This is a genomic window from Nostoc sp. XA010 (assembly GCF_020829625.1).
GTDB lineage: Bacteria > Cyanobacteriota > Cyanobacteriia > Cyanobacteriales > Nostocaceae > Nostoc.
Genome location: NZ_JAIVFX010000012.1, coordinates 1 through 57,671, shown reverse-complemented (window position 1 = coordinate 57,671; position 57,671 = coordinate 1). Strand labels below are relative to the sequence as shown.

Annotated in this window: 43 protein-coding genes and 1 pseudogene (1 of these 44 running past the window's edge); 23 read left to right on the top strand and 21 right to left on the bottom strand. The window is 42.4% G+C overall.

Annotated features, from left to right (window positions below; all coding sequences use genetic code 11):
• Window positions 1-903, bottom strand: partial view of a histidine phosphatase family protein gene (locus tag LC608_RS18665; RefSeq protein ID WP_229554943.1) — the 5' portion only. The gene continues 450 nt to the left of window position 1, outside the view; 903 of the gene's 1,353 nt are visible here — the first part of the coding sequence; its start codon is at window positions 901-903; its stop codon lies off the left edge, out of view.
• Between the two features lie 852 nt (window positions 904-1,755).
• Window positions 1,756-2,109, bottom strand: a complete 354-nt coding sequence (locus LC608_RS18660; RefSeq protein ID WP_229554942.1) for a hypothetical protein — start codon at window positions 2,107-2,109, stop codon at window positions 1,756-1,758.
• 340 nt (window positions 2,110-2,449) lie between these two features.
• Between LC608_RS18660 and LC608_RS18655 the strand changes: the two genes are divergently transcribed.
• The 3 genes from LC608_RS18655 to LC608_RS18645 all read left to right on the top strand — a co-directional run bounded on the left by LC608_RS18655 (window position 2,450) and on the right by LC608_RS18645 (window position 5,457).
• Window positions 2,450-2,734 (top strand): hypothetical protein, encoded by a 285-nt coding sequence (locus LC608_RS18655; protein WP_229554941.1) that lies wholly within the window; start codon window positions 2,450-2,452, stop codon window positions 2,732-2,734.
• A 139-nt stretch (window positions 2,735-2,873) separates the two neighbouring features.
• Window positions 2,874-4,832 carry a tetratricopeptide repeat protein gene (locus LC608_RS18650; protein WP_229554940.1) on the top strand — a complete coding sequence of 653 codons (1,959 nt, stop codon included), beginning with the start codon at window positions 2,874-2,876 and terminating at the stop codon, window positions 4,830-4,832.
• Window positions 4,833-5,058: 226 nt separating this feature from the next.
• Entirely contained in the window at window positions 5,059-5,457 is a 399-nt protein-coding gene (locus LC608_RS18645) for a hypothetical protein (protein ID WP_229554939.1), read from the top strand.
• Between the two features lie 245 nt (window positions 5,458-5,702).
• Here LC608_RS18645 and LC608_RS18640 read toward each other — a convergent pair whose 3' ends face one another.
• Window positions 5,703-6,161, bottom strand: a complete 459-nt coding sequence (locus LC608_RS18640; protein WP_229554938.1) for a Mov34/MPN/PAD-1 family protein — start codon at window positions 6,159-6,161, stop codon at window positions 5,703-5,705.
• A 541-nt stretch (window positions 6,162-6,702) separates the two neighbouring features.
• Here LC608_RS18640 and LC608_RS36915 point away from each other — a divergent pair.
• From LC608_RS36915 to LC608_RS36905, 4 genes are all read left to right on the top strand, one after another.
• Complete coding sequence (locus LC608_RS36915) at window positions 6,703-9,072, top strand: calcium-binding protein (RefSeq protein WP_267871126.1); 2,370 nt, start codon at window positions 6,703-6,705, stop codon at window positions 9,070-9,072.
• A gap of 27 nt (window positions 9,073-9,099) precedes the next feature.
• Window positions 9,100-11,478 carry an S-layer family protein gene (locus LC608_RS18620; protein ID WP_229554937.1) on the top strand — a complete coding sequence of 793 codons (2,379 nt, stop codon included), beginning with the start codon at window positions 9,100-9,102 and terminating at the stop codon, window positions 11,476-11,478.
• A gap of 1,071 nt (window positions 11,479-12,549) precedes the next feature.
• Window positions 12,550-14,583 (top strand): calcium-binding protein, encoded by a 2,034-nt coding sequence (locus LC608_RS36910; RefSeq protein ID WP_267871125.1) that lies wholly within the window; start codon window positions 12,550-12,552, stop codon window positions 14,581-14,583.
• A 1,005-nt stretch (window positions 14,584-15,588) separates the two neighbouring features.
• The gene (locus LC608_RS36905; protein ID WP_267871124.1) at window positions 15,589-19,605 is read left to right on the top strand and encodes a calcium-binding protein; all 4,017 of its coding nucleotides are present in this window, start codon (window positions 15,589-15,591) and stop codon (window positions 19,603-19,605) included.
• An 85-nt stretch (window positions 19,606-19,690) separates the two neighbouring features.
• On the opposite strand, the gene LC608_RS18590 is transcribed toward LC608_RS36905, so the two are convergent.
• The 7 genes from LC608_RS18590 to gatB form a co-directional block, all read right to left on the bottom strand.
• Window positions 19,691-21,016 (bottom strand): DUF58 domain-containing protein, encoded by a 1,326-nt coding sequence (locus LC608_RS18590; protein WP_229554936.1) that lies wholly within the window; start codon window positions 21,014-21,016, stop codon window positions 19,691-19,693.
• A gap of 32 nt (window positions 21,017-21,048) precedes the next feature.
• On the bottom strand, window positions 21,049-21,906 hold the full coding sequence (locus LC608_RS18585) for a nitrate ABC transporter ATP-binding protein (RefSeq protein ID WP_229554935.1): 858 nt from the start codon (window positions 21,904-21,906) through the stop codon (window positions 21,049-21,051).
• Window positions 21,907-22,345: 439 nt separating this feature from the next.
• A complete protein-coding gene (locus LC608_RS18580) occupies window positions 22,346-24,346 on the bottom strand; it encodes a nitrate ABC transporter ATP-binding protein (RefSeq protein WP_229554934.1) in 2,001 nt (666 codons plus the stop codon).
• Window positions 24,347-24,464: 118 nt separating this feature from the next.
• Entirely contained in the window at window positions 24,465-25,304 is an 840-nt protein-coding gene (gene ntrB, locus LC608_RS18575) for a nitrate ABC transporter permease (RefSeq protein WP_229554933.1), read from the bottom strand.
• 99 nt (window positions 25,305-25,403) lie between these two features.
• Entirely contained in the window at window positions 25,404-26,786 is a 1,383-nt protein-coding gene (locus LC608_RS18570) for a CmpA/NrtA family ABC transporter substrate-binding protein (RefSeq protein ID WP_229554932.1), read from the bottom strand.
• Window positions 26,787-27,383: 597 nt separating this feature from the next.
• Entirely contained in the window at window positions 27,384-28,646 is a 1,263-nt protein-coding gene (argJ, locus tag LC608_RS18565; protein ID WP_229554931.1) for a bifunctional ornithine acetyltransferase/N-acetylglutamate synthase, read from the bottom strand.
• Between the two features lie 817 nt (window positions 28,647-29,463).
• Window positions 29,464-30,939 carry an Asp-tRNA(Asn)/Glu-tRNA(Gln) amidotransferase subunit GatB gene (gene gatB / locus LC608_RS18560; protein ID WP_229554930.1) on the bottom strand — a complete coding sequence of 492 codons (1,476 nt, stop codon included), beginning with the start codon at window positions 30,937-30,939 and terminating at the stop codon, window positions 29,464-29,466.
• A 321-nt stretch (window positions 30,940-31,260) separates the two neighbouring features.
• On the opposite strand from gatB, the gene LC608_RS18555 reads away from it, so the two are divergent.
• From LC608_RS18555 to LC608_RS18545, 3 genes are all read left to right on the top strand, one after another.
• Window positions 31,261-32,043, top strand: coding sequence for a Uma2 family endonuclease (locus LC608_RS18555; RefSeq protein WP_229555070.1), 783 nt, complete (start codon window positions 31,261-31,263; stop codon window positions 32,041-32,043).
• 122 nt (window positions 32,044-32,165) lie between these two features.
• Window positions 32,166-33,020: a bifunctional class I SAM-dependent methyltransferase/HIT family protein gene (locus LC608_RS18550; RefSeq protein ID WP_229554929.1), complete on the top strand. Its 855-nt coding sequence runs from the start codon at window positions 32,166-32,168 to the stop codon at window positions 33,018-33,020.
• Window positions 33,021-33,159: 139 nt separating this feature from the next.
• A complete protein-coding gene (locus tag LC608_RS18545; RefSeq protein WP_229554928.1) occupies window positions 33,160-33,447 on the top strand; it encodes a histidine kinase N-terminal 7TM domain-containing protein in 288 nt (95 codons plus the stop codon).
• Between the two features lie 44 nt (window positions 33,448-33,491).
• On the opposite strand, the pseudogene LC608_RS18540 reads toward LC608_RS18545, so the two are convergent.
• Window positions 33,492-33,844 (bottom strand): annotated as a pseudogene (locus tag LC608_RS18540) (hypothetical protein); the annotation flags it as partial.
• A 674-nt stretch (window positions 33,845-34,518) separates the two neighbouring features.
• On the opposite strand from LC608_RS18540, the gene serA reads away from it, so the two are divergent.
• Together serA and prmA are read left to right on the top strand one after the other, a co-directional pair.
• Window positions 34,519-36,099, top strand: coding sequence for a phosphoglycerate dehydrogenase (serA, locus tag LC608_RS18535; protein WP_229468077.1), 1,581 nt, complete (start codon window positions 34,519-34,521; stop codon window positions 36,097-36,099).
• A 117-nt stretch (window positions 36,100-36,216) separates the two neighbouring features.
• Window positions 36,217-37,137, top strand: a complete 921-nt coding sequence (prmA, locus tag LC608_RS18530; protein WP_229554927.1) for a 50S ribosomal protein L11 methyltransferase — start codon at window positions 36,217-36,219, stop codon at window positions 37,135-37,137.
• A 409-nt stretch (window positions 37,138-37,546) separates the two neighbouring features.
• Here prmA and LC608_RS18525 read toward each other — a convergent pair whose 3' ends face one another.
• Window positions 37,547-40,783, bottom strand: coding sequence for a tetratricopeptide repeat protein (locus LC608_RS18525; protein ID WP_229554926.1), 3,237 nt, complete (start codon window positions 40,781-40,783; stop codon window positions 37,547-37,549).
• A 57-nt stretch (window positions 40,784-40,840) separates the two neighbouring features.
• A complete protein-coding gene (locus LC608_RS18520) occupies window positions 40,841-41,167 on the bottom strand; it encodes a hypothetical protein (RefSeq protein ID WP_229554925.1) in 327 nt (108 codons plus the stop codon).
• Window positions 41,168-41,494: 327 nt separating this feature from the next.
• On the opposite strand from LC608_RS18520, the gene LC608_RS18515 reads away from it, so the two are divergent.
• The gene (locus tag LC608_RS18515) at window positions 41,495-42,217 is read left to right on the top strand and encodes a class I SAM-dependent methyltransferase (protein ID WP_229554924.1); all 723 of its coding nucleotides are present in this window, start codon (window positions 41,495-41,497) and stop codon (window positions 42,215-42,217) included.
• A gap of 8 nt (window positions 42,218-42,225) precedes the next feature.
• On the opposite strand, the gene LC608_RS18510 is transcribed toward LC608_RS18515, so the two are convergent.
• The 3 genes from LC608_RS18510 to LC608_RS18500 form a co-directional block, all read right to left on the bottom strand.
• On the bottom strand, window positions 42,226-42,654 hold the full coding sequence (locus tag LC608_RS18510) for a YidH family protein (protein WP_229554923.1): 429 nt from the start codon (window positions 42,652-42,654) through the stop codon (window positions 42,226-42,228).
• A 319-nt stretch (window positions 42,655-42,973) separates the two neighbouring features.
• Window positions 42,974-43,639 (bottom strand): hypothetical protein, encoded by a 666-nt coding sequence (locus tag LC608_RS18505; RefSeq protein ID WP_229554922.1) that lies wholly within the window; start codon window positions 43,637-43,639, stop codon window positions 42,974-42,976.
• A gap of 100 nt (window positions 43,640-43,739) precedes the next feature.
• Window positions 43,740-44,429: a cadmium resistance transporter gene (locus tag LC608_RS18500; RefSeq protein WP_229554921.1), complete on the bottom strand. Its 690-nt coding sequence runs from the start codon at window positions 44,427-44,429 to the stop codon at window positions 43,740-43,742.
• A 280-nt stretch (window positions 44,430-44,709) separates the two neighbouring features.
• Here LC608_RS18500 and LC608_RS18495 point away from each other — a divergent pair, with 280 nt between their 5' ends.
• Window positions 44,710-45,702: a LysR substrate-binding domain-containing protein gene (locus LC608_RS18495; protein ID WP_229554920.1), complete on the top strand. Its 993-nt coding sequence runs from the start codon at window positions 44,710-44,712 to the stop codon at window positions 45,700-45,702.
• Between the two features lie 131 nt (window positions 45,703-45,833).
• Here the strand turns inward: LC608_RS18495 and LC608_RS18490 are convergent, their stop codons facing one another.
• The 3 genes from LC608_RS18490 to LC608_RS18480 form a co-directional block, all read right to left on the bottom strand.
• Window positions 45,834-46,202, bottom strand: coding sequence for a pentapeptide repeat-containing protein (locus LC608_RS18490; RefSeq protein ID WP_229554919.1), 369 nt, complete (start codon window positions 46,200-46,202; stop codon window positions 45,834-45,836).
• A complete protein-coding gene (locus tag LC608_RS18485; RefSeq protein WP_229554918.1) occupies window positions 46,192-46,506 on the bottom strand; it encodes a hypothetical protein in 315 nt (104 codons plus the stop codon). Before LC608_RS18485 ends, LC608_RS18490 begins: the two co-directional genes overlap by 11 nt.
• 154 nt (window positions 46,507-46,660) lie before the next feature.
• A complete protein-coding gene (locus LC608_RS18480; RefSeq protein WP_229554917.1) occupies window positions 46,661-47,197 on the bottom strand; it encodes a hypothetical protein in 537 nt (178 codons plus the stop codon).
• 77 nt (window positions 47,198-47,274) lie between these two features.
• On the opposite strand from LC608_RS18480, the gene LC608_RS18475 reads away from it, so the two are divergent.
• From LC608_RS18475 to LC608_RS18465, 3 genes are all read left to right on the top strand, one after another.
• Window positions 47,275-47,505: a protein rep gene (locus LC608_RS18475; protein WP_267871123.1), complete on the top strand. Its 231-nt coding sequence runs from the start codon at window positions 47,275-47,277 to the stop codon at window positions 47,503-47,505.
• Window positions 47,506-47,565: 60 nt separating this feature from the next.
• Entirely contained in the window at window positions 47,566-48,552 is a 987-nt protein-coding gene (locus LC608_RS18470; protein ID WP_229554916.1) for a protein rep, read from the top strand.
• 93 nt (window positions 48,553-48,645) lie between these two features.
• On the top strand, window positions 48,646-48,924 hold the full coding sequence (locus tag LC608_RS18465; protein ID WP_308189891.1) for an aspartyl protease: 279 nt from the start codon (window positions 48,646-48,648) through the stop codon (window positions 48,922-48,924).
• 78 nt (window positions 48,925-49,002) lie between these two features.
• Here LC608_RS18465 and pdxA read toward each other — a convergent pair whose 3' ends face one another.
• Window positions 49,003-50,097, bottom strand: coding sequence for a 4-hydroxythreonine-4-phosphate dehydrogenase PdxA (pdxA, locus tag LC608_RS18460; protein ID WP_229554915.1), 1,095 nt, complete (start codon window positions 50,095-50,097; stop codon window positions 49,003-49,005).
• 208 nt (window positions 50,098-50,305) lie between these two features.
• Here pdxA and LC608_RS18455 point away from each other — a divergent pair, with 208 nt between their 5' ends.
• The 6 genes from LC608_RS18455 to LC608_RS18430 all read left to right on the top strand — a co-directional run bounded on the left by LC608_RS18455 (window position 50,306) and on the right by LC608_RS18430 (window position 55,262).
• Entirely contained in the window at window positions 50,306-50,410 is a 105-nt protein-coding gene (locus LC608_RS18455) for a PetM family cytochrome b6-f complex subunit 7 (protein WP_118167852.1), read from the top strand.
• A gap of 245 nt (window positions 50,411-50,655) precedes the next feature.
• Window positions 50,656-51,654 carry an SDR family oxidoreductase gene (locus tag LC608_RS18450; protein ID WP_229554914.1) on the top strand — a complete coding sequence of 333 codons (999 nt, stop codon included), beginning with the start codon at window positions 50,656-50,658 and terminating at the stop codon, window positions 51,652-51,654.
• A gap of 129 nt (window positions 51,655-51,783) precedes the next feature.
• Window positions 51,784-52,701: an NAD(+) kinase gene (locus tag LC608_RS18445; RefSeq protein WP_229554913.1), complete on the top strand. Its 918-nt coding sequence runs from the start codon at window positions 51,784-51,786 to the stop codon at window positions 52,699-52,701.
• A 339-nt stretch (window positions 52,702-53,040) separates the two neighbouring features.
• Window positions 53,041-53,727 carry a response regulator transcription factor NblR gene (gene nblR, locus LC608_RS18440; RefSeq protein WP_109009097.1) on the top strand — a complete coding sequence of 229 codons (687 nt, stop codon included), beginning with the start codon at window positions 53,041-53,043 and terminating at the stop codon, window positions 53,725-53,727.
• Between the two features lie 294 nt (window positions 53,728-54,021).
• Window positions 54,022-54,528, top strand: coding sequence for a DUF192 domain-containing protein (locus tag LC608_RS18435; RefSeq protein ID WP_229554912.1), 507 nt, complete (start codon window positions 54,022-54,024; stop codon window positions 54,526-54,528).
• 506 nt (window positions 54,529-55,034) lie between these two features.
• Window positions 55,035-55,262: a DUF2949 domain-containing protein gene (locus LC608_RS18430; RefSeq protein WP_229554911.1), complete on the top strand. Its 228-nt coding sequence runs from the start codon at window positions 55,035-55,037 to the stop codon at window positions 55,260-55,262.
• 438 nt (window positions 55,263-55,700) lie between these two features.
• Here LC608_RS18430 and LC608_RS18425 read toward each other — a convergent pair whose 3' ends face one another.
• Complete coding sequence (locus tag LC608_RS18425) at window positions 55,701-56,852, bottom strand: alanine--glyoxylate aminotransferase family protein (RefSeq protein ID WP_229554910.1); 1,152 nt, start codon at window positions 56,850-56,852, stop codon at window positions 55,701-55,703.
• Between the last annotated feature and the right edge of the window lie 819 nt (window positions 56,853-57,671).

Genomic DNA, 57,671 nt, shown 5'->3' with positions numbered 1-57,671 from the left:
AGGATGTTGTTTTAGGATGATCTCTGCTGTTTCTTTAGGGCGCAGCATTGGGCTACTGACAGCATAATCAATCGCTACGTCTTGGAGAAATTCGCCTGCTTTTTGTGACTGTTGTCTACCGTTGTCGTTGAGGGGGACATCAATTTGCCCTTGAAACCTGGTTTGGCGATTCCAGTCAGTTTCACCGTGACGCACCAGTAACAACCGTATTCCTTGATGATCCGGTCGCAATGAGGGTAGACTTTCCCCAGTGTGTTGCGTCTGATTTAAGGATTCTAGCTGAACTGGTTCCCCCAATCCTCCAGCAAAATTTAGTACGGTGATACCACAGTTAGATTGCTGTATTGAATGGTAGCGACTTGGGGGGATTCCCAAGGCTGTGCTAATCAAGGCGCGATTAATGCCGTTATGTCCCACTATGAGAATAGTTTCGCCTTGATGTTGGGACAAAGTTTCTTGCCAAAAGTGCCGCGCTTGTTCGTATAAAGCAAGAACAGGAAAATGTTCTCTTGTTCCTTGTGCATCATTTAGCAGCATCCGCAGTTCGTCGGGGCGTTGATGCCAAGTGCGGTAGTCTTCGGCAAATTTCTGCTTAACTTCAGCAGTTAGCAGTGCTTCCCATAAAGGTAAGTCAATTTCTAGCAGCAAATCAGAAACTTGGATTACAGCAGACTGTTCAGGATGAGTAGCTAACTCACTATGGATAATATCTGCTGTATGTTTCGCTCGTTGCAGGGGACTGCTGTAAATCGCATTAAATAAAATATTGCTGAGGGCTTTGCCAACTTTACTGGCATCGTTACGACCTTTCTCGGTTAATGTTGACGCATCAGTGCGTCCCTGAATACGCCGCTCGGTGTTATAACCGCTTTGACCGTGGCGCACAATGATGACACGAGTCATCTAAAAGCCCTCCTCTTATCTAGACGATTAATTTTACTGCAAAATGATTGCACATTTAGCAATTTAGGAAGGCAGATTTAGTTAGATAAGAAACTTTATGTTTGTAGAGGACGTAGGATGAGCAGCTAAAATTGCTGCTGTGTTAACAATATAGCGGTTCTCAATTGCGTGAAATCCAGACCTAACCCCCAGCCCCTTCCCTCGCAGGGAAGGGGAGTGAGCATCAAAGCCTATGGTGTACACGCATCTTTATACAAAACCAAAGTCTTGTAGATCCTCCTAAATCCTCCTTAAAAAGGAGGACTTTGAAAGGTTTTTGCCCCCCTTTTTAAGGGGGGTTGGGGGGATCAAAGCCTGTGGGGTAACTCTAGAAGAATTGTGTGTACACCGTAGCCTTTTAGGAGAGAGGAATGGAAGTGAGGTCAAAATGATTGCTTCCATTCGAGAAGGGCTATATTTCCTAACAAAACTGTTTTGATTCAAGCAGAAATATTTGGTCTGATACTATTGACGAAATTTTTGCAACACGATGAATAGTAGGGGGATTTAACGTAAAAATCATGTCCCGCAAGGAACTTCAGTTCCTTGCTAATAGCTAAAGTCATCTGAAGATGACTAAATATAGTCAAAAATCTCTACTCGATTTCAGTAGACTTTAGCTGTTAGCCTGGAACTTTGGAGAACTCTAAAAAATCAATTATCCAATTTTTGGAATCAAAATGATTTTTCTTCCCCCTGCTTCCCTTGCCCTAAAAGCGAAACGTGGGTGAGTAAGCCAACTTTGTTTTTGCTCATGAGCAGGCAAATAAGGCATCTACGCTCGAAACTTCAGCGTCAACCTTTATACCCAAATTATTCTCTCCCTATATCTAACTGCACTTGCAATCCATCATTGTCATTCCCAGACTGAGCCGGTGCTAAGAAAACAGAACTGTCTGGCTGTGATAATGATTCATTAAACTGTATTGTGACTGGAGTTTTATTGTCTCTTCTATTATTGTTGGAGATGCTTGCTGGATTAGTTTGCTCAAAAAAGCTTTTAAAGTCTTCTTGGGCTGTTCTTCGATCAATTCCAATGAGAGAATTACCAGTTGATCTGTATTGCTCTAGATTTGAGCTTGATGTTGGTGACTGTGCGTATACTTGGCTTCCTAAGCTTGCAAAGGCTGCCGTAATCCCCAAGAAAGCAATAATTTTGGTGTTCATTCCTTTTCTCCCAATTATCTTTAATATTGCTCGTCTATTATTCTCTGGGAAAATTGTTTTGATTAACTCTATCATTAGGTTCTACAACAATAATTTTATTGCGTATCTATTTATAACGTCAATGATTCCGGCTCTATCTAAAGTTACTTATACTGTCATCGTATTGCTTAGATTTGTACAAGTTGGACAGTAGGGTTATCTGGTTCAGTTTCTAAGCGATCGCAATTAAGTTGGTTGAGATATGCCAAGATGAAATTAAGGATATTTAACAGTCGCTCTAGTGCGATGCCTACGGCGGGCTACGCCAACGCACTCACCACAGAAAGCCGTAAGATTGTGTATGCGTAACCCATTATCTAATGTAGATCAAAGTACGCGGAATTTTCGTTTGACTGAACTACGCGAGGCATTTTTTTACGACTTGCAAAGAATTCCCCAAAAACTGGTGTTTTTGTTTGATACTTACGAAAAAGCTCCCCAAGAATTGGCAGACTGGTTAGAGGGCAAATTTTTAGCAGATGTTGTTGATACACCCAAGTTAATTTTAGTAATTGCTGGGCAGCAGATTCCTCAACCGACAAGTGGATGGATTTACATCACTGTTGTTGCTTGGAAGCCATTTTAGATAAAGAGGCGTGGTATGATTACAGCCAAAACAAAAAACTGCCTTTCAATTGAGATGAGGTAAACATAGCGATGTTAATACTCAAAAGACAACCTCAGGAAATTGATAAGACCTTACAAGCCCTAAAGAGCAAACAGCAATGAATAGTGAGTTATTGCAGAAGCTCGCAAAGGCACAAACAGATGAGGAACGCTCTTGGATTGTCACGGAAAGTTTACTTTCGACGCTTTCGCCTGAGTTAGCTGCGGCTGTATGGGCGGCGGTAGTGCCACACTGGTTTAATGCAGAGATTTTGGCAGCACTGCGCCCAGAATTGCAAACCCAATCATCTCAGCTTTATACAGAATTGCAAGCTTTACCTTTTGTGGAAGAGTTTCCTGATAGAGGGCATAATGTTCATGATTTGACGCGAAATCTGATGTTAAAACATCTGCGGCAAGAACGTCGTGATGAGTTTATCACGTTGTCGCAACGAGCAGTTGAGTATTTTGGCAGCGCCAATGAACAGCCAGAAACTCAAATTGAATGGCTGTATCACTTAATTGTAGTTGACCGGGAGTGGGAAGGCAGTGAGCTTGGGGATTTAGCACAAAACTGGGATAATAATTTTCGTGTTGCCGAACTAGAATCGCTGATAACAGCATTATTAGAACAGGTTGCAGCAGAGCAAGTGGCAACTCCAGCTAAAGCAGAAGTTTATTATTGGGCAGGTAAAGCACAATTTCGAGTTTATAGAGCACCCGAAGCCTTAGAGCGCTACGAAGCAGCATTGGCATTCTACCGCGACATAGGCGATCGCTTGGGTGAAGCTAATACATTAAAGGCAATTGGCGATGTCTTGCAGTTCCTAGACCGACGCAGCGAAGCCTTAGAGCGCTACGAAGCAGCGTTGGCATTCTACCGCGACATAGGCGTAGGCGCTCGCTTGGGTGAAGCTAATACATTAAAGGCAATGGGCGATGTCTTGCAGTTCTTAGACCGACGCAGCGAAGCTTTAGAGCGGTACGAAGCAGCATTGGCATTCTACCGCAACATAGGCGCTCGCTTGGGTGAAGCTAATACATTAATAGCAATGGGCGATGTCTTGCAGTTCTTAGACCGACGCAGCGAAGCTTTAGAGCGGTACGAAGCAGCATTGGCATTCTACCGCAACATAGGCGCTCGCTTGGGTGAAGCTAATACATTAATAGCAATTGGCGATGTCTTGCAGTTCCTCAAACGCAGCAGCGAAGCCTTAGAGCGCTACGAAGCAGCATTGGCATTCTACCGCGACATAGGCGCTCGCTTGAGTGAAGCTAATACATTGATAGCAATCGGCGATGTCTTGCAGTTCCTCAAACGCAGCAGCGAAGCCTTAGAGCGCTACGAAGCAGCATTGGCATTCTACCGCGACATAGGCGATCGCTTGGGTGAAGCTAATACATTAAAGGCAATCGGCGATGTCTTGCAGTTCCTAGACCGACGCAGGGAAACCTTAGAGCGCTACGAAGCAGCATTGGCATTCTACCGCGACATAGGCGATCGCTTGGGTGAAGCTAATACATTAAGAGCAATCGGCGATGTCTTGCAGTTCCTCAAACGCAGCAGCGAAGCCTTAGAGCGCTACGAAGCAGCATTGGCATTCTACCGCGACATAGGCGCTCGCTTGGGTGAAGCTAATACATTAATAGCAATTGGCGATGTCTTGCAGTTCCTAGACCGACGCAGCGAAACCTTAGAGCGCTACGAAGCAGCATTAGCATTCTACCGCGACATAGGCGATCACTTGGGTGAAGCTAATACTTTACAAGCAATCGGCATCTTGCAAAAAAATTTAACTTTGGGTTTAGAGTATTGTCAGGCAGCGTTAGAACTGTATACCCAAATTGGTACTAAGTATAGCCAAAGTCGTAATTTGATTTACTTCACATCTGAAATTCTCTTAAAACTGGGACGGCAAAAAGAGGCTATAGATGCGCTCAATCGCGCTATTAATCTTGCTAGAGAGATTCCCTATCAAATCTTTGTAGAAGATGCGACAGCCAAACTCCAAAGAATCCAACAAAAAAAATCATGGTTTTCATTAATAAAATCATGGTTTTCATTAACAAAATCATGAGTTTCATTCACAAAATCACGGTTTTCATTCACAAAATCACGAGTTTCATTCACAAACTCACGAGTTTCACTCACAAAATCACGAGTTTCATTCACAAACTCATGATTTTTGCGCTAAATACTGAATTAATAGTCATATTAGATACTAATCTCTGAGGGTTTTACTGAACTAAGATCCAGCTTTAGTGAGGCAAACTAGCTCTAAAGCAGATAAAAAGGATATATTTATGTCTCGTCAAAAACGTACATACCGCGTTCTCGAAAAAGCTGAATTCAGAACGGCGGGACTTAAAGCCATCGATCCTACTATGGATTTTGGCGATGGGCGCAACATGGAAAGCATGACACAACTAGTTGAGCAATACCGTACCAAGATAAATGCTTATAATACTGCTCTAGCCGTGATTGACTCTTCTAAAACTGAGATGGACGAATTGGATAGAACTTTAAGCGATCTAACTGAGAAAATGCTCATTGGGGTTGCTTTTAAATACGGCAAAGATAGCCGTGAATATGAAATGGCGGGTGGGGTTCGTAAAAGCGATCGCATCCGCAAAAGCACAGCAACACGTTTAAAGACGACTTCTAAAGAAGCATCTAATGAGAATGCTAAAACTGCATCATAGTTTAATACACTGGAATTAAAGTCCCCCTTTTTAAGGGGGACTTAGGGGGATCTAAAACTTTTTGTTACCGAGAAGAGGACTTTTCAAACAACCTCTTAGATTACATTATGAGTACAAAACGTTAATATTTAAATGTTTTAATCAAATAGCGATCGCTATTTTAAGATAAAGCTTAATTCCCCGACTAATTTCTATTTTAGAATTTCATTTCATACTTCAATTCAGCAACGCCTGAAATTAAGCTGTTAAATTATATTTTCAATAGCCTCTGCTTGGAAATAATGAGTATCATCAAGGCTCCAGCTTAAGAGTTCTCCAGCTTTGCCCTTTTGAACGGAAACTATTATATACGAGTATCCTTGCCAAGCATATAGGCGATCGCATTCTGAAGGGATAGCAGGATGATCTGGGTGGGAGTGAAAAATGCCAATAATGTTGAGCGATTTATTACGTGCTTCCCTTTGTGTTTTTAACATAACTTCGGGTGCGATCGTGTATTGCCGTCTTTTACTATCTGCTGTGTATTCCCCTACAAACTCAGCTGCGGCTTCTGTATTCCAGGCATTTTCTGTTGGTATGACTTCTACCACAATTTTACCCCCATTAGCCTGATAGCCCAAAACCATACCACAGCACTCATCTGGATAGGTGCTTTCTGCATGGGTGCGGATAGTTTGCAAGTGTTCTTGGCTAAGTCGGATCATCTATGCGTTTGTAATTTTAGTAACCTATAATTATTTTTGCACAGATATAAGATATTGCTAGGCGTAGGCTAGGAATAATCGTAGCGATCGCACTATTTAAATATGTATTTTGTATCACTCATTTAAATATTTGCCTACTACTTTCTGAAAATTATTGCCTAGAAACTAAAACAATATGAAGAAGAGACAAAGTTTAGTATCTCTATATACATTTATTAGCAAATAATGTGAAGAGTATACAAAGACATTTATTTAAGTGTAGACATCTAAGTAAAATATTGACTATGTAATTATTTTGAGGCTACCTATTCTTATTCAGATGTTCTCTATTTTCAATCTAGACAGCTGCGGAGAATAGCTGATTATGTACAAGACTTTTCATAAAGTAAATCTTCAAGAAATATTACTGTTTCTTCAAGGGTGGCGTGTCAAGTATGCCGAAAAGGTCAAATTTCGATGAAATTTTATGCCCAAAAACAGCACTAAATTCAAGATTGAGAACTGAAATTACTGAAAAAATCGATTTAATTAGGTAAAAATCATGGCAGATATTATTGGAACCAACGGGAATGATACCCTACTGGGTACTAACAGCGCAGACACGGTTAAGGGTCTTGCAGGCAACGATAGCATTACAGCTAAAGAGGGCAACGACACCCTGATTGGTGGTGGCGGCAAAGATAGATTTGTTTACGACTTCGGCAACGACATATACTCAAACATCAACCTCGGCATAGATACCATCACCAATTTCGGTGGCGTAGGTAAAGGAACAAACCCAACAGCAGCAGTTACTGCCGAAGTGGACACCCTAAAATTTCAAGGTGCTCCCTTCACTCCTGAAAATCTGCTGCTCACCCAGAATGGTAGCAATTTGGAAATCACCTTTGAAAACGACTTTAATATTACCAAAGTCATCCTGCAAAACTTTGCCCTAGAAAACCTAGATAACTTGAGCAAATCTACAGGAGCCACTGTAGACTTAGGCAATATAGAGTTTGATGGGCAAACTAGTGTTAGTGACAGCTTTGATGTCTTCAATGCCAACTCTACCCAAAGCACTATCTTCAATAAAAACACAGTTACCTTCCTTAACGACCTCGACAATAATGTTAGCGGCTTTGACAACTCAGATGATGTCATAAATGGTCAGGGGGGTGATGACATCATTGATGGCAAAAGTGGCAACGATTTACTGCGGGGTGGCGCGGGCAATGATACCCTTGACGGTGGTACTGGTGACGATACATTAAATATTAACTATTCAACAGGCGATAACCTGCTCAATGGTGGCGATGGCAATGATTTTCTCTTTGCTTCTGGCGACGAATACAACTATTTCAGGGGCGGTTCAGGCATTAGCAGTTCAGGCATTAGCAGTTCAGGCAATAATACCCTCAACGGTGGCGCTGGTGCGGATAACTTGAATGTTAACCATTCAACAGGCGATAACCTGCTCAATGGTGGCGATGGCAATGATACTCTTACAGCCTCTGGCTTGCTGTATGGCTATTACATTGCTCCCTCTGGCAATAACACCCTCAACGGTGGTACTGGTAATGATTACTTAACTGCTGACAATTCAACAGGCAATAACTTACTCAATGGAGGCGTTGGTAATGACACCTTGAATACTAACAATTCAACAGGCGATAACCTACTCAATGGTGGCGATGGCAATGATTATCTATTCGCCTCTGGCTATGGTACTAGATACGACATTGCTCGCTCTTTAGGCGATAACACCCTCAACGGTGGTGCTGGTAACGATATATTTAATATTGACTATTCAGAAGGCGATAACCTTCTCAATGGTGACGATGGCAATGATTCTCTTTCCGGTTCTGGCTCCTTTGAATTCTTCGGAGGATTCTTCGCCGCTTCTGGCAAGAATACCCTCAACGGTGGCGCTGGTGACGATACATTGAATGTTAACTCTTCACCAGGCGATAACCTGCTCAATGGTGGCGATGGCAATGATTCTCTCTCCGGTTCTGGCTCTTATTATGATGTTTACGTAGGATTCGTCGCCGCTTCTGGCAAGAATACCCTTAATGGTGGCGCTGGTGACGATACATTAAATGTTAACTATTCAGCAGGTAATAACCTCCTCAATGGTGGCGATGGCAATGATTCTCTCTCCGGTTCTGGTTCCTTAGAGGATTATGAATTGTTCAACGGTTCTGGCGGCTACTTGGAGGTGGTGCACGAATTCTTCGTCGCTTCTGGCAAGAATACCCTCAACGGTGGTACTGGTGACGATACATTAAATATTGACTATTCATCAGGCAATAATCTGCTGTCTGGAGATGATGGCAATGATACTCTTAGTGCCTCTGGCTATAAGTATGACAAACAGGGCGAGTCAGGCAAAGGAGTCTATCGCAGAGCATCAGGAAATAACACCCTCAACGGTGGCGCTGGTGCTGATAACTTAATTGTTGATTATTCAACAGGCACTAATTTGCTCTTAGGGGGCGATGGCAATGATACTCTTAGTGCATACAGCGCATTAGGTAATAACACTCTTGATGGTGGTTCTGGTAATGACATCATCACGGGTGGCAACGGTAATGACATCCTAATTGGAGGGGATGGTACTGATACCTTTGCTTTCAATAGTTACAATGAGGGCATTGATAAACTTTATGACTTCAACGCCACTAATGAGTTGATTCAGGTATCGGCTGCTGGTTTTGGTGGCAACTTAACAACACCTTCACTTAATCAAAGTCAGTTTACCATCGGCACATCTGCAACCACTGCTGCTCAAAGATTTATTTATGATAATGTTACAGGTGCATTGTTCTTTGACCAAGATGGCAGTAACTCTGCATTTACTCAGGTACAATTTGCCCAATTATCTGCTGGATTATCACCCACCGAAAAGAATTTTGTGTTTAGTTCCTGAAAAAATTAATTTAGGTAGGTAAAAATTATGGCTGATATTATGGGAACCAACGAGAATGATACCCTACTGGGTACTAACAGCGCAGACACGATTAAAGGTCTTGCAGGCAACGATACTCTAACTGGTGGTGGCGGCAAAGATAAATTTGTTTACGACTTCGGCAACGACATATACCTCAACCTTGGCATAGATACTATCACCGATTTCGGTGGAGTAGGTAAAGGAACAAACCCAACAGCAGCAGTTACTGCCGAAGTGGACACCCTAAAATTTCAAGGTGCAGGCTTCACTGCTAAAAATCTGCTGCTCACCCAGAATGGTAGCAATCTGGAAATCACCTTTGAAGACGACTTTAATGATACCAAAGTCATCCTGCAAAACTTTGCCCTGGAAAACCTGGATAACTTGAGCAAATCTACAGGAGCCACTGTAGACTTAGGCAATATAGAGTTTGATGGGCAAACTAGTGTTAGTGACAGCTTTGATGTCTTCAATGCCAACTCTACCCAAAGCACTATCTTCAATAAAAACACAGTTACCTTCCTTAACGACCTCAACAATAATGTTAGCGGCTTTGACAACTCAGATGATGTCATAAATGGTCAGGGGGGTGATGACTTTATTGATGGCAAAAGTGGCAACGATTTATTGCGGGGTGGCGCGGGCAATGATACTCTCATTGGTGGTGTAGGAAATGATACACTCTTTGCTGGTGCGGAGAATAAGATCCTTAGTAGTATTGGCAATAACTTGGATGCTAACTATAAGTATTTAGAAGGCAATAATAATCTTCTCTCCGGTGGCGATGGCAATGATTTTCTTTATGCTTCTGGCGAAACATACAGTACTACTAATCTTTATTATGTCTCTGGCAATAACACCCTCAACGGTGGCGCTGGTGACGATACGTTTAATATTAACTTTTCAACAGGCGATAACCTGCTCGATGGTGGCGATGGCAATGATTATCTTAACGCCTCTAGCGACTACGCCGACGGCAATGCATTGAGCGTCTTTGGCAATAATACCCTCAACGGTGGCGCTGGTGACGATAGATTGAATGTTAACTATTCAACAGGCGATAACCTGCTCAATGGAGGCGATGGCAATGATTCTCTCTCCGATTCTGGCTTCCAGTACTTTCGTAGTGACAATCTTGGTGCTTCAGGCAATAACACCCTTAACGGTGGTGCTGGTAATGATTACTTGACTGCTGGCTCTTCAACAGGCAATAACTTACTGGATGGAGGCGTTGGTAGCGATAGCTTGGATGTTAACGCTTCACAAGGCGATAACCTACTTAATGGTGGCGATGGCAATGATTTTCTTACTGCCTCTGGTGTTAGTCCCAGAGTCGGCATTGTTCGCTCTTTAGGCGATAACACTCTCAACGGTGGAGCTGGTAATGATGCATTAAATGTTGACTATTCAAAAGGCGATAACCTACTCAATGGTGACGATGGCAATGATTCTCTCTCCGGTTCTGGCTCTTATTATGATAATGGTTTCTTAAGTCCCCCCGAATTCATCGCCGCTTCTGGCAATAATACCCTTAATGGTGGCGCTGGTAATGATAACTTGAGTGTTAACTATTCAGCAGGTAATAACCTCCTCAATGGTGGCGATGGCAATGATTCTCTCTCCGGTTCTGGTTCCTTAGAGGATTACCAATTGTACGACGGTTCTGGCGGCTACTTGGAGATGCACGAATTCTTCGCCGCTTCTGGCAAGAATACCCTCAACGGTGGCGCTGGTGACGATACATTAAATATTGACTATTCATCAGGCAACAATCTGCTGTCTGGAGATGATGGCAATGATATCCTTAGTGCCTCTGGCTATAAGTATGACAAACAGGGCGAGTCTGGCAAAGGAGTCTATTACAGAACATCAGGAAATAATACCCTCAACGGTGGCACTGGTGCTGATAACTTAATTGTTGATTATTCAACAGGCACTAATTTGCTCTTAGGGGGCGATGGCAATGATACTCTTAGTGCATACAGCGCATTAGGTAATAACACTCTTAATGGTGGTTCTGGTAATGACATCATCACGGGTGGCAACGGTAATGACATCCTAATTGGAGGGGATGGTGCTGATACCTTTACTTTCAAGAGTTACAATGAGGGCATTGATAAACTTTATGACTTCAACGCCACTAATGAGTTGATTCAGGTATCAGCTGCTGGTTTTGGTGACAACTTAGCAACACCTTCAGTCTTGGCAAATCAGTTTACCATCGGCACATCTGCAACTACTGCTGCTCAACGATTTATTTACGACAATGTTACAGGTGGACTGTTCTTTGACCTTGATGGCAGTGCGTCTGGGTTTACTCAGGTACAATTTGCCCAACTATCTGCTGGATTATCACTCACCGAAAGCAATTTTGTGGTTGTTTAATTTTTAATTAGCGCTCCATTAATAAGCAAAAAATCTTGAGAATGCCAGGTGCTTAAGATAGCATCTTGCATTCAATTTATTAATGCAATGAATGTTAATGGAAAATAGTGTTGGCTCACTTTGTCTTAAACCGCCTTAGCTACGGCAAGCCACGCTTTGCATGTCTACAGGTGTCTACATCCCTCAACTTTCGGCATGTGTACAGATCATTTATCAGTTTTACTAGTTAATTTAGGCTATGTCTCCATTTTTACATTTATGTACATGTACCTGTTATCACTTAGATATAGTACATTGCCACACAGTTTCTTTATCTTGCTCACTGGGTAAGCGTAGCCTAACCTAAGCGATCGCCACGATTAATTCTATATTTTTTTACTATTCTTTCAAACATCTAATAAGTTTTCTCCCTTGGAAGCCTTGATTCAAACCACTTTTTGTCTGTTGCTTTCTGCAAATAAATCCTTGACTAGAAAAATGTTAGAGATACGCAAAACAAGTATTTATCTATACAATTGCAGCAACTAATATGAAGAGTATACAAAGATGTGTTTTAAGTATGGACATCTCGGTAAATATTCATATATGGTTATTACAGATGGTTATTAGACTGTTATTTAAATGCTCTCTATTTTAAACTAGATACCTACGGGCGATAGTCACAATGAGAGTATGAAAATTCCTTTACCTATTTTCAAGATAACAATACTTGCGTATTGAAAAATTAAAGTATGGAATATGAGTTTCAGGCATTTAAGCTTAATTCACCGACGTTTTTCAGTGATTGATATTCAATCAAGGATGATTAGAAAAAGCCTGAGACGACTTATTTTAGTTGCTCTACACAGTCATTAATTTGTACAGTGTGTGAAACTTTAATACTTAAATAAGTGCTACTTGCAAGCTTGTTAATAGGATAAATTTTCGATAATAATTACTGTTTGTCAACAGTGACATAAAAAACTTGCCGAAAGTGTCAATTCTCGGCTAGTTATTTGTGCGCTAAAACAGCACTAATACAGAGCTTAGAACCAAAGTTACTCCAACAATCGATTAAATAAGGTAAAAATTATGACAAATATCATTGGAACCAACAGTAATGATACTCTACTGGGCAGTAACGGTGCTGACACAATTAAGGGTCTTGCAGGTAATGATACTATTACAGCTCAGAAAGGTAATGACACCCTGACCGGTGGCGGTGGCAAAGATAAATTTATTTACAATTTGGGCAACGGCATTGATACCATCACCGATTTTGCTGGGGTAGGTAAAGGCACAAACCCGACAGCAGCAGTGATTGCCGAAGTGGATACCATAAAATTCCAAGGTGCTGGCTTAACAGCTAGAAATCTGCTGCTGACCAAGAATGCCAACAACCTAGAAATCAGCTTTGAAGAGGTGACTGGGGCAAAATTAATCCTCCAAAATTTCAACTTAGAAAACTTGGATAACTTGAAAGCTTCTGGAACAAGACCAGATATTGGTAATATCCTATTTGATGGGCAAACTAGCATTACCCCCAGCTTTAATGTCCTAGATGCCAACTCCACTGCAACGAGCTTAGGGATTAAGAACACTGTAACTTTTCTTAATGACCTATCCAACAACATTAAGGGTTTAGATAATTCAGATGATGTCATTAATGGTCAGGGCGGTAATGACAAAATCGACGGATTAAGTGGCAACGATTTGCTGCGCGCTGGTACAGGCAATGATACCCTCATTGGTGGTGCGGGGAATAACACTCTCGTTGGTGGTACTGGCAGCGATTACTTAGACGTTAACTTTTCAACAGGCAATAACCTATTAGATGGTGGCGATGGCAATGATACTCTCTCGGCCTTAGGTGACTACGATGTGGTATCTGGTAATAACACCCTCAACGGTGGCGCTGGTAACGATAGCTTGAGTGCTGAGTATTCAGCAGGCAATAACCTACTCGATGGTGGGAATGGCAATGATTCTCTTAGCGTCTCTGGTAGCTACTATGACCCTGAAGTATCTGGTAATAACACCCTCAACGGTGGCGCTGGTAATGATAGCTTGAGTGCTTTCTATTCAACAGGCGATAACTTCTTGGATGGTGGCGATGACAATGATTATCTTAACGTCAATCTTGCCGATGGTAATAACACCCTCAACGGTGGTCTTGGTAACGATTCTTTGAGTGCTAACATTTCAACAGGTAATAACCTACTGAATGGTGGCGATGGCAATGATACTCTTAGTGCCTCTGACTTCGAGGGCTACAGGTTTGATAACACCACTGGCAAAAATACCCTCAATGGTGGCGCTGGTGACGATTACTTGAATGTTAACTATTCACGAGGCGCTAATCTGCTCAATGGTGGCGATGGCAATGATACTCTCACAGGCTCTAGCTACGGCTACGGCTACGGAGGAAGGTGTTATACCTGCACTGGCAAGAATACCCTTAATGGTGGTGCTGGTGCAGATAACTTGAATGTTGACTATTCATTAGGCGATAACCTGCTCTCTGGAGATGATGGTAATGATACTCTTAGTGCTTCTGGCTACGAGTACGACGAACAGGGCGAGTCTGGCAAAGGAGTCTATCGCAGAGCATCAGGAAATAACACTCTCAACGGTGGCGCTGGTGCTGATAACTTGATTGTTGATTATTCAACAGGCACTAATCTGCTTAATGGTGGCGATGGCAACGATACTCTTAGTGCATACAGCGCATTAGGTAATAACACTCTTAATGGTGATTTTGGTAATGATATCATCACGGGTGGCAACGGTAATGACACTCTAATTGGAGGGGATGGTACTGATACCTTTGGTTTCAAGAGTTACAATGAGGGTATTGATAGTCTTTATGATTTCAACGCCACTAATGAGTTGATTCAGGTATCGGCTGCTGGTTTTGGTGGCGAGTTAGCAACACCTTCAGTCTTTGCAAATCAGTTTACCATTGGCACATCTGCAACAGCGATCGCTCAACGATTCATTTATGACAATGTTACAGGTGGACTGTTCTTTGATCAAGATGGCAGTGTGTCTGCATTTACTCAGGTAAAATTTGCACAATTATCTGCTGGATTATCACTAACCGAAAACAATTTTGTGGTTATTTAATCTTTAATTAGCGCTCCATTACTTTAGGCAGGGATTGCGAGGTGCTGAAAATAGCATCTCGCACTTGATTAATCAATGCAATTTAGTGCTAACAGAGAGTAGATGCTGGGTTTGGTTATTCAACTTTCAGTATGTGTGCGGATGATTTGCAAGTGTTATTGGCTTAGTTGATTTATGTGTGCATTCGTAATTCTGGTAATATCAAAGAATTTTTTCCCACTCGTTTAAACATTTGCCTACTGCTTTATGCTTTCTTATTGTCTAGAAGCTAAAACAATATGAAGAATGCATAAAGCTCGGCGGTTATATATACATTCGCCGGCAAATAACGTGAAGATTATGCAAAGATGCTTATTTAAATATATAAATTTAAGTAAGATACTGACTGTGTAGTTATTTTGAAAATATTTAGATGTTCTCTATTTTCAAGCTATACGCCTAAGAAGAATAGCCCAAAAGGAGGGCAGAAAAATATTTTTACCGCTCAAGAGTCAACTGTTGACTATTTTCTTTTCTAGTAAGACTTAGGATCTGGCAAAAAACCAGATGTGAAGAGTGGGTTTGAGACATTCAATAGTCAGATTTTTTTATCATCATTATAAATCACTGAACAACGATGATAAAAAGCCTGAAATGACCTATCATACCGAACCTACACGCTGATTAATTTGTACAGTGCTTAAAACTTAGATAGTCTAAGATATAGCAATCCGATTTGATTTCTGAATCACTCGTAGAGGTAAGGGACTGGGGACTGGGAAGAAGAAATAAAGGTGTACTGAGTTTTGTTCAAAAATCAAATGTGAGTCCTATAGTTAGATAAGTGCTACGTAAAAGCCTCCTTATATGGGAAATCTTCGAGAAATATTACTGATCTTCAAAGGTGATGTATAAAGTATGCCGAAAACGCCAAATTCGGTAAATTTTTTGTGTTCTAAAACAGCACAAAAAGCAAATTGACAACTTAAAAATTACTGAAAAAATTGATTGAGGTAGGTAAAAGTTATGGCAAATATCATTGGAACCAACGGTAATGATACCCTACAGAGTACCGACAGCGCGGACACGATTAACGGTCTTGCAGGCAACGATACTATAAAGATCATATATGGTGACAGTGCCAACAACACCTTAACTGGTGGAAGCGGTCAGGATAAATATGTTTACGACGGCTTGGCTGGTAATAATATCATCACCGATTTTGGTGGCGTAGGTAAAGGGACAAATCCGACTTCCGCAGTCATTGCCGAAGTGGACACCCTAGAATTCCAGGGCTTCACTGCCCAAGATTTGCTGTTGACCCAGAATAGCAACGATCTGGAAATCAGCTTTGAAAGCTATGCTTATACAAGGAGTCTTTTTGGTGCGAAAGTCATCCTACAAAACTTTGCCCTGGAAAACCTGAATAACCTTAGCAAATCTACAGGAGCCACTGTAGATTTGAGCAATATCCTGTTTTCTGGACAAACTAGCATCACGGACAGCTTTGATGTCTTCAATGCTAACTCCACCCAAACCACTATCTTTAACAAAAACACAGTCACCTTCCTTAACGACCTGAACAATAATGTTAGCGGCTTTGACAACTCAGATGATGTCATAAATGGTCAAGGGGGCAATGACATCATTGATGGCAAGAGTGGCAATGACTTGCTGCGAGGTGGTATGGGGAATGACATCATTGATGGCAAGAGTGGCAATGACCTGCTACGAGGTGGTATGGGGAATGATACTCTCGTTGGTGGTGCTGGAGATGACACCCTCATTGATGATACGGGGAATAATTCCCTTGTTGGTGGTATTGGTAACGATCGCTTCAATATTCAATTTTCAACAGGCGATAACACCCTCAACGGTGGCGCTGGTAACGATACCTTAAGTGCTGAGGCAACATCTGGCAATAACTTACTTTTTGGGGGCGATGGCAATGATTCTCTTAGCGCCTCTTACTATTTACAAGAATACGACTATATTGACTCCTCAGGCAATAACACCCTTAACGGTGGCGCAGGTGACGATTACTTGAATGCTGAGGCAACATCTGGCAATAACTTACTCTTTGGGGACGATGGTAACGATACCTTGAGTGCCGGGGGTTCAAATGACACCCTCAACGGTGGTGCTGGTAACGACAGCTTGAGTGCTGGGGCAACATTTGGCAATAACTTACTCTTTGGGGGAGATGGCAATGATTTTCTCTCCACCTCTGGCTATTTCTACTCGGACAGAGGTGGCGATGGTTATGTGTCCTCCAAGGGCAATAACACCCTCAACGGTGGCGCAGGTGACGATACATTGCGTGCTGAGTATTCAACAGGCTATAACTTCCTATCTGGGGGCGATGACAATGATTCCTTCTATCTAAGCCCCACAGATACTGCCCCATCTTCTTTAGTAACTCAAACGGTAGATGGGGGCAAGGGTGACGATTTGTTGTCCGTCGATTACATGTTAGCTAGAGGGGGTATCACTTCAACATTCAATGCCACTACAAACAAGGGAGAAATTACGGCGGGCGGGTATCGGGTTAGCTACAACAATATTGAACGATTAAATATCTCAGGCACACAATACAATGACTTGATTGTTGGCAACGATGGCAACGATACGCTCTCCACGGGCAATGCTGGTAATGATACTATCGATGGGGGTAAGGGTGACGATGTGTTGTCCGTCGGCTACAAGAATTCTACAGAGGGGATCACAACGACATTCAATGCCACTACAAACAAGGGAGAAATTACGGCGGGCACGAATCGAGTTAGCTACAACAATATCGAACGATTAAATATTTCAGGTACACAATACGATGACTTGATTGTTGGCAACGATGGCAACGATACGCTCTCCACAGGCGATGGTGGCGATGATACGATAGATGGCGGTAAGGGTAACGATGTGTTGTCCGTTGGTTATGGTTATAGCGATGCTAGCGGGAGTTTCACTTCGACGACATTTGATGCTACTACGAACATTGGCTCAATTACGGTGGGCACGAATCGGGTTAGCTACAACAATATCGAACGATTAAATATCTCAGGTACAGCCAACAATGACTTGATTGTTGGGAACGATGGCAATGATACGCTCTTTGGGGGCTATGGTGGCAATGATACGATAGATGGGGGTAAGGGTGACGATGTGTTGTCCGGCGCGTACTTTTACAGCAACGATGATAATGATGTGATTATTGGCGGTGCAGGTAATGATACCCTAACGGGTGCGGGTGGTAACGACACTCTAACTGGTGGCGTCGGCAATGATATATTTCTTTACAACCCGAACGATGGCACTGATATTATCACGGATTTTGGTGGCGTAGGTAAAGGCTCAAATCCCTCAGCAAAGGTGATTGCATCCTTAGACACTTTGCAATTTAACAATGCTCAGTTCCTTGGCTTCACTGCTCAAAATCTGATATTAACTCAAAATGGTAACAACTTAGAAATCACATTTGAAGACGCTAATGCTAATACTAAAGTCATTCTCCAAAACTTCAAATTAGAAAACCTGCATAATCTGCCAGCAACTTCTTCACGACCTGCTATTGGCAATATTCTGTTTGATGGACAAACTACCATCACCAACAGTTTTGATGTGTTTGATGCTAATTCCACTCAAACTAACCTGTTCAAGAGGAACACTGTTACCTTCCTCAATGACCTATCCAACAACATTAGGGGTTTTGACAACTCCAATGATGTCATCAATGGTCAGGGGGGTGACGACATCATCGACGCCTTGAGTGGTAATGACACAATCAGAGGTGGTGCGGGAAATGATATTCTCATTGGCGGCGCGGGAAATGATACTCTTATTAACCGTATAGGCAATGATACCCTTGAGGGTGGTACTGGTGACGATAGCTTGAATGCTAGCGGTTCAACAGGCGATAACCTGCTCTATGGGGGCAATGGTAATGATTCTCTTGACATTTCTGGACTCTACAAATCCAATGGCTCCTCTTCCGACTCTCGTTCCTTAGGCAATAACACCCTCGACGGAGGTGTAGGTAACGATAGCTTGAGTGCTAGCGGTTCAAAAGGTAATAACTTGCTCTCTGGGGGCGATGGCAATGATTCTCTTGACCTTTCTGGCGGCACCAACTCCGATTTCGGCTTCTTTGACTCTCGCACTTTAGGCAATAACACCCTCAACGGGGGTGCAGGTAACGATACATTGAGTGCTAGGAGTTCAACAGGCGATAACACTCTTAATGGTGGCGTTGGTGACGACTCCTTGGATGTTCGGAATTCAGAAGGCGATAATCTGCTCTCTGGGGGCGATGGCAATGACTCTTTTGCTGTAGAGCCTTCATCTACTGCCCCATCTTCTTTAGTGACTCAAACAGTAGATGGGGGTAAAGGTGATGATTTCTTGTCCGTCGATTACACCGATGCTACTGGAGGAATAACTTCGACATTCAATGCTACTACTAACATTGGCTCAATTACGGCGGGCAATAATCGAGTTAGCTATAAGTTTATCGAAGGATTAAATATCATAGGTACAACCTACGATGACAACATTGTGGGGAGTAATGACAACGATACAATAATTGGGGGCAATGGTGGCAATGATACAATTATTGGCGGTGCAGGTAACGATTTCCTGACAGGAGGGTATTTAGGTAAAAATACCCTTTATGGCGGCAATGGCAATGACATTCTCTCTGCTGGTGTTGGTAATAGTAACCTCTATGGAGAAGATGGTACTGATACCTTTGCTTTATATTATTATAATCAAGGCATTGGTAATATTTATGACTTCAACGCGACTAATGAATTGATTCAGATACAGGCTGCTACCTTTGGTGGCGGGTTATTAACACCTATAGTCTCAGCTAATCAGTTTACGCTTGGAACATCTGCAACCACGATCGCTCAACGATTTATCTATGACAATGTTACAGGTGGACTGTACTTTGACCAAGATGGCAGTGCGTCTGGGTTTACTCAGGTAAAATTTGCCCAACTATCTCCTGGTGTGACACTAACCGAAAACAATTTTTTGGTTGTTTAATCGGAATTAGCGTGCCATTACTAAGGGTCACGGGTTACGAGGTGCTGAAAATAGCACCTCGCATTTGATGAATCAATGCAATTGGCTAAAGTTGATTCCGGGCTTTGAGTTGCAGATATCGCTCAACTACCTGGTCGGCAATTTGATTTGCTGGTGCATCTAGTACTAATACACCTTTTTGTTTTAACTGAGCATAAGCTACTTGTCGTTGCATTAATAAATCTAGTGCCACTGCACGGGCATAAGCATCTGTAACATCATCTGTAAAGCTGTGTGCTAAACGATCAACTTGCGGATCTCGCAGAGTAACACAAAAGGGCAGATAGCGGGGTGCTAATTTGGAAAGTGCAGCCAGGAGTTCTGTAGAAGCGGTGACATCAATTAAGTCGGTAATCACCACCACCAAAGCCCTGCGAGTTTGTCGCTGCACAACATTTGTCACCGCCCCCAAATAATCAGATTCAAATAACACTGGTTGAATTGGAGTTAGGCGATCGATTAACTGATTCAAATGATGTTGACCGCGTTCTGGGGGAATCCACGTATGCATTTGGCGGTCAAATACACCAACACCGACGCGATCGCCTCGATGTAACCCCGCCAATGCTAAGGATAAAGTTGCATTCAAACCCCAGTCAAATCGTTGCAAGTTCTGCACTTTTGCTGTCATTAACCGTCCGCGATCGAGCAAGATCAGTAAAGTTTGTTCCTGTTCGGGTTCTAGAACTCTCACCAGTGGCGTTGCATTATTATATGCCCCAACTCGACGGGCAGTAGCTTTCCAATCAATAAACCGCAAATCATCACCAGTGCGATAGTTCCGCAGTTCGGCAAACTCTGTACCAATACCAGTTTTGCGGGATTGGCGCATTGATCCTGATGATTGCAATGTTAAACGAATTGTGAGCGATCGCAATCCCACTAAATCAGGATAAACTTTCACTTGCAGACTTTGGGGAATTTGCCAATCATCCCAAGCTAATCCCCAAATTCCCAACTGTCGAACTTGGATATTTCCCCAAGGAAACTCGCCGCGCTGTGTTGGGTTGACGGTATATGTCAATTCTTGGGTGGTATTACTGGGAATAATAGCGCGGAGTGTGGTTGCAGATATGCCAAACCCTGTTGGGTAGTAATCGCAGATTTCAATTAGGGCGTTGGCATTTGGCGATGTTACTTTTAGCACCACTGGATTATCCCGCCCAATGGATAATCGTGAGGGTAATTCGCGGGTAATTTGCACGCGAGAACGCCGTACCTGCAAACCATCTACAACCATCAATCCGAGAACGATCGCATCAAATATCACAGTGATGGCGATCGTTGCTTTAATGCTGAAAAAAAGGCATAGGATCGGGGCGATCGCTATACCTAAAACCAACAATAAATAAACTCGTCTGGAAGGAACCATTTTTGAGAGTGAGAAGTTAGGAGAAGATCAGCTTAACCTACATCATCGTGGGCAAAGCGATTAAAGAGGAAATCTAGGGCATAATTACGTAGTTGGTAGTATTGTGGATCTTCCATGATGCGGGCGCGATCGCGGGGACGAGAAAAAGGAATTTCCATAACTTCACCAATTTTCGCATGGGGCCCATTGGTCATCATTACCAATTTATCAGCTAAAAATAGTGCCTCGTCGATGTCGTGGGTAATCATTAGCACTGTACAACGGTTATCGCCCCAAATTTTCAGCAATTCTTCTTGTAATTCTTCTTTGGTGATGGCATCCAGCGCCCCAAAAGGTTCATCTAAAATTAAGACTTTCGGGCGAATCGCCAAAGCACGGGCGATAGAAACCCGTTGTCTCATTCCGCCGGACATTTGCATTGGTTTCTTTTCCATTGCATCAGCTAGTCCCACCATTGCCAAATGATCGCGCACGATCGCTCTTTTTTCCGCTTGTGGTTTGTTGGGATAAACGGCGTTAACAGCTAAGTATATATTTTCAAAAGCAGTCCGCCAAGGTAGCAAGGCATAGTTTTGGAAGACAACCATTCTGTCTGGGCCTGGCTTGGTAATGGGTTCTCCTTCGAGTAAAACTTGCCCGGAGGTGGGAAAGTTAAAACCGGATACCATATTTAACAGTGTCGATTTGCCACAGCCAGAGTGGCCGATAACGCAAATAAACTCGCCTTGTTCGACGTTGAGATTAACGCCGTCGAGTACGGTGAAGGGGCCTTGCTTTGTCGGATAAACTTTGGTAACGTCTTTAATTTCTAGAAAAGGTCTGCGGCTGGTGCTTGCAGCGACGAATGGTTTTCCTAGTGTGGTTGTAGCTGTTGAGTTGCGGTTTTGCATGGTATTTGGTATTTGGGGATTAAAAAGCTAAATGTACGCGATGTGTAAATGAATATTCTGACCTCGCTTCCATTCCTCTCCCCTTCTAGGCTACGGTGTACACACAAGTCTGAAATAGCTGATTAACCAAGGTTTTACCCCACCCTAACCCTCCCCTTATAAAGGGGAGGGAACTAGATTTCCGGTCTCCCCCCAATATATCGGGGGGATTAAGGGGGGTAATTCGATTTGTGTGTACACCGTCCTGAAGGGGAGAGGCTTTGAATTTTCCTCCTTCCCTTGTAGGGAAGGGGGTAGGGGGTTAGGTCTTTTACTGGTTTTTTCAGATGATGTAAAAAGTCAGATACTCGTTAACGGAGATAAAAGGTGGATTCATCCAGTTCAAAGACTCGCGCGTGATGTGCTACTTCTCCTGCTACCTCTTTCTCTCACGATTTTTTTATGACGCGAGTCTCCTTCTCGGTGCATCAAGAACAACTTCCGCAATTGAAAAATCACGTTTGATTTTCAAGTTGTTGAGATAAGCAATCGGATCATCGGCGTTAAAGGGAGTACCATCGAACAGTTGGATCGGTTGGCGAAGATAGCTAATATCCAAACCTAATTCTCGTGCGGCGGTGCTGAAAACACGCACGCGACAAACCCGTTCAACAACTTCTACCCAATTTCTAGGGAAGGGAGTGTCACCCCAACGCGCCAATTGACTCATAATCCAAATTTGTTCGGTGCGACTGGGACGGTTGATTGCGGAATCGGAATAAAACTGGTGATGGGCATAGTCTCGCAACGGATGGTCTAAGTCACAGGTGAGACTATTTGGATCTTCGAGTTGAATGTATTCTAAATCAGTGCTGACATAATCTCGCCCTGCTAAAATTTGCCGAATTTCTTGGGTATTTTCGGGATTTGCACAATACACGCAAGCTTCTAACAAAGCTTTAGTCAAGGCAATATGCGTATTTGGATAATTTTCTGCCCAATCTTCCCGCACACCAAGAACTTTACCGGGGTGTCCCAACCAAACTTCTAAGTCGGTAGCGATTGTAAAACCGACATTTTCCACAGCAGCGCGGTAGTTCCAAGGTTCGCCTACGCAGTAACCATCAATGCTTCCAGTTTTTAGGTCGGCTACCATCTGCGCTGGGGGAATGGTCTTCATATCCACATCGCTATCGGGGTCAATTCCACCAGCCGCTAGCCAGTAACGCAGCAGCAAATTGTGCATCGATGCGGCATGTACTACCCCCATTGTGTGCCGTTGTTCACGGGTGCGAAGCAGGTATCTTTTGAAATCTGATAATGTTTGTACACCTTCGTCATAAAAGTGTTTTGCCAAGGTGATGGCGTTACCGTTGCGAGTCATGGTGAGGGCGGTGACAACGGGCAGAGGTTGGTTATTATGTCCTCCCAAAGTTAGCCACATCGGCATCCCTGAAGGCATTTGCGCCGCATCCAAATAACCACCACTTATGCCATCTTCTATACCCCGCCAGCTACTTTCTCGCACGAGGTTAACTTCATCTAAACCATGTTTGAGAAAGAAGCCTTTTTCTTTAGCAACTGCTAAGGGGGCGCAAGCTGTTAGAGGTAAAAAGCCAATTTCTAGGTTAACTTTTTCTAATCCATGACGGGCAATGTCAGCAGTTTTCCGCGCTCGAATTTTCTTGATGCGTTTCTGCTGATTGAGGAAGTAAATCATCTCACTCCGCAAGCTGTAATAGCTGGGATGTTCTACCACTTCCATCCGCTTACGGGGCCTGGGAATATCCACTTCTAAAATGTCGCCGATTTTCGATTCGGGGCCGTTGGTTAACATCACGATTCTGTCAGATAACAGCACGGCTTCATCTACATCATGAGTAACCATCACGGCGGTAACTTGATTTTCTTCGCAAATTTGCATCAGTTGTTCTTGCAAATTGCCGCGTGTGAGTGCATCTAATGCGCCAAAGGGTTCATCTAGCAGCAGTAATTTGGGGCGAATCGCTAAGGCGCGGGCGATCGCAACTCGCTGCTTTTGTCCACCTGATAACATTCCTGGTTGTTTATCAGCATGGGGACGCAAACCCACCATATTAATATGTTTTTCGATAATGGCGTTGCGTTCGGCTGCGGGTAAACCTTTCATTACCGAGTCCACGGCGAGGGCAATATTTTCTCTTACCGTCCGCCAAGGTAATAGTGAATAATTTTGGAACACCACCATCCTGTCTGGGCCGGGTTTGGTGATTCTTTGTCCTTCTAAGGTGACAATACCCTCAGTTGGCAAATCCAAACCCGCAATCATATTTAATAAGGTGGATTTGCCGCAACCGGAGTGACCAATCAAAGAAACGAATTCTCCTTTTTTAATTTGGAGGTCGATTCCTTTGAGGGCGATATATTTGCCACCACCAGTTAATTCAAAAACTTTTTCAATTTGATCAACAGCTACAAACATAATAGTTAAAAGTTAGGAGTGAGTAGTGAGGAGTTGGAAGTTGAGAGTTGGGAGTTGGGAGTTGATAGTTAAAAGTTGGGAGTTAGAACTTTTTCAATTCCTAACTCCTAACTCCTAACTATTTCTGCTCTGCTGGTAAAATCTTGTTTTGAAGCCAACCCATCATTTTATCTAGCACCAACCCAACAAGACCGATATAAATTAGAGCCAAAATAACTTCACTGACGTTGTTATTTTGATAGGCATCCCAGATAAAGAAGCCGATGCCGACAATCCCAGACATGACGATTTCGGCGGCGATAATCGCTAACCAAGCTAAACCGATCGCAATTCTCAACCCGGTAAAGATGTAGGGTAATGCCGCAGGAATCAAAATATTAGTGAAATATTCTTTGCGGCTAAGTTGCAGAACTTTGGCGACGTTGTTGTAATCTTGGGGAATTTGGGTAACACCAACAGCAGTGTTAATTAAGATGGGCCAAATGGCGGTGATGAAGATTACGAATAATGCTGCGGGTTCGTTTTGTCGTAAAGCTGCTAAAGAAATCGGAACCCAAGCTAGAGGTGGTACAGTCCGCAGTAGTTGAAAGATGGGGTCTAAAGCTTTGGACATTGTTTGATTAACCCCAATTAAAATGCCCAAGGCAATACCAACGATCGCAGCTAGGGTATAACTGATAGCAACCCGTTGCAGACTTGCGAGAATCTGCCAAAACAGACCTTTATCAATGCCACCTCGATCATAAAATGGCCAGAAAATCAAAACCCAAGTGTCTTGGATAACTTGTATTGGCCCTGGTAATGTGGCTCCCGGAATCCAAGCGAAGAGTTGCCAGAGAACGAGGAAGATGGCGATCGCGATCGCTGGTGGTATCAGGTCAGGAAATTGCTTTTTCAGGCTAGAGATAAAGCTATTATTCAATCTAGGACTTGCAGGGCGTTTTTGGGCTATTGTCATGATGCTGCGTTCTCCTCAAAATTTACTTTTTATTTGTTATTTGTCATTTGTAAATAATAAATAACAAACAACTAATGACTAATGACTAATGACCAATGACTAAATACTGACCTTCTTGATTTTCAAACTCTTCAAATATTCTTCTGGCTTTTCGGGGTCAAATTTGATGCCATCAAAGAACTGTTCTACACCACGGGATGTATTTGTAGGAATATCAGCAGCAGCAATGCCAGCTTCTTTGGCAGCTTCTTTCCAGATATCTTCGCGGTTGACTTTGTTGATAAGTTCCTTAGCCTTGGCAGCATTATTTGCAATGTAATCTTTTGGTAAAAATCCCCAGCGAACGTTTTCAACTATGAACCACAAATCATGACTCTTATATGGATAAGAAACACTACCTTTTTCATCTTTCCAGTAGTAAGCAGCCATTGATTTATCATCAATTTTACGACCATCACCCATGTCATATTTACCTTGGTATGGATCTGCCAATATTTCTGGTGAAGAAAGATTGAAATAATTTCGTCCAGCCAAAATCTGAGCTGCTTCTTTGCGGTTGTCAAAATTATCTAACCACTGTTGGGCTTCCATAATTCCTTTTAAAATTGCTTTGGTAGCTTTGGGGTTTTTATCAACCCAGTCGCCTCTGATGGCGAGATATTCTTCAGGATGATTCTTCCAAATTTCTGCGGTTAATGCTGCTACGTAGCCGATTTTGTCTTGAACCAAGCGATAAGGCCAAGGGTCGCCTGTACTAAAGGCATCCATTGTTCCTGTTTTCATGTTGGCCACAGTTTGCGCCGCAGGTACTGTGAGTAGCTTGACATCTGCATCTGGATCTAAGCCGCCTGCTGCTAACCAGTAGCGAATCCATAAATCTTGGTTGACGTGGGGAAAGGTAAATGCAGCTGTGAAGGGTGTTGAAGATTTTAATTCCGTGAATAGAGACTTAGCGCTGGCGAGTTGTAAGCTAATACCTTTGCCTTGATGCTTGCTGGCGATCGCAATTCCATTTCCATGTGTAATTAATTGACATAAGACATACATGGGAATTTTTTGATTGCCTTTGGTAATTAAACCTTCTGAAATTAAATGTGGCATTGGCATCTGCCATTGACCACCATCTATACCACCACCGGCAGAACCAATTTCTACGTTGTCTCTTGCTGAACCCCAAGAAGCTTGCTTGGAAAGGTCAACATTAGTCATGCCATACTTTGTAAAAAAGCCTTTTTCTTTAGCAATAATTAAAGGAGCCGCTTCTACAATGGGAATATATCCTAGCTTGACTGTAGTAGTTTCTGGCGTTTGTTCAGGGCTAATATTAGCAACCGTTTGAGCAGTTGGCTGTGCTTGAGTGCTTCCACCAGTAAGGTTTTCAGGAGGATTACCCAAACAGCCTTTGAGGAATACAGCACCCACAGATGCTCCGGCTGTGAAGATGAATTTGCGGCGAGAAATTTGATTAAAAAATTCTGTCATAAATATCTCCTGAAAACGTGAATGTTATTTTTTATAGCTATGACAATTTAGGCAAAAAACGTTGTGTTTATTGCTGTATTAATGATTTATCAAGCTAGATTTGGCAAAGCAAGCGCAGCCATTCCATCAATGACGCGGCTACTTATATAAAAACTCGGCTAATTCCTTGACTCTGCTCTAGTGGTTTTTAGAGGTGTCATTCACCTTGTTGAAATCAGTTTACAGCCTTTGAAGCCAAAATGCTCAACTTGAAGTATCGATTTATTAAAGAAATATTAAATTGGATATATAAGGAAAAATTTATCTATTTTCCTTAACTATATGAATGATTTTTAATATATAAACTCTTACTTATGAAGACTATTATGTTTACTTTATGATTCCCTATTTTCACTTCTTTTGTAACTTAATTTTTAGTAGTAAATTGTCATATATAGGTTTTTATTTATAATGACTATTATGTTGACATTATGATTTAGGGGCGTACAGCTAGCTGTACGCCCCTAACAACGTATTTGTATCAACCTGAAAGTGAAACGGTATTATACCTATAAACGAGATTTTAATGTCTCAACTTAGCAAACCGTTATGAGTAGTTCATGTAGTGTATTCGGCGTTAATCCTCACGTAGTCATAACTTAAATCACAACCCCAAGCTTTACCTGAACCATGACCATTGCCAACGTTAACGGAGATTAATACTGTATCTTCTTGGAGATAAGCACCCTTCGCTGCTTTTTTCAAATAAGCACTCGCTGCTGCACGCTCAAATTGCAGAGGTTGTCCGTTTTCTAACATTAAGAAATTCCCTAGCTTAATTTGCAGGTTTTCTTGCTCAAAGGGCACACCTGCACGTCCGGCGGCGGCGGCGATGCGTCCCCAGTTAGGATCACGTCCAAAGATTGCAGATTTAACTAAGGATGAACCAGCGATGGTTTTGGCTATTTGTCGGGCTGAAATTTCATCATGGGCCCCTGTTACTTCCACTTCAATTAGACAGGTTGCACCTTCACCATCACGAGCGATCGCTTTAGCTAAATGCTGACAAACTGCTGTTAACATCGCCTCTAATTTCTCTGCTTCTGCGCCCCATTCTGTAATTGCTGGGGTACGAGATTGACCATTTGCCAAGGCGATTAAGCTGTCGTTGGTGCTAGTATCACCATCCACAGTAATGGAATTGAAACTTTTATCAGCTGCCCTTGCCAACATCTGTTGCCAAAGAGCTGGCGAAACCACAGCATCACAAGTAACAAATGCCAGCATGGTTGCCATGTTGGGGTGAATCATACCGGAACCCTTGGCAATACCACCAATTCTTACCGGGCGTTGGCGCAGCCCGCCGAAGGCATCGCTTATAGTTGTCTCTAGGGCAATAGATTTTGTTACCAAGTCTGTAGTGATAATCGCTGCGGTGGCGGCATCTGAGCCTGTTTCTGATAGTGCTGCTACTACCTTGGGAATCCCACTTCTCAAAGCATCCATCTTAATTCTTTGACCAATCACGCCAGTGGAAGCCACTAACACAGATTCAGATGGGATGTTTAGTGCTTGGCCTACTGCCATAGCAGATTCTAAAGTATCAAGGTAGCCTTGACTCCCTGTAGCGGCGTTTGCTTGTCCGGCGTTGCAGAGGATGGCACGAGCGCTATGTTTAGCTTGCAAGCGTTGGCGACAATATTCTACGCAGGCAGCTTTAACTTGGCTAGTGGTGAACACACCAGCTGCGATCGCTTCCACCTCTGAGAATATCAAAGCTAAATCTGGCAACCCCGAAGGTTTCAACCCTGCGGTAATTCCCGCCGCTTGATACCCCCTTGGGGCTGTAATGCCACCTGTAATTTTTTGCCAATCTGCCATTATTCTTCCTTACAGCTATCAACTTGGATAGGTCAATTTGTGGTTTGGAAAAGTATTTTGGAAAAGTGCAGAGTTAGGAGTTAGGAGTTAGAAGTTGAAAGTTATTAGTTTTTTCCTACTTCCCCTAATTCCTACTCCCCACTCCCTTTTTTATGAGTTTATTTGCTGATGGCAATAATAAAGCACTAGTTGGCAATTAGCATAATTGTTTTTACCTTTCTTATGACGAAAGACAAAAGCAAAAAAGGAGAACCACTTGGGTCGCTCTCCAGATCATTACGGTGCATCTTTTTATTACACCATATCACTTGTGCCATAAGGGTTAATACTTATCTATTCAAATTATTTCTAAAAATTTTATGAAGTATTTACGTAAATGCCACATATAGCAATCCGATTTGATTTCTGAATCACTCGTAGAGGTAAGGGACTAGGGACTGGGGACTGGGGACTGGGGACTGGGGACTGGGAAGAAGGAATAAAGGTGTACTGAGTTTTGTTCAAAAATCAAATATGAGTCCTATAACTCAAATAAAAAGAGAGCCACTTAGGCAGCTCTCCAGATCATCAGGGTGCATCTAATTACCACAGCATAGCATTTTAGGTATGCGGGCTGTCACCAGTTTTTATATGAAGATTTTGTGAAGAATCACCGGGAAATTACTTACTTGGGAATTGGGGATTGGGCATGGAAAAGAGGCAGAGGGGCGGGGGCAGAGGGGAAAAATCTTCTCCCTTGCTCCTTGCTCCCGTTCGGCTACGCTACTTCGACTACGCTCAGTACAAGTCACGGCAAGCCTGCTCTCTGCTCCCCCTGCTAGACGTTCAGTTTTTTCTCCACCAATTCGTTAGTCAGCTTAGGATCGGCACGTTTACCTGTCTTTTTCAGAACTTGTCCGACAAAGAAGCCTTTGAGGTTGGTGTTACCGTTGCGATACTTTTCTAGTTCTTTGGGATTGGCAGCTATGACTTCATCAACGATGGGTCCTAGTACACTAGGATCGGTGATTAACTCTTGACCTGCAAAGGCTTTTTCAGGGGAAGTACCAGTGAGCAAATCTGGTAACTTTTCTTTAGCTTGAGCATTACTAATTTTGCCTGTTTCAATGCGAGTGATGATATCAGCTAGATTAGTGGGAGTTAGGCCGATTTCAGTAATAGTGAGTTTTTGCTTATTAAGGTGGGCGGCGATATCTTGAGTAATCCAATTTGCAGCAGCTTTGGGGTTTGCTCCAGATGCGATCGCAGTTTCAAAATATTCCGCTATTGAACGATCTTCTGTCAGCACTCGCGTATCGTAAGCCGAAAGCCCCAACTCACTTTCATAATGATGGCGTTTGTGGGCTGGTAATTCTGGTAGTTCGCTACGCCATTGCTCTAATTGTTCATCTGTCACCTCAATTGGTGATAAATCTGGTTCGGGGAAATAGCGGTAATCGCTAGAACCTTCTTTTACCCGCATACTACTTGTGCGTTGAGCGCCTTCTTCCCACAGCCGAGTTTCTTGGATAATGCTCGCGCCTGCAACGATTGCTGCAATTTGACGTTCAATTTCGTAGTCAATCGCCCGTTGGATGGCGCTGAACGAGTTCATGTTTTTAATCTCTACCTTAGTGCCAAATTCCTTTCGTCCCACAGGACGCACAGAAATGTTGACATCGCAGCGCAGAGATCCTTCTTGCATATTACCGTCACTTACGCCGAGATACCGGACAATCCGGCGCAACTCTTCGGCATATTCAGCTGCTTCTAATCCAGAACGCAAATCAGGTTCCGAGACAATTTCTACTAACGGTACACCTGCGCGATTGTAGTCTACCAAAGAATAGGAAGAACCAGAGAGGCGATCGCTACCTGCGTGTACCAATTTCCCAGCATCTTCTTCCATGTGCAGACGTGTGATGCCAATGCGTTTACGAATCGGATTCCCCTCAGCATCCACCAACTCAATTTCTAACCAACCATGTTCTGCGATCGGTAGGTCATATTGAGAAATTTGGTAATTTTTGGGTAAGTCAGGATAAAAATACTGTTTACGGTCAAATTTGCTATATCTAGCGATTTGACAATTCAGTGCCAAACCAGTCTTGACAGCGTATTCTAATACTTTTTCATTGAGTACAGGTAAGACCCCAGGTAAACCCATACAAACCGGGTCAATGTTAGTATTTGGGTCAGCACCGAATGCTGTAGAGCTATTAGAGAAAATCTTGGTGTTGGTACTTAGCTGACAATGGGTTTCTAGCCCAATAATCGCTTCATACTCAGTTTTTACGGTTGTAGCAGTGGTCATAATATCAATATTTGGGCATAATCCTTCTTAGGGTACTATTGTAGCGGCGTATTGAGTTGCCCTGAAGGCGGTTATTTGGGTGAGCAATGCTTACCCTTATGAGCTTGAAAAGGGAGATGCAAACACAAGGTGAAGAAAATCTTAATTATTGGTTCTCGGGGTGCTAGTAAATCTACCTTAGCCCGCGAACTGGGAACCATTTTAGGCTTCATCCAAAACTTAAGATTATCTGAATTTATATGCTGCGATCGCACAGATGTGCGCCCTGAAGATTTGTTAATAAATAACTATATACTATGCATGGATATTAGGAGTAGTTTTATGGTTCTACAAGTTAACCCCATCCAAAAAGAACCAACTGTTACTTGGGAAGCACTTCCAGCCGACTTCATTTTACCAGACGAGCCAGTGGAAAATATTCAACAACCCGCGATCGCTGCTGCGCTTACCGATGCTTTGGGAAGCACAGGACGCATCCAACCCCAGATGCTGATTGGCTCTAATTTTGGACTTGTAGCCACAGTCAACAAGAAAATTGTCGTTAAAGCCCCAGACTGGTTTTATGTACCTCAAGTGCAGTCTGTAGGAACAAATGTAGTTCGTCGCAGTTATACCCCGAATTTAGAAGGCGCTGCTGTGGCTGTGGTGATGGAATTTCTCTCAGATACAGAAGGTGGAGAACTATCAGTCCGTTCAACTCCACCCTATGGTAAACTCTATTATTACGAAAAGATTCTCCAAGTTCTAACTTACGTAACCTACGACCCTTACGAACCAAGCATAGAACTACGGTGCTTGCAAAATGGACAATATACTTTGCAGCAAGCAGACGCCAATGGACGCTTTTGGATTCCTGAGTTAGAGTTATTTCTCGGAATTTGGGAAGGTGAAAGATTATGCCAAACCATGAATTGGCTGCGGTGGTGGGATACAGAAGGAAATTTGCTGTTGTGGAGCAGCGAACAAGCCCAACAAGAACGCCAACGTGCTGAACAAGAACGTCAACGTGCTGAACAAGAACGCCAACGCGCTGAACAGGAACGCCAGCGTGCTGATATATTAGCAGCTAAGTTACGTGAGCTAGGTATTGACCCTGATGCATAGGCGTAGCCCGCACTTCTCTACGAGAGGCTGCGCCAACGGCAAGCTCAGTGACCATTGTAGACATCGCATAAACTCAAGGGATGCTGGGAATAATAATTTTGGGACATCTGCACCAAAATTCCATGAAACAGCAAAAAAATCAATTCAGCCATCTTACTGCGATCGAAAGAAATTATCTATCATTTCCGGCACAGCTTTTATTAAATCAAAACCTTTTACAAGGCAAAATACTAGACTTTGGTTGTGGCTTTGGTAATGATGTTAAAATACTGCGCCAAAAAGGTTTTGATATTAGAGGCTATGACCCTTATTATTTTCCACAATATCCTGATAATAAATTTGATACAATAATTTGCTTTTATGTTTTAAATGTTTTATTTACTGAAGAGCAAGCTAATGTTCTTATGGAAATATCACACTTATTAAAACCAGGAGGCAAAGCTTATTATGCTGTAAGAAGAGATATTAAGAGAGAAGGTTTTCGAGAACATTATGTCTATAAAAAGCCTACATATCAGTGTATTGTAAAACTTCCTTTTACTTCACTTTGTTTAGATGAACATCGGCAACTATATGAGTATGTCCACTATAACCATCAGCGAAATTCATCTAATTATTGTATATTCTGCAATCCTCACAAAACTCTCAAACTATTAACCGAATCAGCAACCGCTTATGCTATTTTTGACGGCTATCCAATAAGTAAGGGGCATGTTTTAGTTATTCCTAAACGTCATGTTTGCAATTATTTTGAACTACCATTTAAAGAGCAATCTGCCTGCTGGTTTATGGTGAACAAAGTACAAGAAATTCTTAAAGCAGAATTTGAACCTGATGGCTTTAATGTAGGAATGAATATCAATCGATCTGCGGGTCAAAATATTATGCACGCTAGTATTCATATCATCCCTCGTTACAGAGGTGATACTGTCTCTACTAAAAGTGGAATCAGGAACATTATTCCTAAAAAACAATAGTTTTTCTCTAAGAATTCAGGAGCCAGAATTCTGCTATAACTTGGCTTTTTTGACGTGATTATGAAAATCACTGGAACATCATGACTTGCTCAAACTTATCGTCATAAGGTTGAGATCAAATATTAAATGCTTCGTCACCATGCTTTTTCAGTACAATCTCTACTTTCTTATTCTGAGCATTACTGTAATCATCTCAACTACTGTTGCGTTTGCAGTTTGGCAGCGTCGCTCAATTTCTTTGGCTAGCAAGCCTTTCATTTCGATGATGCTAGCGATCGCTGGATACGCTACAGTTGCAGGAATGGAAGCAGCAGCAATTATCCTCCGAGAAAAAATATTTTGGTCAAAGCTGGAGTATGTTGGCTCAGGCAGTGTAATTACACTCTTCCTGATATTTGCAATGCACTTCACAAACAAAAATCGTTAAGCGTTGCTATGGGCTATTCCTACCTTCAATGTGACTATTCCGACATCCAATTTAGTAGTGTACTCCTTGCGATAATTTTGGGAAACTACTTCTAGGACGAAAATCGGTACAACATTTTCATCCCACAGCACATAACTGGGACGCAGTTCCTCATCATAAAACCACTCTACCCCTAAGCTCAAAAACCCATCTGGCACAATGGGAGGTTTATCGGGGTGATAATAAATACCCATATCTATGGCAAAGAGCCAATCCATGCGTTCTGACCAAAGTATCAGCAGGATCGCCTTCAGCAAGCCTGGTATTAATTCTTGCAGTCATTATCCACAAGCGTTTCATCAGAGTCTGGTAGTTCCTCGGCTGAGGGCAAGTACCTGGGCAAGTTGTACTCTAACATGGCTAGTTTCCCCAAAACTCAAAGGATATTTGGCTCACCAGAATTATAGCGATTTCTTTACAACTATATCATTAGTTTACTACTATACATTAAGTACTCCACTGATACTAATTGACAACTTTTAACTACTAGACAATTTTAAATCTGGCAGAATCACGAGCAAGAAAATTTATTTGATGCCTAGATTCTAAATGTCATAATCCGATTATCTTGATAATGTAATGTTTTGCTTTGACTAAGGGATACCACTTGTGGTATTGAGAAACAGTCAAAATTCCACAGATATAATAGTTACTTGCTCCTTTAGTGGTTGTGCAGAGCATTGCCGAAGCTAAAGTTGCAGCCCAGTCAAGAATGCAGGCATTTCTACCTCAATAAGTAAGTTGCTTTAGATGATAAAATTTTGGTAACTCTTAACTATTAATAAATATATAGGTACTAAGTGCTATTCATGCTTTATATTTAGCGACAGGGTGATGCAAACTGCCACTCATGTTCCAATACTTAGGAGGCAGTACCCATCGAGAGCAACTCATGCTTCGATACCATTAGCACGCAACGTAAGTAAAGGTTAAGTTGATATTAAAACAAATAATTTTTGCTGAATTGTGACAGATAAAGACTAAACTAAAAAGTCTTGTGCAGCAAAACCTGTAGCTTTAAATGAAGTAATCATGTCTAAGGTTCTTGTCTCAGATTCTATTGACCAAGCTGGAATTGACATTCTTTCGCAAGTTGCTACCGTTGATGTCAAACTAGGTCTAAAACCAGCAGAACTGATCGAAATTATTGGTGAGTATGACGCACTAATGATTCGCTCTAGTACGCGTGTCACCCAAGAAATCATTGAAGCTGGCACTCAGCTAAAAATCATCGGTCGTGCTGGTGTGGGTGTGGATAATGTGGATGTTCCGGCTGCCACCCGCCGAGGAATTGTAGTAGTCAATTCTCCAGAGGGAAACACAATTGCCGCCGCCGAACATGCGCTAGCGATGATTTTGGCTTTGTCTCGCCACATCCCCGATGCTAACGCTTCGGTGAAACGCGGTGCATGGGATCGCAATAGCTTTGTCGGTGCGGAAGTCTACAAAAAAACTCTCGGCGTTGTCGGTTTGGGTAAAATTGGCTCTCATGTTGCGGCTGTAGCTAAGACAATGGGGATGAAGCTCCTAGCTTATGACCCTTTTATTTCTACAGACCGAGCTGAACAACTTGGCTGTCAGTTAGTTGAGCTAGATTTACTCTTCCAGCAAGCAGACTATATCACCCTACACATCCCTAAAACCCCAGAAACGACTCACTTAATCAATGCCACAACTTTGGCAAAGATGAAACCTACAGCCCGGATTGTCAACTGCGCTCGTGGTGGGATCATTGATGAAGTAGCTTTAGCAGCAGCTCTGAAAGCGGGTAAAATAGGCGGTGCAGCCTTAGATGTGTTTGAGTCAGAACCACTGGGTGAATCTGAATTGCGATCGCTAGGCAAAGAAGTTATCCTCACTCCCCACTTGGGAGCCTCTACCGCAGAAGCTCAAGTGAATGTGGCTATTGATGTTGCCGAACAAATTCGGGATGTACTTTTAGGATTACCAGCCCGTTCAGCCGTTAACATTCCCGGACTCGGCCCCGATGTGTTGGAAGAACTCAAACCCTACATGCAACTAGCAGAAACTCTAGGTAATCTAGTGGGACAGCTAGCTGGCGGACGGGTGGAAGTACTCAATATTCGACTACAAGGGGAACTTGCGACCAACAAAAGTCAGCCTTTGGTGGTAGCTGCCCTGAAAGGTTTACTTTACCAAGCTTTGCGGGAACGAGTAAATTACGTAAATGCCAGCATAGAAGCCAAAGAACGTGGAATTCGGGTGATTGAAACCCGCGATGCTTCGATTCGAGACTATGCCGGAACGCTTCATCTAGAAGCCACCGGCACTTTAGGTACTCATTCTGTCACAGGCGCTTTGTTGGGTGAACGGGAAATCCATTTAACTGATGTTGACGGTTTCCCGATTAACGTCCCACCCAGCAAATATATGTTGTTTACCCTGCACCGCGATATGCCAGGGATCATCGGCAAACTCGGTTCTCTACTCGGCAGTTTTAATGTGAATATTGCCAGTATGCAAGTAGGTCGTAAAATCGTCCGTGGTGATGCGGTAATGGCTCTGAGTATAGATGACCCTTTACCAGAGGGCATTTTGGATGAAATTATAAAAGTCCCTGGTATTCGGGACGCGTATACAGTAACACTATGAGTGCTGATTAAAAAAAGTTAGGAGTGAGTAGTGAGGAGTTAGAAGCTAAACAGGAGAACTCCTAACTCCTAACTTTTAACTCCTAACTCATAACTCTGTTAAACTCAGTACTCAAAAATGGCAAACACCTGGTGGGAATTACAGATTTTATGTGAGCCAGACCTAGAAGATTCGATCTTTTGGCGACTGGAAGATTTTGGCTGTCGGGGAACAGCTAGTGAAAACAAAGGAAATTCATCTTTAGTCAGGGCTTATTTATCGACAATTCAAACGCAGCTGCTAGATTTGGCAGCGCTGTCGCTGTGGCTGCGTCAAGATGCTCTTTGTGTAGGAGTTTCATCTCCCTCACTGCAATGGCAGTTAATTGATGAGGAAGATTGGGCGACTAGCTGGAAACAATATTGGCATCCGCAGGAAATAGGCGATCGCTTCTTAATCAACCCCGCTTGGCTACCGTTACCAGAAACAACGGAACGGCTAGTGATTCGTCTTGACCCTGGTGTAGCATTTGGTACGGGCAACCATGCCACCACTCAGCTATGTTTAGAATCTCTGGAAATGCGGCTAAGTGGAGTTCCTCAGTCGTTTGTGGGTGCTAGTGGCAAACATGAACATCTGGTAATTGCGGATATTGGCTGTGGCTCTGGTATCCTTTCTATTGGGGCGCTGCTACTGGGAGCAGAGAAAGTCTATGCAGTAGATAATGACCCTTTAGCGGTGCAATCAACTATCAGTAATGGTGCGCTGAACGACATTAGTCCAGAACGTTTACTACCAGCACTGGGAAGTGTAGACATTTTGACAAAACTGCTTGAAAATCCAGTAGATGGTATAGTTTGCAATATTTTGGCTCATGTAATTATTGAATTAATTCCAGAAATGAGTGCGATCGCTAAACCTGAAACTTGGGCGATCTTCAGTGGTATTTTACTAGAACAATCTACAGGTGTTGCTGATGCTTTAGAAGAAAATGGTTGGGTGGTTGCTACCCTGTGGAAACGAAAAGAATGGTGTTGTTTGAATGCACGGCGTTCTTAACTCAGTAGGTAGTACCGCAAGGCGGAAGTCAAAAGTCAAAAGTCAAAAGTCAAAAGTATTATGGAATAAGCTATTTAGGTATTTTAAATGGTTGCTCTATTTACGCCGTGGTGTACTATTATGGCGATCGCAATCTCCCACAACCAAGCCACAAGTCTAAAAAACTGCTGAACGAGTATCAAAGACTCATTAATGGAGTTCAAAGACCCTTTAATGAAGCTCAAAGCCTCATTAATGGAGTTCAGAACCTCTTTAATGAGTATCAAAGCCTCATTAATGGAGTTCAAAGCCTCTTTAATGAGTATCAAAGACTCATTAATGGAGTTCAAAGCCTCTTTAATGAGTATCAAAGGCTCATTAATGGAGTTCAAAGCCTCTTTAATGAGTATCAAAGGCTCATTAATGGAGTTCAAAGCCTCGTGGATAATAAGTAATCAATAATTGCTTGTACTTTCTTTGTATGCGGAGAATTTAGTTGTTGGAAGATATTGATAGCCTCATCTAAATAGGCCATGCCCACTGAAAAGCTTCTTTTTATAGCGACTATTTCTCCAAGCATCATCAGAGAATACCCTTGACCTTCAGCATGATGGATTTGCCGTGAAATTTGGAGGGCTTTTTCACATAAAGCTATTCCTTGATCAACTTGCCCTTGTATAATATGTATATAAGCTAAATTATGTAACGATGCTGACTGTCCTTTTAGGTCTCCAATGCTCTCTTTTAATGTCAGAGATTGTAAAATAAAAGGTACAGCTTGATTAATTAATCCTTGTGATATATAAATTTGAGCAATGTTGTTTAGGGTCACTGCCTGATTTTTAATATCTCCTAATTCTTCCATTACTTGAATAGATTTTTCATATAAAGAAATTGCTGCCTCAAAATGCCCATTTAATGTATGAATATAAGCGATGTTATTGAGGCAAATTGCTTTATATCTAGGTTTTTGAGTTACAATTACTTTTTCTTCAATTCTATCAGCAGCTTCTAAAGCTTTTTCGTAATATTCAATAGCTTCATTTAGTTTACCTTGCTGTGTACAAATAATTGCCATTCCATGAGAAACCATCATTAAATTTTCATAGTTATTAATTTCCTGAGAAACTTTCCAAGATTTTTTATTAAAGTAAATGGCTTGTTTTTGTTTACCTGTCTCAATATAAATAATGGATAAATTATGTAGGATTGTTGCCCTTTGTTTTTTATTATATAGGGGGCATAGCTTTAAAGCTTCATGATAGTGGTACAATGCGTTTTTAGTATCACCAAGTTGTTTTTCTGCACGCGCCAGTTCATTCAAAATACTCCAATCTTTAAAAATTTCTAAAGTAACTTGACAGATATTAACCGCATCACGATAGAGGCTCAATCCTTGTCTAAAAAAGGCAAGAGCAGAACAAGTTTCAATAGCTATATTTTTTTCTCCACCTAATAAAGCCAATCTATGAATTTCAATACATTTATCTTCTGTTAGATTACCTTCTGTTTCTACTCGCCAAATTTGATTGAGGATCTTTACAGCTAGACTGTATAAATTTTTATCTTGTATTAAAAGTAGGGGCAAAATGCGTGGCACTCGTAACGCCTCATCATGATTCACTTCCAACAGTCCCAACGCCACTGCCTGATTAATGTAATGTTCCAAATTGGGGATAGTCTCACAAACTGCGGCTAAAGCTTCCCTCGGTATTGGCAACTCAAACACCAAACCCCGTGACAACATCTCCCGCATAGTTGTATCTATCTGTTCCAGCAACGCTTCTGCCAAAACTTGCTCTCGCAACTCCACTCGTCGATCTGCTTCCAAACTATTGAGAATTGCCCCCACATCAACAGTTGTATTTTGCAGAATCTTATCCAACCATTCCAGCAAGCGGGGATTACCATCCGCCAACTTCTGCGCTTGTGATTTTAACGCCTCATCCACCTGAGATTCTGCACCAAAGGCAGTGAGGAGATTACACTTTTTTCGCAAATCTGCGCCTCGCATTCCCTCCAACGGCTGTTTATAGAAATGCTGCAATTGGGTAAATTCAAAATCGTAACGGCAGGTAATAATGATGCGGTGGGAAGTGGAATTTTCTCTAATTGCCCAAACTAAAGCTTTCATTACCTCTGCTGCTTCTGATTGCAAGACATAATTCTGATCGCGAGGTTCTAAATTCACTTCAAAGTCATCCAACACCAACAAAAACGGCTTCGCTTCTTCATGCGACTCCTCGAAAACTCGCCGCAGCCGATATTTCAATTCTTCATCGTAATTTTGTAAGCTTTTGCGTTGTTCGTTGTCATCCAACTCTTCAGCCAAACGACTCACCAAACTAGCTTGATCAATTCTCCCCACCCAGACAACACGCTCAAAATTGGGCAGTCTGTCACAAAGCCTAGCTGCTAAACTACTTTTACCCAAACCACCCATGCCATGAATCAACACCCCAACTTCATCACTTGGTTGACTCAGCACCCGCAAACAATTTTGCAATTGCCGGCGACGACCAACAAAACTCTCTCGCGTCGGGACTTTCACCTTACCCGCAGGATCTAAAAACTGGGTAGAAACAGAAAGCGGTGGTGCTGGTTTTCGTCCACGAGTCCGCAAAGGCGTGACTAATGAACTCGGTAAATTGTCTGCTGCATACAGCCGCAATAAATGCCAATCCCGCGCTTTGTTCTTAATTAATGTTTGATAAGTACAAGCAACAGCCTCGATGATTTGCTTTCCGGCTGATAATTCCTCATATAATGCGGCTGCTGCGGCTGTAGCATCAGGATCTAAAACATTTTGACCCCAACCCAAAACCGCTTTTGCACCCGATTTCAGCAATTCTTCAGCCATTGACGGCACAGAACCGCCATTGCCAGCTTGCCCAGTGCGACAACCAGAGAGGAAAATGAGTTTAGGCAATCGAAATTGTAATTCTTGGGCGATATCCCCAGCACTGGCATAGAAAGCTTCACCTGTTGCCGTTTCTGTAATAAAGCGCGGTTGCCCATCTTGTAAAGTAGCATGACCCGTCAGGTGTAAAACATCAAAATAATCCCCGCCGTAACCATCAACTAAATAACCCAACTCCAACAAACAGCCGCTTTCTTCCACCGTCAGCGCTAAAGGTTGCCGCTTTGTCGCCTCCAAAATCCGTGCTTCCTCTCCCTCAAAATCCAGCACAGGCTCGACATTCAACGGCGAAGTCGCCATAAACAAAACTTGCAGCGCCCGGTTTTCTGGTTCCCCTTCAATGGTCAATTTTTTTACCGTACTATCCGACACCCACCGCACCGGGACAATAGCCGGGACACGCTGCACTAAAAAACTATTGCCATCGTGTAGCACTTCCCAAGGTAGATGAGCAAGTTTTTCGGTTGTAGCGATCGCGAATACAATCCCCTCACGCCGATACTTATCTAGCAGGGGTTGCAACCAGCGATCATTCCCATCCAACCAGTTATACAATCGCCGTCCAGTTACTATATAATCCTCTGGGAAAAAGGAAACGTAATAATCTCTTTCAGCCAACTTAATCAAATCGGCGATTTCTGTTATAGGAAGCGATCGTTTCTGATACTGGTTTGGATTATCAATAAAGTAACGTAACTCTACGTAATTCCCATCAACTGGCTTGAGGTCGAGGTGGAGTGTCTGCACGTTCTGAATCCTGCGACTTCAGTATTTACCCCAAGTTTACCACCCCCAATTCCGTCTCTACGATTCTAAAATTTGGCGAATCTCTTCTAAGGTTGCATCTTCTAAAAGGAGTCGTCTGCCATTGCGCCCGACAATCAACACCTTTTCAATTCTTTTACCAGACTGTTTGGCTTTATATTCTTGATACCACTTGCGGATTTGTTCAGCAATTGCGATCGCACCCCCAACAATACCAACGATGGTAGCAACTGTTGCTGTTACTCCTTCTCTTTCCGGTGTATCTGAATTCACTGCATAGTTACCAGATATACCAGGAATTGCCAAAAGCGCCTCTGTTGCTGCAATCGCATCTTCACCCTCAATCGCCAACTGAATTTCTGCCATAGTGTTAATCTGCAAGTAACTCCAGGCTTATTTTAAACAACATCCCAAGGCAATTTCTCAGCCTGCCTATGCTGTATCTTCTTAAAGCTTCGTTATGCTTCACATCAAATCGTAATTTTCGCTCTCAAGACTGAAGCATCAGCAGTGGGAATAGGTAATATCCATTCTGTATAAAGATGTGTCGATAGTGCAAGAAATAAAGAACCAACCGCTTTACATTTAATACCGTCCGTAGCGGTACGCTGGCAATGAAAACATAGAACTTACTGCTTGCACTTTGTCTACACTAGAACTGGATTAAAGTAGTTAAAAAGTAATAAAAATCTAATGTCTAAAAAGTCCGATTCGCAGTTCCAAAATCTCTTTAGTTCACCTAAATCAAGCAACTGGGACGAAAGATTAGGCCAAATAGCCTATCGCTTTAACCGGGAGTATCAACGTGAAACCTTTGAACTCCCAGCAGAAGTACAGGCGATGCCGATATTCCGGGAGTGGATTGGAGGTAGTTTCTCAGGGAGAATTGCTTCCCCTTTCTGGGAAGTTGCTGAACCTAAAAAGAACCAGCACTGTATAGATATTGGCTGTGGTATCAGCTTTTTAATCTATCCTTGGCGGGATTGGCAAGCATTTTTTCATGGGCAAGAAATCAGTAATGTGGCACGGGATACTCTTAATTCGCGTGGGCCACAGTTGAATTCTAAGCTGTTCAAAGGTGTTGAGTTGGGAGCAGCTCATCAGTTAAACTACTCACCAGAGCAGTTTGATCTAGCGATCGCCACAGGATTTAGCTGCTATTTTCCCCTCGAATACTGGAATGCTGTACTAGCAGAAGTCAAGCGCGTATTAAAACCAGGTGGACATTTTGTGTTTGACGTTCTCAATCCAGAACAGCCTTTAGCAGAAGATTGGGCAGTTTTGGAAACCTATTTGGGGGCTGAGGTGTTTTTAGAGCCTTTAGGTAAGTGGGAAAAAATGATTAAAGCGGCTGGTGCTAAAGTCGTAACGCACAAATCAGGGGAACTATTCGAGTTATATAAAGTGCGGTTTTAAAAATACTATTACTCAGGAATAAGTGGACTTGATGGATCTAAAGAAGTTGTAAAAACAAAATAGATTACTCCAGCGCCGAGAATCATCACAGCGATACTGAACAGCAACACCCAACGGTCTGTCGGTTCATAAGTATCTTCTTCGATATCACGGCGGACTGCGAAATAGTGTGCCGTTGATAGCCACACGGTAATCAAACCCACCAACGAGAAGACTAAACCTAACTTCCAGCCGTTGCCAGGACGCGGCATTAAAGGTACTTGGAAAGCACGCAAACGCACGATGACGACACCAAAACCTAAAAGAGCGATCCCTGTCCGCATCCAAGCGAGGTAAGTACGTTCATTTGCCAAGTGATCTCGAATTCGGGACGGATTCAGTCGTCCTGGCTTTTTTTTATCTTTATCTTCTTCTGTAGGTTTCGATTTTAACTGCATCAATAACACCTTTATCCCCAAAGCGGCTCTTATCAAAAAAATGTGGAGGTAATAGCAAATCTCCTTCCAGATGACTTGCACCCAGCGCAATAGTTGCGCTAATGAAATATACCTGTTGTGATTGTACTTTTTTCTCAAAATTTATTTTAATGCAGATATCTAAATAAAACAAGCCTAAGATTGAGGATAGATAAAGTGAAAAAAACAGCCAATATCAGAGAGGTTTTTACCAGTGCAAGTCAGGTTTATCCTCTGATTTTGGCTGTTACCCTATTTAAATTGAGAACAATTATTCAAAAATAGATTATGCAGTTCTATCTCAAGACTGATTGCTAGGCGCATTAGGAACTCGTGTATTTATGAGAGCCTGCGATATATCTGGGATAAACCAATTAGCCGTTTTGCTGTTAAGAACTTTCACAGTCGGAACATTTAAGTCAATCGCACCAGTATCTGGATTTGTTTTAATCACCAACTGAGTTCCATCAAGTATTTTTAGAGCAATCGGTCCTGTCAATTCTTGACCTTGCCCATTAGGATTAGAAGTGAAATTTGCTACTTTGACATCATTCGCTAGATAGATGCCATCACAATCCCAGTTATTTTTAGTGGACTGACCATTAGCTAGAAAATACAGGTTATTGTCGTATACGGCATCTTCTTCTTCGTCTTCATCATTTGGTCTTTTGCCATATACAGCTATGGTATTACCTGTTTGGTTCTCGCATTGACCCCAGTTGATTCCCGTCTCTAAAGCATATTTTTGCAGTGTTAATTCTTCGGTTCTCTTTTGAATTTCTTCTGGTGTAAGACCTTCAACTTGAGTTTGGGCATCTTTTGTCTGAGAGAGTTCTTTCAGAGCTTTAGTCACTTCGATATAGTCAGGGTTTTTGCTAAACTTCGGTCGATCAGCAAAAGAAGGTTGAGCAAAGGCGAGATTCACGAAAATCATCAAGACAATTAGCAGAGATTTCCAGATTTTCATGTTTTGATTCCTGTTGATGGATAATATTTTTTGCAGTTTGGAATTGATTTTAGTAAAAAAAATCATGATGCACCTCTACTTAGATACTTAGTTTTTCTTGTTATTCAATCGATGGCTGAGTATTGAAACCTAAAATCAATGAAAATATATAACTAGAAACTACAGATAAAAGAGTCCAAGTAACATTCTCTGTAACAATAAATATACCGAGTCCAATCAATATACATGGCACAAAAGTATTGCCATTCTCTGTTAAAAAGTGGGCGATCGCAGACAAGTAAGTTAACTTGTAAGCGGTATAACACCAGACACCTACCATTGTAAAAAATACACTTAGTATTACCAGCAGACTATCTAATTCTGAGTTGGCAAACAGGGGCACGTAGACGCTGATATTATCACTACCATTGGCAAAGGCGATCGCAGCTACATTACATGTTTGTGGAGAGATAAAACTGGCAAGTATAGAGGGACAAGACGGTTCGGTTTCTTCTTCAGATTCCTCTGGTGAATCCTCTTCGCGTTTTAGTAAACTACTCACACCAATGATTATTGGCATTAAACCAAGTAGTCTAATCCAGTCTTGCGGTATAATTAGTCCACCGAAAAAACCGGGAAGGCTAGCAATAATTAATGCAGCAAAACCGAGATACTGGCCAGCAAAGATGTGACGATTGCGGAACGTTTTATTTATTTGTGAAAAAAGCAACGTCAGAATGACGATATCATCGATGTTGGTGGCAGTGAATGCGGTAATCCCTGTGATAATTGCAGTTACGAAATCGCTCATTTGTGGAAGTCCTTATTTTCATGCTTGGGCATTGGGCATGGGAAAGAGGCAGAGGGGCAGGGTGCGGGGGGTAGAGGGAAAACTCTTCTCCCTTGCTCCCTGCTCCCTGCTCCCCCTGCTCCCCCTGCCTCCCCTGCTCTCTACTTGGTCGTTTGAGTCTGTGCCGAAGCTTTGATTTATACTTTAGTCAAACTAACCGATAGAATCAAATGCTTTTGTTTGTCAAAATGATAAATGAAAGTGATTAAAAATTTTACACCAAGTTGTAGGGATACCATAAATGGCAGGAATGACGCTTGAGCAGTTAAAGATTTTTCTGGCTGTGGCGCAGCACTTACACTTTACTCGCGCAGCAGAGGAGCTTTATATTACACAACCTGCCGTCAGCGCAGCAATCCACAACTTAGAGCAAGAATACGGAGTGAAACTGTTCCATCGGATTGGCCGTCATATCGAGATTGCTGAGGCTGGCAAATTACTGCAAGTGGAAGCACAGAAAATTCTCGATCAAGTTTCCTTGACTGAAAGGGGATTGCGAGAATTGAACAATCTGCAACGGGGTGAGTTGAAATTAGGGTCAAGTCTGACAATTGGTAACTACTGGCTACCAAGTAAGATTAGTGAGTTTAAAAGCCAATATCCGGGTATCCAGATTAACTGTAGCCTTGCCAATACAGAAGAGATTTGTATGGGAACGGCGACAGGACAGTTTGATTTGGGTTTAGTAGAAGGAGATGTGAAGCCAGCGCTTCAAAGTACTCTAGAGTATGAAATAGTGGGGAGCGATCGCTTACAAATTGTAGTAGGTCAAAAACATCCTTGGTTTGAGTGGGGAGAAATTGACTTAAGCCAATTAACTCAAACCCTTTGGGTGATGCGAGAACCAGGTTCTGGAACCCAGCAAAGGTTTGAGGAAGCCCTACAAAATTGGGGAATTAATCTTAGTGAACTGGATGTAATTTTAGTGTTCAATAGTGGAGAGATGACAAAAGCAGCGATCGAAGAAGGGGTCGGTGCAATTGGAATTTCTGAGTTGATGGTAAAAAAAGAAATCCAGTTGGGAACTCTGCGGGCAATTCGAGTGATTGATAATAGAGAGAGTAACGGTGCGATGCCTAGGGCTGGCTACGCCTACGCAGAAATAGTTCGACCTTTTTTCAAACTCAAGCATCGTCAACGTTTTCAAACTGCTCTTTCCAAAGTTTTTGAACAAATGTTGATATCGTCTATGTTAGATGGCTCACATCAACATGTATCAAAATCAGTTATTTAAAAAGGTCTGGGGACTCGGAATTAGGGATTAGATACCAAATCAAAAAATTATGGTGGTTGCTCTTACCCACCACCAATTTTAAAAAACTTTTTCCCAGTCCCCAATCCCCAGTCCCCAATCCCCAGTCCCCTTCACACCTTTCGCATATTTTGACTAATGGGGTCAAAACCTCTAGAAAACCGCGTGCTGTCATCGTAGTAAGCACCAGTCAGATTCGCTCCATACAACTTGGCATAGTTGAGTTTTGCTCCCCGGAGATTTGCTTCATTGAGTTTGACACCGCTCAAATTAGCTCTGGTCAAGTTTGCTTTGGCTAAGTTAGCTCTACTTAAATCTGCTCCCCAGAGTTTAGCTTTAGCTAGGTTCGCTCCACTCAAGTCACAACCCCATAAATTGATTCCAGGCAAATAGGCTCCAATCAGCCTGTTCCTACTCAAGTTGACGGCTGGAAAATATCTTTCTCCTGCGGCAAAACGCCGTTTTAATTCCTCAGCATTCATGCGTTGCGTTCACCTTCCTTAGCAATACAGAAGTTATTTGTTCCCATTCCTGGCTTAGTTCTCCTAAAAACTCTGACTGACCACTGCGACGATACCAGAAATGGGCATTGTTCAAATCGCCTTCTTTGCGGTGCAGGTAAGCATGAACCCAGGCACTATCAGCATCGCTGGCATTTTGAACTATTTCATGAGCTTTGTTCCAATCACCTTTGTTGTCATACCACATTGCTTGCAGACCTTTTGGCAGTGTCTGAAGACATGGGCGCTGATTTTCGATCAATCGCAGGAATTCCTCTGTATTCACGATCGCCACCCAACAAGAATCAAACTTCTATCTCTAAGATACTCTCCAGCTTAAGTTTAAGGGGAAAAGAAGAAGCAAGGGAGTAGGGGGATGTTCCTCTTTTCTGCACCCTTCCCCCTGCCCCTCTGCCTCTTCTCCATATGCCCAATGCCCTTCATATCTGCTTTACTGGAACAATTTCAAACTCGAAAGTACCGATCAAACGGTCATCAATATAAACCTCTATTCTATGCTTACCAAGCGGATCGCCAGGAGCGATCGTCCAAAAATTCTCAATCACACCGTTTGGAGCCGACTGTGTGCGCCGTGTCACAGATGTAGTGCCATCTGCTGATATTGAAAAGTCTTCACCGTTATCTGTACCCCAAGTTTCTGGAGGTTTTGGTAAACGCAAGACTTCGCGCCATTTCACTTCACCTTGGTAGTCTTTGAGCTTAATCCGCCATCCGTAGGCGTTTCCTTGCTGAAGTGGCACTTTTGTTGTCCGCAAAATGGTAACGTTCCCTTTGGCGTCAACTCTCTTCAGCCCGAACTCAGTGTTACTAACAGTAATCTGTTTTGTATTGGTTGGTGCAGGAGATGAGATAACATTTTCCACCAAAACAGAAGTAGCGTTGATTGGCTTAGAACCTATGACGCCAAATATTAGCCAAGAAGAAACTAGCACAGCAGTAGTAGCCCAAATTCTCATTAGTATGGTTTTCCTGTCAGACTTTTGGTACTTATTCAAGTAATCTGACATGTTTTCCGGGCCAAGGCTATCTATGGTTGGACAAAGACGAAATTGCTTTTAATAATTGCCAGATTCAGAAACTCAGGGAAAACTTGGATTCGATGAATAAGGCTTTTAAGAAATTGAATGAATTAAAAGCATGGTTTGCGAAAGGTTGGGTGAAGTTTACAGAAGTGGCTAAAGGTAAAGATGGAGTCTTAGCACACCCGTATTTACATATTTTGGCAATGATGTTACCTTCATATTTCCCTAGATACTGTTACTGAGGCTTGAGCGTATAATTTGCGTTAGTTTGGGGCGTTGATACAAACTGATTCGGTGATTTCGTGTTTGCTCAAACCTCAGACAATAACTTTATTGCTTTTAATATATCGTCTCAAAATAAGTTCCAACAAAATCAAAATGTACAGAGCTTATCTAAAGTTTCGCCTATAGGTAAAATCTGGGACAAGCACAGAAGTAATATTGATAAAGTCTTGCATTATTATGCCAAAGCAGACGAAGATTATTTTCAGCAGTATGCTTGGCGAATGAGGATATGTTCCGAGTTGCTAAAGTTTCAATTAGTGCCAGATGAATCGGAAGGTATTTTCAAGTTAAAGCTATCAGATGCACGATTCTGTAGAGTTCGTCATTGTCCGGTTTGTCAGTGGCGGCGATCACTCATGTGGAAAGCAAGGGCTTACAAAATTCTCCCACAGGTTGTTACTGATTATCCCAAGCACCGTTGGTTATTTGTTACCTTGACTGTAAAAAATTGCCAGATTGAAGAACTCAAGGAAAACTTGGATTCGATAAATAAAGCTTTTAAGCGATTCACTGAATTGAAAGCATGGCCTGCGAAAGGTTGGGTGAAATCTATCGAAGTAACTAAAGGTAGAGATGGAGTCTCAGCACACCCGCATTTACATATTTTGGCAATGGTGCCGCCTTCGTATTTCAGTCATAGCTATCTTTCTCATGCCAAATGGGTAACGTTATGGCAGCAGTGCTTACGGATTGATTATCAGCCTGTTGTTCATACTAGCGCGATCGCAAAACATCATAACCCTTCACTACTTATCCCAGAAATTCTCAAGTATCAGGTGAAAGAGTCAGATTTGGTGGGTGATAGGGAATGGTTTTTAGAGTTAACCCGTCAGTTACATAAAAGTAGAGCGATCGCTGTTGGGGGTATACTCAGGCAGTATATGCGCGAATTAGAGGAGAAAAACCAAGACCTCATTGATGAAAGTGAAGAGACAGATGAGGTGGATGGAGAAAGTTTGTATTTCCGATGGGAGCGCAAGTTACAAAGATTTAATATAGAGTGACATCAGCGATACAAGAACAGCCTCATAATCCTTACATGAAAAGGATTACATAAGTTTAGAACTGTAGATGGTGTAGAATTATCTGTCGATGCCATGCTATATACAGGATTTTCAGGCTGGCTAGCCATTGAGAAGCAGGATTTAGAGGAATTTAATTGGGTGTATTTAGGTGAACAAAATATGCAACTAGCAAAGGGGGAAGCAAAGTTTGATATCTACGCTGGAAAAGTCCGAATAGATGGACAAGAGTTTAATATCCCGGTTTATGCAGGCGATGGAGTTTCGGAACTTTTACTCGGCCGTCAGTGGCTAAAAAATCGACGTTTAGTGGTGGATTTTCCGGCGGGAGTGTTAACACTGGGAAACAGTTGAGATTATGAGTAAAATACTGTAATGCGTCTTAGAGACTTTTAATTAGTACTTTGTGATCAGTTATATTTCTAGACATAATCATTGATAATTTTTCTTAGCCAATCTTTGACTAACCAACTCAGCCGCTAAATGTATCGCTGCTTTCATACTCGTAGCATCAGCAATTCCCTTACCCGCAATATCAAACGCTGTTCCATGATCTGGGGAAGTCCGAACAAAAGGAAGGCCAATAGAAGTATTAACTGCCCGATCAAACGCCATCAGCTTTACAGGAATTAAGCCTTGGTCGTGGTAAAGTGCCAAGTAGCCATCAGCAGGATTTTGTACTAAAGAATTTCCATACCAAGCTTGACCAGGCTTAACCCACATCGTATCTGGCGGTATCGGCCCATCTAGCTGTAATTGTGGTCTATTTTGCCGTTCTTCCTCCAACCAGGGAATTAACCAATCCTGTTCTTCATGTCCAAGTTGTCCCTGTTCGCCACTGTGGGGATTTAAACCTGCGATCGCAATTCTCCCATTTTCTATCCCAAAGTCTTTCTCTAAACACTCCACCAGCAAATCCAATTTCTGTGTCAGCAACTGCGGTGTCAACGTATCAGCGACTTGACTTAGGGGAATATGTGTAGTAGCTAGTATTGCGCGGAGTATCCAATTAGTATGGGGCGATCGCGCTACAAATAACATCCCAAAACGGCTAACACCTGATTTTTCTGCCAAAAGTTCCGTTTGCCCTGGATAATTATACCCTGCGGCTTTCCAAGCAGATTTAGCGATCGGCCCTGTGACAATAGCATCAAATTTACCAGCGAGTGTTTGAGCGATCGCACATTCCATATACGCAAAACTAGCCGCACCACTGGCCGCATTACCTATTCCGGCGATAATTTCACCTTGAATTCCTTCATCCAACTGCACATCAATAATTGACAACTCGTCTGGATTTGCCAAAGGTGCTAAATTCTCAGTTAAATTCAGTTTGTGATAAATTTGTGCCAGCAAGTCCCGGTTTCCTACCACTGTAACGTCATATTTTTTACTAATTTCCGGTTCTGCTAAAGCTTTCAAAATTACCTCCGGCCCAATTCCCGCCGGATCTCCCAACGTCAACGCCAAACGTGGGCGATTTTTTTTGGTAAAATTCACTAGATTATCTAAATTATTTTGATACATAAAATTTATTCATAATAATTATCATCAAACGTTTTCCCCATCCCCCTGTTCTCCCCCTCTATAGTAGGGATTGCCCCCCAAACGAGTAGGGATTACTTGCTAAACTAGTTTAAAATTATTTACACAGGTCTAATCCTACAGCAACAATTCAAAAGCTTCTGTTAGACCTAGTTTACACACACTAATTTGCATAAGGAGAATCACACCAATGGGCGGCGAACTTTTAAATGCAGCTCTATTGTCCTTCGGTTTAATCTTCGTAGGCTGGGGCTTAGGCGCGTTGTTACTAAAAATTCAAGGCACAGAAGAATAATCCCTACGGTAATTGGCTATTGGGAGGGAAGGGGTTATCCTCTGCCTTGAAAAGTTCTGTTCGCCCCAATCTGGCGTTCATACTTTTCGCAAACTAGGAAAATTGCTGTCCGGTAAACGGACAGCAATTTTTCCATGAGTCTGTCCATAACAAACGATTTTCTTAGAAAAGATGTAAAGTTTTGTTTGCATAGGTTATTCTGATAACATTCTTTTCATAAAACAATAAAATTTATTACAACCCTCATGACATTATTAATCGTCGGTGCCACTGGCACCTTAGGAAGACAAGTGGCTCGTCGTGCAATCGATGAGGGATATAAGGTACGCTGTCTTGTCCGAAGCAGTAAAAAAGCAGCTTTTCTCAAAGAATGGGGTGCAGAACTCGTACCGGGAAATTTACGTTACCCCGATACCTTAGCCGAAGCTTTAGTTGGAGTAACCCAAGTTATTGATGCGTCAACATCTCGTCCTACAGATTCACTGAGTATCAAAGAAGTGGACTGGGACGGCAAAGTAGCATTGATTCAAGCAGCAAAAGCGGCAGGTGTAGAGCGTTTTATCTTCTTTTCAATATTAGATGCCGATAAATACCCAGAAGTGCCGTTAATGGAAATTAAGCGGTGTACAGAACTCTTCCTGGCTGAATCTGGCTTGAATTATACCATTTTGCGGCTAGCTGGGTTTATGCAAGGATTAATCGGTCAGTACGGGATTCCTATTTTGGAATCACAGCCAGTTTGGGTGACTGGTAATTCTTCTCCCATCGCTTATATGGATACTCAGGACATTGCTAAGTTCGCAATCCGTGCATTGAGTGTGCCAGAAACCCAAAACCAAACTTTTCCTGTAGTCGGTACTCGTGCGTGGAGTGCAGAAGAAATCATCAACCTGTGCGAACGTTTATCTGGAAAAGATGCCAGAGTAACGCGGATGCCAATAACCTTGCTGCGGGCTGTGCGGGGCTTAATGCGCTTCTTTCAGTGGGGATGGAACGTTGCAGACAGGCTAGCATTTACAGAAGTATTGGCTAGTGGTAAACAGTTAAATGCTTCAATGGATGAAGTATACAAAGTTTTTGGCTTAGATCCGCAACAAACCACAACCCTAGAAAGCTATCTACAAGAGTACTTCAGCCGAATAATGAAGAAGCTCAAAGAGTTAGACTATCAGAAAAATAAAAATAAAAAGCAGAAACCTAAAAAAACTCCTTTTAAACAGTCTTCAAAAGCCAATAGTCAATAGTCATTACAAAATAAACATTAGTCGTTAAATTCTAGACTCAGGATATTTGACTCTAGATTAATGACTACATGACCAAAATGTGTAAGGATTAAATAATACAGAGCATCGCCTAAACTTGGATATTTGAGTGTGCCGAAAGCAGGCATTATCTACAATGACGTTAAACCGATAGCCGGCCGTGTCGCTATCGAGTTGAAAGACAAGCTAACCGCAGCCGGTTGGGATGTGCGTGTCACATCGAGTATCGGTGGAATATTGGGCTACTCTAACCCGGAGAGTCCTGTATGCCACACCCCCATTGACGGTCTAACGCCCCCTGGTTTTGACTCGGATATGGAGTTTGCAGTGGTGTTAGGGGGAGACGGCACTGTTTTAGCAGCGTCTCGTCAGGTGGCTCCCTGTGGTATTCCACTGCTAACAGTGAATACCGGCCACATGGGATTTTTAACAGAAACCTTCCTGAATCAATTGCCCCAAGCACTAGAACAGGCAATGGCGGGTGAGTATGAAATTGAAGAACGAGCCATGCTCACCGTCAAAGTGCTTCGGGGAGAAGCAGTGCTGTGGGAAGCCCTCTGCTTGAATGAAATGGTTCTGCACCGGGAACCTTTGACCTCTATGTGCCATTTTGAAATTGCCATAGGGCGTCATGCGCCAGTAGATATTGCAGCAGATGGTGTGATTGTTTCTACGCCTACTGGTTCTACAGCTTACTCATTGAGTGCTGGTGGCCCAGTTGTCACCCCTGGCGTACCTGCTTTACAGCTAGTACCCATTTGTCCCCATTCCCTAGCTTCTAGAGCATTAGTATTTCCAGATACTGAATCGGTCAACATTTACCCAGTCAACATTCCTCGGCTGGTAATGGTGGTGGATGGTAATGGAGGGTGCTATGTACTACCAGAAGATAGAGTATATATGGAGCGATCGCAATATAGTGTTCGATTTATTCGCCTGCAACCGCCTGAGTTTTTCCGAGTTTTACGAGAAAAATTAGGTTGGGGTTTACCACATATTGCTAAACCAACTTCGGTAGAATTGCCTTAAGTATTGGGCATTGGGCATTGGTTATTAATTCTTCTCCCTCACTTCCACCCTGCGGGAAGCTAAAGCTACATCGCCCTCATCATCCTATTCCCTACTCCCTACTCCCCAACTTACTGATTTCCTTCCAGAATTACTGGTGTAAAGATGGTATTTGGATTTAGTTATTAAGATTGCATCGCAGAATTAGATGGCTGATACCTGAACGTGCTAAAAGATTCTTAGCAGTGTGTCAAATCAGGATTGCTCCATCATTAAAAACTCGTAATTGCACTTTATAACTGATGTAAAGATTTTCTCTGGAATATCTTTACAATCCCAAATCCAATATCCAAAATTGTTATGACAGTTGCTCCAAGTCCCTGTGTTTTGGTGATTGAAACCGATGAGAGCCTAGCAAATCAGCTTTCTTGCGATTTGCAAGAAGCCGGCTATGAATCAATTTTGGCTCATGATGCGACTAGTGGTTTACAACACTGTCGCGATCGCCAACCTGCTTTAATTGTTTTAGATCGGATGTTAGCAGGAGAATCAGGACTCTCATTGTGCAAAAATCTGAGAAGCACTGGTATGCGATCGCCTGTATTAATTTTAATGGCAAGGGATACAGTCGATGATCGTGTAGCTTGTTTAGAAGCAGGAGCGGATGATTACATCCTCAAACCTTATCGCTCAGAAGACTTTTTGAAGTTGATTCGGCTCTACTTAAAACCTGACGTAGACACCACGGAGCAGTTACGCTTTGGGGATCTGATTTTAGATATGGCAACTCGCCGTGCTATACATAGCGGACGTGCGATTGACTTGACAATGAAAGAATTTGAACTATTAAAATTCTTAATGGAACATCCCCGTGAGGTGTTAACCCGCGAACAAATTTTAGAAAATGTTTGGGGTTACGACTTTCTGGGTGAGTCCAATGTAATTGAAGTGTATATCCGCTACTTGCGTCTAAAAATTGAAGATGAAGGACAAAAGCGCCTTATTCAAACGGTGCGAGGTGTAGGATACGTTTTGAGAGAATCTTAGTACACTCTCTACGAGACGCTACGCGTAGCTTGCTTCGACCTAGGAGTACGCTTAGAGCGAGTCAGACGCTCCTACCTCGCTCTAAGCGTTCGCGGTAGCGTCTCGTAGAGAAGCCATGCCGTAGGCTTTACGCAACCCTTACGAGCGTCGCCGTGCCACGAAGCACAAAGCTTCAATCCTACCTTGCATAAGGTGTGGGTTACTCCTGCCTCTTGAAAGGACGAATAAAAGCCGTGAGTTTTCTAGCTTAAATTCTGTAAAATTGAAATCTAAATTACAAAATCAAAAATAATTATGGCTCATCGACTAAGTTTGCTCTCAATGTTGCTGAGTATTTTACTGATGGGCTGTTCTGTGCCAACAACAGCTAAACCTCCCACCCCCACCTCTAATTCTCAAACTCCAGCACCAGAGAGCTTAGGTCAAAAACTACCAATTTCTGCTAAAGCCATTGTTCCTAATGGCACAATCATTCAGTTAGAAGTGGCGCAGACACCACAACAACAAGCTATGGGGTTGATGTATCGACCAGCTTTGCCAGACAACCGGGGGATGTTGTTTGGGTTCCCTTCACCACAACCGATTAGTTTCTGGATGAAGAATGTACCTGTGCCCTTGGATATGGTATTTTTACAAAACGGAGTCGTTAAATATATTCAGGCTGCTGCACCTCCTTGTGCAAGTGAGCCTTGTCCTACCTATGGGCCCAATACACCAATCAATCAGGTGATTGAACTTCGCTCTGGCAGAGCTGCCGAGTTGAAGTTGAAAGTGGGCGATATTGTCAAAATTGAGCGTTGAGACTTCGTTGATTTGCGTAGATAAAGATTTGGATAGTTGCTCTGTTCAGAGTCTATACTATCGAAGTCTATGTTTTTTCTGTAAAAAATGGCACGTCCTATGGTAAAAATCCATCTGTAACGCTACTATTTAAAAACTGTGGTGATAATGTAAAATTCTACTGTCTCGAACCTGAAATCGGAGTCTTAAGGTTTGGTAAAAATATTCCCTTGGGCGCAAGTGTAAATAGTCGCCAATAAGAGAGTATGGGCTATGGAATCTTTGTTACTCCATGTGTAATTAAACAAGGCACAAAAGTAAACAAAATGGAGCCAATTAAACTAAGTAAAAATACTGCTTGACAATTGAGCAGATAATTTGTAAGAAAATTTTTATTTTTCAGAGTTTCTATGAGAAGCCTTTGTTAAAGGCAAATCACAAAAACTCTGCTGGGGTGTATAGCTGATAACGGCAAAGTGACAGATAAAATACTGGCTACTGGCTACCAAGCAATGGTGAACTGATATATGACAATACATTCTGCACAAGGAGGTGCGATACAAATGGCACAATCAAAATATTCTCGACTGATTAATTTTTTGCAAGAAGATTTGGCAATTTCCACAGCATCGCTGGCGGTGGCGCTTCGGCATCGGGAGCAAGACCCAGGCCCTTTGGCAATGATTCTTTGGCAGTATGGATTAGTTACTCTAGAGCAGTTAGACCAAATTTATGATTGGCTGGAGACGGCATAGGTCAGCCCCTTCTCTGCGTTCGCGCAGCGTGTCGCAGACAGACGCTACGCGAATGGGGAAGTCAAAAGTCATAATAATTTTGGATTTTGGATTTTGGATTAAAAGTCTCTACCAAAAGGCTGTTATCAGGCTCTGAAAGAATACTATTTATACCAATTCGGTATCATGCTAAGTTGCCAAAATTAGTCTTGTTTGGTGTTAAATAAGCTATCCGATTGTCTCCAGAGCAAATAATACTATTTAGAGCAACTTGGTATAATTTATGAGAATTGGGACATGTCACACTCACTCTACCTTGTGCAAAGGTTGTATAGGTTTATTAACTTTGACGGTTTTTACTCATTTATATACAAATTAAAAGAGCGAGTTGATAATTTAACTCGCTCTTTTGATTTGTCCTTTGTCCTTTGCAAATGACCAATGACCAATGACCAATGACTATTGTGTAAACACTCTAACTGCTGCCGCTATACCAGATCCAGGGGTGAAGTCTTCGTAGCCAAGTTCTCTTAGGGTAACTTCTAAGGATGCGATACAGCTAAGAATATCGCGATCGCTCACAAAGCCCAAGTGACCAATGCGGAAAATCTTGTTACTCAAATGGTCTTGACCACCTGCTAGGGCAATATCAAAGCGTTTTTTCATCAATGACCGAATCTTATCTGGTTCAATTCCTTGTGGTGCTACAGCCGTAATCGCCGGACTGGCGGAACTATCTGCTGCAAACAGGGGTAAATTTAACCCTTGAATGGCGGCGCGGGTAGCATTTTTCAGCCGTTCATGTCGAGCAAATATTGACTCCAAACCTTCCTCTTTCATGATTCGCAACGTGGTGTGCAGCGCTACAATCAAGTTCACAGGCGGAGTAAATGGAGTTGTATTTTTGGCTGTGGCTTTGCGATATTTGCCTAAGTCCAAATAATATTTCGGTAACTTCGCAGTTTTGTAAGCTTCCCAAGCTTTGGGACTGACAGAGACAAAACCCAATCCCGGCGGAATCATATAACCTTTCTGGGAACCGGAAGCGACTATATCCAAACCCCAAGCATCCACAGGTAGATTGAACGCACCCAAGCTAGTGACAGCATCAACGATAATTAAAGCTTCACCGTGTTCTTTGACGTGGCGGTTGATGGTTTCTAAATCATTTAAAACACCCGTAGAGGTTTCGCTGTGGGTGATGATTACGGCTTTAATTTGCTTTTGAGTATCTGCTTGGAGTTTTTCGGCGAATACTGCGGGGTCTAAGGGTTTTCCCCATTCCACCTTAACTTCTTCTACATTCAAACCGTAGGCTTGACCAACTTCTACCCAGCGTTCGCCAAATTTACCATTAGAACCAACTAAAATGCGATCGCCTGGAGAGAGAAAATTAATTATTCCGGCTTCTACAGCACCAGTACCACTAACATTCAGTGTTAGCACATCACTTTGAGTTTGATGTAGCCACTTGAGGTTTTCCGTCACCTCTGCCAATATGTTGCTAAATTCACTGGTGCGGTGTCCAATCGGATGCTTGGCTAATGCCAGTAAGGCAGCTTCTGGCACCGGGGTTGGGCCTGGAATCATCAGCATCAGCTTGTCGTTCATGTGTGTATCCTAAAAATCAAATAAAAGTCAAAATTGTGGGAGTTGGTTAAGTCTGATAGCAAATTCTACATATTCATCTACAAATTCCACTCAGTTCGTCACCAGCCTTGTTGTATATTTTCCAAATCCATAGGAAAAGTATCGTGGGAGTTAATGATCGGTCAGCTTGACCTTTGCAATTTATACGAGACTCCAACTCAGATAAAACCTCTGTTCCAGGCAATCTTACCACACACCTAGACAACAGGTTAAGGCGTTTGCTCGTAGGAGAGCGGCTATTTTAACCAAAGGTGAAACGTCTATCTAGATAAGGCACAGGTATAATAAATTTTTAAATCTTACCCATAATCCGCCTCAGTTGTTTTTATATAAACACGCGAAATCGTTTTGAATATCGTGGAAATCGTCAGTGAAAAGGCTGTGTTTTGCTTCAACAAAGGAGGTAACCACCTACACTATGCGGAAGGGTTGGATGTCGCCGTTTGCTAAGAGATAGAAGATACCTAACCTAAACTTTTCAATCTGCTTGGGTCGAGCATTTGTTCTTCGATTGCCATCCTCTAAAGAATAGAACTCTTGCATAAATATTTTGTGGTATAATCAAGGGTTGCTTTTCCCTATATTTGAGGTGGTGAAAATATCATTAGCATACCAAGCTTTTTGATTGAGTATGAGCCAGCGATCGCTAGCTAAAAAAAATGGCAGCTAACAACGTTTCAGTTATTAGTTAATAACTGAATTAATTTAATTTTTTAGTCCACTTATAGCGCTAATTCGTGATTATAAATTCCCGCAATTAAATTAGACCTTAAGCCAAAA

Excerpts from the sequence above, each read along its gene's own strand:
- LC608_RS18660 (WP_229554942.1), bottom strand. The coding sequence starts at position 2,109 with ATGAACACCAAAATTATTGCTTTCTTGGGGATTACGGCAGCCTTTGCA.
- LC608_RS18655 (WP_229554941.1), top strand. The coding sequence starts at position 2,450 with ATGCGTAACCCATTATCTAATGTAGATCAAAGTACGCGGAATTTTCGT.
- LC608_RS18650 (WP_229554940.1), top strand. The coding sequence starts at position 2,874 with ATGAATAGTGAGTTATTGCAGAAGCTCGCAAAGGCACAAACAGATGAG.
- LC608_RS18645 (WP_229554939.1), top strand. The coding sequence starts at position 5,059 with ATGTCTCGTCAAAAACGTACATACCGCGTTCTCGAAAAAGCTGAATTC.
- LC608_RS18640 (WP_229554938.1), bottom strand. The coding sequence starts at position 6,161 with ATGATCCGACTTAGCCAAGAACACTTGCAAACTATCCGCACCCATGCA.
- LC608_RS36915 (WP_267871126.1), top strand. The coding sequence starts at position 6,703 with ATGGCAGATATTATTGGAACCAACGGGAATGATACCCTACTGGGTACT.
- LC608_RS18620 (WP_229554937.1), top strand. The coding sequence starts at position 9,100 with ATGGCTGATATTATGGGAACCAACGAGAATGATACCCTACTGGGTACT.
- LC608_RS36910 (WP_267871125.1), top strand. The coding sequence starts at position 12,550 with ATGACAAATATCATTGGAACCAACAGTAATGATACTCTACTGGGCAGT.
- LC608_RS36905 (WP_267871124.1), top strand. The coding sequence starts at position 15,589 with ATGGCAAATATCATTGGAACCAACGGTAATGATACCCTACAGAGTACC.
- LC608_RS18590 (WP_229554936.1), bottom strand. The coding sequence starts at position 21,016 with ATGGTTCCTTCCAGACGAGTTTATTTATTGTTGGTTTTAGGTATAGCG.
- LC608_RS18585 (WP_229554935.1), bottom strand. The coding sequence starts at position 21,906 with ATGCAAAACCGCAACTCAACAGCTACAACCACACTAGGAAAACCATTC.
- LC608_RS18580 (WP_229554934.1), bottom strand. The coding sequence starts at position 24,346 with ATGTTTGTAGCTGTTGATCAAATTGAAAAAGTTTTTGAATTAACTGGT.
- ntrB (WP_229554933.1), bottom strand. The coding sequence starts at position 25,304 with ATGACAATAGCCCAAAAACGCCCTGCAAGTCCTAGATTGAATAATAGC.
- LC608_RS18570 (WP_229554932.1), bottom strand. The coding sequence starts at position 26,786 with ATGACAGAATTTTTTAATCAAATTTCTCGCCGCAAATTCATCTTCACA.
- argJ (WP_229554931.1), bottom strand. The coding sequence starts at position 28,646 with ATGGCAGATTGGCAAAAAATTACAGGTGGCATTACAGCCCCAAGGGGG.
- gatB (WP_229554930.1), bottom strand. The coding sequence starts at position 30,939 with ATGACCACTGCTACAACCGTAAAAACTGAGTATGAAGCGATTATTGGG.
- LC608_RS18555 (WP_229555070.1), top strand. The coding sequence starts at position 31,261 with ATGGTTCTACAAGTTAACCCCATCCAAAAAGAACCAACTGTTACTTGG.
- LC608_RS18550 (WP_229554929.1), top strand. The coding sequence starts at position 32,166 with ATGAAACAGCAAAAAAATCAATTCAGCCATCTTACTGCGATCGAAAGA.
- LC608_RS18545 (WP_229554928.1), top strand. The coding sequence starts at position 33,160 with ATGCTTTTTCAGTACAATCTCTACTTTCTTATTCTGAGCATTACTGTA.
- serA (WP_229468077.1), top strand. The coding sequence starts at position 34,519 with ATGTCTAAGGTTCTTGTCTCAGATTCTATTGACCAAGCTGGAATTGAC.
- prmA (WP_229554927.1), top strand. The coding sequence starts at position 36,217 with ATGGCAAACACCTGGTGGGAATTACAGATTTTATGTGAGCCAGACCTA.
- LC608_RS18520 (WP_229554925.1), bottom strand. The coding sequence starts at position 41,167 with ATGGCAGAAATTCAGTTGGCGATTGAGGGTGAAGATGCGATTGCAGCA.
- LC608_RS18515 (WP_229554924.1), top strand. The coding sequence starts at position 41,495 with ATGTCTAAAAAGTCCGATTCGCAGTTCCAAAATCTCTTTAGTTCACCT.
- LC608_RS18510 (WP_229554923.1), bottom strand. The coding sequence starts at position 42,654 with ATGCAGTTAAAATCGAAACCTACAGAAGAAGATAAAGATAAAAAAAAG.
- LC608_RS18505 (WP_229554922.1), bottom strand. The coding sequence starts at position 43,639 with ATGAAAATCTGGAAATCTCTGCTAATTGTCTTGATGATTTTCGTGAAT.
- LC608_RS18500 (WP_229554921.1), bottom strand. The coding sequence starts at position 44,429 with ATGAGCGATTTCGTAACTGCAATTATCACAGGGATTACCGCATTCACT.
- LC608_RS18495 (WP_229554920.1), top strand. The coding sequence starts at position 44,710 with ATGGCAGGAATGACGCTTGAGCAGTTAAAGATTTTTCTGGCTGTGGCG.
- LC608_RS18490 (WP_229554919.1), bottom strand. The coding sequence starts at position 46,202 with ATGAATGCTGAGGAATTAAAACGGCGTTTTGCCGCAGGAGAAAGATAT.
- LC608_RS18480 (WP_229554917.1), bottom strand. The coding sequence starts at position 47,197 with ATGAGAATTTGGGCTACTACTGCTGTGCTAGTTTCTTCTTGGCTAATA.
- LC608_RS18465 (WP_308189891.1), top strand. The coding sequence starts at position 48,646 with ATGCTATATACAGGATTTTCAGGCTGGCTAGCCATTGAGAAGCAGGAT.
- pdxA (WP_229554915.1), bottom strand. The coding sequence starts at position 50,097 with ATGTATCAAAATAATTTAGATAATCTAGTGAATTTTACCAAAAAAAAT.
- LC608_RS18455 (WP_118167852.1), top strand. The coding sequence starts at position 50,306 with ATGGGCGGCGAACTTTTAAATGCAGCTCTATTGTCCTTCGGTTTAATC.
- LC608_RS18450 (WP_229554914.1), top strand. The coding sequence starts at position 50,656 with ATGACATTATTAATCGTCGGTGCCACTGGCACCTTAGGAAGACAAGTG.
- nblR (WP_109009097.1), top strand. The coding sequence starts at position 53,041 with ATGACAGTTGCTCCAAGTCCCTGTGTTTTGGTGATTGAAACCGATGAG.
- LC608_RS18435 (WP_229554912.1), top strand. The coding sequence starts at position 54,022 with ATGGCTCATCGACTAAGTTTGCTCTCAATGTTGCTGAGTATTTTACTG.
- LC608_RS18430 (WP_229554911.1), top strand. The coding sequence starts at position 55,035 with ATGACAATACATTCTGCACAAGGAGGTGCGATACAAATGGCACAATCA.
- LC608_RS18425 (WP_229554910.1), bottom strand. The coding sequence starts at position 56,852 with ATGAACGACAAGCTGATGCTGATGATTCCAGGCCCAACCCCGGTGCCA.